Source organism: Streptococcus plurextorum DSM 22810, assembly GCF_000423745.1.
Taxonomy (GTDB): domain Bacteria; phylum Bacillota; class Bacilli; order Lactobacillales; family Streptococcaceae; genus Streptococcus; species Streptococcus plurextorum.
This window is the reverse complement of the sequence record NZ_AUIO01000003.1, coordinates 115344-173014: the sequence shown is the minus strand read 5'-3', so window position 1 is coordinate 173014 and position 57671 is coordinate 115344. Positions and strand designations below refer to the sequence as shown.

The window sequence follows — 57671 nt, the reverse complement described above, 5'->3', positions numbered from 1 at the left end:
CCAAAATTCAGGTACATCCGAACCCCACCTTCAAACTCGTCCTCAACAACAATTTTACGCTTAACATTGCAAGAATGGTAAATAATGGCATCAGCATTGTCCAAAATCGACTGCGGGCTACCATCGAGATTATCAAGCAAATCCCATAGTTCAACATCATCTATAAGACCATACTTAATAACCTCTCCCATCCCCTCAATGAGTTCACGCTGACCAAGTGTCACCAATACGTCCGGATCTATAAGAACGCCTTTAGGTTGCGTAAAGGTACCGACACTATTTTTGGCTTGAGGCGTATTAACCCCTGTCTTGCCTCCTATAGAAGAGTCCACTTGAGCCGTCAAACTGGTGGGAATCTGTACAAAAGGAATGCCTCGCATATAAGTAGAGGCTACAAAACCAGCTAAATCTCCAACAACGCCTCCCCCTAAAGCAACAATCCCGTCACTTCTAGTCATGTTGTGGGCAATCAAATAGTCATAGGCTTTGTTGACCGTCGTCAGGTTTTTAGAGGCCTCGCCTTCTGGAAATTCAAATAGAAGGGTCTGAAAACCCGCTTCTTCTAAGCTTTTTTTCACCGCTTCTGCATAAAGTGGACCGACTTGGTCATCCGTTATAATCGCAATCTTCTGACAATTAAGAATAGAGCGTACCCATTCTCCAGATCTAGCCAGAGATCCACGCTCAATCATAATGTCATAAGGATTGGTCTTCAAATCAACATGTAATTTCATGATGCAACCCCTACCTTAGTATAACTCTTATCTGTACTTTTCTTCTAATGCCTGCCAAATGGCTTCTGTCGGCATCGCCTCTCCTGTCCACTCCTCAAAAGCAGCTGCCGCTTGAAAAAGGAGCATTCCAAGACCATTGATAGCTTTCAAACCATGTTGACGCGCTAACTTCAAAAATGGCGTTTCAAAGGGTTGATAAATGACATCTGCCACTAAAATAGCCTCTGGAAAGGCAAAATCTTCCCCAATAATCATAGACTTGCCGTCCATACCAACACTTGTCGCGTTGACAAAAAGGTCGCTATCGGCCACTTTTTCTTCAATAAGATTAACATCTTCAACAGGATAAACATCAATGGTAACGCCTGTTTGTTGGGACAAGGCTTGTGCTTTTTGACGAGTCTCCTCTAGAAAGGCCGTTTGGTTGAAAATGTTGATGTGACGAGCGCCATTAAGAGCAGCTTGGGCAATTAAAGCAGTCGCAGCACCCCCACCACCAAGTATGGTCATCGCTTTGCCTTTCATTTCAAAATCAGCAAAGGTCGATAAGGAGCGGAAAAAGCCTATCCCATCTGTATTATGCCCGATGAGCTTACCGTCTCTATGAATAACCGTATTAACCGCACCAATCAACTGAGCTGCATCTGTCAAGTCATCCATGTAAGGAATTACAGCCTGTTTATAAGGCATTGAAATATTAACACCCCACATGTCATAGCGCTTGATATTTCTAAGCGTCTCTGCTAGTTCACTTTCAGGAATATCCCATGCGACATAGACGCCGTTGACGCCTGTTTTTTCAAAGGCAAAATTGTGAATGAATGGTGAAATCGAGTGTTTAATCGGTTTAGCCACAACCGCAGCCAAACGTGTATGTCCATCAATCTGCATCAAGCACCTCCAAAATTTTAGCTAATTGCTGAAGGGGAATTTGTCCTGGGGCACTCACCTCATCAAGACTAGCATAAGACCAACAAGAACCCATAAGATCCCCAGCAATACGAGTGATTCGACCAAGTTTTCCCATGGACATGACCGCATAACTTTGCTCAGGATTGAGGGTTTTGAAGCCACGGGTATAATTCATCAAGTCCAAAACATCTTGATGGGTCTTAGGCATCACAGCCAACTTCACCACACGCGGTGACAAGGCTGTTAGCTCAGAAAAAAGTTCCATGATATTACTTGGGGTTTCCTCAAAATTATGATAGGAAAGTACCAAATTTGAAAAATCAAGCATCTGATCAAAGCAATCCCTATGTGAAAAATACTCATAATCAATATAGTCAGGCTGATAAAGGGCATGAACTTCCTTGATGAGACTGACATATTCGTCATCCGTCAGGTCAATATTGCCTCCTTCTCTGCTCGTCCGCAGGGTAAAAAGCACCTCACGACCAACAAATTTTTCAAAAATAGCTGGTGCAACCGTCAAAATATCTGATTTTGGCAAATAATCTGCACGCCATTCGATAATATCTGCCAAATCAAACTTAGCAAGATCAATAGCTTGCACTTCCTCTACATTTCGTGGCATTACTGGAACGATAATTTTCATTGGTTTACCTTTATTGTAAATACTTTCAAGTAATTACTGCTTTCATCATGCTTGTTGACTGTAAAATCACTAGGCAACTGTTTTAAGTCTATAATCTGGTATTTTGCTTGACCCAAGCCTTTTTCGATTTGTCTGCGAAATTGCTGCGCTGTCATGTTTGAAGCGTTGGTTGACGCAATAATAGTCCCTTTGGGATTCAAAATCTCCAAGGCTTGTGCAATTAATTTATGATAATCTTTTAACACCGAAAAAGTTTGCTTTTTATTTCTAGCAAAACTTGGCGGATCTATCACAATAACATCAAAGGTTCGTTGGTGGCGTTTGGCGTATTTAAAATAATCAAAAACATCCATAACCACAAAGTGATGCGTTTCTGTGCTCAGCCCGTTGACTTCAAAATGCGCTTGCGAGAGCTCTCGCGACCGTTTTGCCAAATCGACAGATACAGACGCTACCGCTCCTCCCATAGCTGCCGCAACAGAAAAAGCTGCGGTGTAAGAAAACATATTGAGCAAGGTTTTTCCTCTGGCTAAGCCATCAACCAAACGCCCTCTGACCTCATGTTGGTCTAGAAAGATACCTGTCATGAGACCATCATTGAGAAAAACAGAGTAGCGGACGCCATTTTCCAAAATCGTAAACGGCTCCTCCTGTAACTCTCCGTAGAGATGAGACGACTCAAAATCTAGACCTTTGAAACGGATTTTTTGATAAGCCCCTTTAACATCAGGAAAAACCTTCTGAAAAGCAGCGACAATCAGCTCTTTTTGATGATAAATAAAGCTGTTGTACCAAGAAAAAAGAGCAAACTCTCCGTATAAGTCAATGGTTAGTCCTCCTAAATCGTCCCCGTCTTGATTAAAGAGACGGTAAGCTGTGGTCAACTCAGAAGCCTCAAATGGCTTGCGCTTCGCTTTAGCCTTTTCAAAAAGAGAGATAAAGTAGCCCTCTGTCAAGGACAGCTGATCCCGTGATAATAGCCAACCAATCCCTTTATTCTGAATAGAAAGGTAGGCTGTCCCTAGAAAATCTCCGCGACTATTGATTAGAGAAACCAAGCCATCCGAAAAGGTTTGATTTAAAAAATCACGACTATCAATCAACTGAACCCCAGATTTAAGGCGTTTCTCAGCTGATTCTCCCAATTTTAATGTCATCATAAAGCCATTATAGCAAAAATTCAGATAATTAGCCACCTCACCTACTTATTCCTGTCAATTTTGTTTTATGGTATAATAAAAACAAACTATCTCTATGAGTGAGGAAATTCTTTTGAAACGCTATAAAACTTCTTTTTGGGACGTCGCCTCAACCAGACTAGGTTTTATCCTACTTCTGCTGTTGGGCTACACCCTTAAAACGATTTGGGCTTACTTCATGGCATTTAACTTGGATTTGGCAGCAGTCGAGGTGCCCATTCAGTATTACCTTCGTCTGGTCCTTGTTATTATCAATCCTATTCCAGTTGGATTTTTGCTCATAGGTCTTGCCCTTTATATCAAACGTCAAAGGCCTTTTTATCTGGTTGCTTGGGCCATGTCCATTCTCTTAACCTTCTTACTTTTTGCGAATATTGTTTATTACCGTGAGTTTGCAGACTTTATCACTTTCAGCTCTGCTATGGCAAGTCGCAAAACCTCTGAAGGTCTTGGGAAAACCGTGCTTGATTCCCTCCAAATTTGGGACATTGTTTATATTCTAGACTATCTCCTCATTGGATTTCTCTTTTGGAAAAAGAAAATTCACACAGACCATCGCCCATTTCATAAACGTGCCAGCATTGCCGTAACGGCACTGTCTGCCCTTATGTTTTCCATTAACCTCTTTATTGCTGAGTTGGACCGTTCTGAGTTGTTAACACGTGGCTTTTCAAATACCTACGTCGTACGCGCCCTAGGACTTCCTACCTTTAGCATCTACTCTACCAACCAAGCCATTCAAGCACAAAAAGAACGGGACCGTGCTTCGGCTGAAGACCTCATTCCTGTAAAAGATTATGTGTCCCAGCACTATGCTGCACCCAATCAAGAGTATTTTGGTATTGCTAAAGGCCGCAATGTCATCGTCTTGCACCTTGAAAGTTTCCAACAGTTTCTGATTGATTATAAACTAAATGTGGATGGTCAAGACTATGAGGTAACACCTTTTATAAACTCGCTGTACCACTCCAAAGAAACCTTTTCCTTTTCAAATTTCTTCAATCAGGTTAAAGCTGGAAAAACATCCGATGCTGAAACGATGCTAGAAACAGGACTTTTTGGTCTTCCTAATGGTTCTTTCATGGTGAACTATGGTGGTGATAACACACAATTTGCCGCACCGACTATTTTAGCTCAAAACGGCAATTACTCTAGCGCAGTCTTCCATGGAAATGTCGGTTCGTTCTGGAATCGAAACAATGCCTACAAGCAATGGGGGTATCAAAATTTCTTTGATTCATCCTATTTCTCTGAAAAAACAGACAGCAATTCCTTCCAGTACGGTCTAAACGATAAGACAATGTTTGCTGATTCAATTAAATACCTAGAACGCATGCAGCAACCCTTCTACACCAAGTTTATTACCGTTACAAACCACTATCCCTACAATAGCTTAGCTGGCAATAGCGATGAACAAGGCTTTCCACTCGCACAGACAAACGACGAAACCATCAATGGCTACTTTGCAACAGCAAATTATCTTGACACTTCCATCAAAGCCTTCTTCCAATACCTTAAAGATACAGGGATTTATGAAAACTCCATCATTGTCATGTATGGAGATCACTACGGCATCTCCAACTCCAGAAATCCAAGCCTGGCACCATTGCTAGGTAAAGACTCTGAGACCTGGAGCCAATATGACAATGCCATGTTACAACGTGTGCCTTATATGGTACATATCCCTGGAACAGATAAAGGCTTTATCAGTTCTACCTTCGGTGGTGAGATTGATGGCTTACCAACTTTGCTACATCTGATGGGAATCGACACCAAAAACTACTCATTGGTGGGACAAGATCTCTTATCTCCTAATAACCAACAGATTGTAGCCATGCGTACAGCCGGCTCATACATCACACCAACCTATACTAGCTATGCTGGCCGTCTTTATTATACGGACTCTGGTCTAGAAATTACCAATCCTGATGAGAGCACTACCCTCGCTATAGAAGCTATCAAAAATGCCGCCACCCTTCAGCTTGAGGTCAGTGACAACATTCAAACAGGAGATTTGCTCCGATTTGATACGGCGAATGGCTTGGAAAAAGTTGACGTCTCTCAATTTTCTTACACTGATAGCCTTAAAAAGCTCATCCAAATTGAAGAATCATTAGGCGACCAGTCCACAAGCATTTATAGCCAGCACCAAAAGCAATCAACAGTCAATCTCTTTAAGGTTTCCACTTTTGCTCAATTAGCTGAAGAAAGTCAGCCAACTACTGAAGAGAGCACCAGCGAAAGCACTACCGCAGGCAATTAAACAACAAAACCAAATGCATAGCCCTTTGCCTTAAAACATAGGATACTCTGACCCACTCCTTCAGGAGTGGGGTTTTTTAGCCAAAAATTTGTCGCTTGACTGACTCATTTTAAGTTTCATCTGATTTATTGATTTTAACCTTTTTACTAGAAATATCTTCTACAAATAGATATAATAATATTGTAAAAAACCAAAAGGAGATTCCTCATGAAACCGTGGAAATTATCCGTAATCTCTGGACTAATGCTAGCCGGTGCAACTAGCCTACTAATGATTCCTTTTGGAAGTGCTATCGGTATTGGTCTACTCATTTACCTCTATCTGATGGTTCCCATTATTGGCTTTTGCGCTAGTTTATTTCTCTGTCATCGTAAGGGCTGGCTCTGGTTGTTTCCTGTCATCTTTTCACTCTTTCATGTTCTTACTTTCAGCATTGGAGAAGCCATTTTGTCACAGAGCAATTCCCTTGATTGGTCAACACTCCTGATGATTGGTGGCTTTGCCTTTTTCCCCACAGTTTTAGGCACTGTTATAGGGGGAGTGATGCATCAAAAAGGTTGGCTCAAGCAGCCACTTCTCGTTCCCTTGGTCTGCGCCTCTCTCTTTTTGATTGCTCTTTGGGTCAATAATGCTTTTGTCAATCCCCAAGCACCACTAATCCTTTATGGCTACATGAGTGCACTCTTTGCCACAATGGGACTAAGCCTAGGACTCTTTGATAAAAAAGGCTATCTAACCCCGCTTTTTTTGGCTCTCTATTTTGAATTTCTCTATGGTTTCATGTACGCTGACTGGTTCAATCTCTACTTACCTCTCTACCTTATCATCAGCTACGCCTGCCTTTTCATGACACGTTTTTGGGCCAATAGCAGAGCAGGACATAGAGCTCGCCACAACTAAACTCGCCCACCTCCTTTCAGCCCCTCTAGTCTCTAGAGGGGTTTTAGTGCTGTCTTCTTAAACAATAAAAAGACCTCTAGCACCGATAAGGTTAAAACGAGATGGAATCCACTATTTCTAAAATTCTGTATAATCTCCCTAAGTCACCTTCTCAAAAACATAAAGGTTAGGACTTTGTCCTAACCTTTACTGGTACGATTAAAAATTAAAGACATCATTCAAATTCTCAGCCATAGTCGGATGCGTGAAAATTTGTGTTTTGAAGTAGGTGTAAGGGATGTGGTTGTCAATGGCCATAGCAATCAGGTTAATCAGCTCTTCTGAATTGCGACCAAATAGTGTCGCACCCAGAACTAGCTTACTTTCCCTATCCACGATAACCTTGAAAATACCTTTGAGGTCATTGTTGACATGGGCACGCGGCATATTAGCAACTGGCAGTTCATTAGCAATATAGTCGTAACCTGCTTCCTTAGCCTCCTTCTCGGTCAGACCAACACGAGACAGCACAGGCGTGATAAAGACACTGGTTGGAACAGACTTACGTTGGCTCAAGCTGTAAGTTCCAGTCCCAGTCAACTTGCCAAAGACGATACGGAAGTCGTCTAGGGATGTGTAAGTGAATTGTGGACCGCCATTGACATCGCCCACTGCATAGACACCTGGAACGGTGGTTTCGCAGTAGTCATCCACCTTAATAGCACCATTTTCCAAAAGCTCAATCGCCGTATTTTCCAAGCCCAAGTCAGCAGTGTTTGGCACACGACCTGTCGCATAGAGGACAGCGTCAAAGACTGCCGTTTCGCCATTTACCGTCACAGCAACTTGCTCGCTCGCAGCTGCTACTTGCTCGATTTTCGCACCCAAGACAAAGGTCACACCAGCTTCTTCCATATACTCCTTGGCTAACTTAGCAACCACTTCCTCTTCTCTTGGTAAAATAGCAGAGCTGGCTTCATATACAGTCACCTGGCTACCGAGTTTGCTGTAGAGTCCAGCAAATTCCAGACCGATGTTACCTCCGCCGATAATAGCCAACTTATCAGGACGAGTTTCCAAGTTCTGAATACCTGTACTATCATACACGTGAGCTGTATCCAACAAACCTGGAATTGGTAGCACGCGCGACTTAGCACCTGTATTGATGACAATCGTTTCCGCAGTCAGTTGGATCGACTCTTCACCGGCCGACACTTCAACGACTTTGTCCGCAACAAAACGCGCGTGACCTTGATAAAGATTGGCACCGCTGCCTTTCAAGACCGCTTCATTTTTGTTCCGCAAGCGAGTGGTCACAGTTTCCTTTTGCTCCATCACCTGCTCAAAAGTCCAGTTCTTATCTGCTGCAACCAAGAGGGTCTTGGTTGGAATACAGCCGATATTGATACAGGTACCGCCGAACATAGCAGGATTTTCCTCCACCAAGGCAACCTTTTTACCAGCCGCAGAAAGCTTACCTGCCAAGGTCTTACCTGCCTTACCAAAACCAATTACTAACAAATCATACTGTTCCATAAAATACTCCTTTTGCTATTTTCAACCCTAGTCTATCAAAAAAGAAAATTTTTAGCACAATTCTGCTACGGATAACAAAAATCCCTTGAAAATAAGGGATTTCATGTCTTAAAACCGAATGACAAACCGCATGGTGTGATAATCAAGTGGGAAAAATTCATAGGAAAACTGGTGACTGTCCAAAATCTGCTTGACCAGGTAGAGGCCAATGCCTGTCCCTCCGTCCTCCTTGCTACGACTGTAATCTGGTCGGTAGAAAGGCTGAAAGACTTGGTCAAGTTCTTCCTGGCTGAGCAAATGAGAAACCTGATTATCTATCAAAAGCTGATTGGCCTGGAGTTTGAGTTTGATGCTTGCCTGCGGGCTGGTATAACGAAAGGCATTGTCCAGGATATTTTTTAGAGCCTTGGTTAGATAGATCGGATTCCCATGAATAAAGACTTCTTCCAAGTCAGTTTGAAACGGATAGCCTTCTAACAATGCCCAGTCAACATAGGAAGGCAGGATTTCTTCAAGCAGGCTGTGAAGGGCTATTTCTTCTCCCTTGTTTTTTATAGCCATATCCACTGTGGTAGCTTCTAGGATAGACTGAACGAGGGCTGCTTGCTCAGCTAGGATATCACGACACTTGGCTAGGTAGGTCTGATGGTCCTTGAAATCCCCGACATTATAAAGCATGCCCTCGACCAGACCGGTCATGCTGGCAATGGGCGTTTTGAGTTCATGCGAGGTCATTCGGAGAAAGTCAGATTTCTCCTTCTCACGCACCAGGCTACGCTCGTTTTCTTCCCGCAACTCTTCTATACTGCTCTGCAATTTTCCATAAAGATGGTTAATGTCCTGAGCCAAAGTAGCAATCTCATCACGCCCCGTCACTTGACAGACCAGACCTGCTTGTAAGCTCTGCATTTGCCGTGTCGTCACAGAGAGATGGGTAATCCTACGAGTTGAGAAGCGGCTGTAAATAAAGGCCGAGGTCACAGCTAGGGCAATAATCAAGAGGAGCACAAAGGGATAGAAGGTCAAGAGGGTCTGACTGACTCCTGATAAGGTATAGAAGCCATATTCGGCTGTGAGAACCAACTCCTTGCCTTCTTTTGTAGTGACAAGAGCCGACCAAGAGCCAATCTCATCGTACTGGCCTTGCTCCAGATAACTGCTTCCCCGCTCCTGACTGCTCTCTTCCTGCGAAGGGTAAATAATCTCTTGATCGGCAGAATAGAGGGTCAAAAGTAGGTCGGGAGAATCTTGGTCGTAGGCGGTCAAACTGGCGAGAATCCTTTCCTGGTCCTGACCCTCTAGGGTACTAAGAACTTGGTTATACTCTTGTCTGAGCTGATCCTTCTTAGCCTGATTATAGTAGATAGGCATGGCATAGTAGAGCAGACCAAGCAAGATAAGTGAAGTAAGGCTGACCATTAGGGTTACGATGAGGAATTGTTTTTTGGCTAGTTTCATCTTAGGTCTCCAACTGATAACCACGGCCAATGACCGTTTTTAGGGGAAGGTCTGGTAATTTCTTTCTCAGATTTTTGATGTGGTTGTCAAGAACGCGACTATCCAATTCTGTATAGCCCCAGATATCCAACATCAAGCCGTCTCGGCTGACAATCCGGCCCTTGTGCTTGATCAGATAGTGTAGAATGCCATACTCCTTATGGGTCAAGGAAACCAGCTTGCCCTGGTCATAAACCATACCTGTCTTTTCAGATAGACTAATGGCCCCAATCACCAGCTGGTTTGGCTGATGCTCCTGTCGAAGAATATTCTCAACCCGCTTCATCAGGATAAGGGGAGAAAAGGGCTTGGTGACATAATCACTGATCTGCTGATTAAAAGACAGGAGCTGGGTACACTCATCCCCCAAGGCTGTCAGCATGAGAACGGGAATTGTCGATGTTTTCCGGACTTCCTGCAAGACCTCCAAGCCTGTCATCTCGGGAACCATGATGTCTAGAATAAGGAGGTCAAACTGGCTCTCTTGGCTGGCTTGATAAGCTGCTCTGCCATTGATAAAACTCGAGACCTCATGCCCCTCTTCCTTCAAAAACTCACAGACAACCTGATTGATAACAGGGTCGTCTTCCAGTACCAAAATGCGTGCCATACTTGCTCCCTTTCCTTTCTCTTCTTTCTCCATTATAGGCTTATTTGTCTGAGTGCTCAACTGATTTTTGACAATCGTTGCAAAAAACAGATAAAAAACAGATGACGGGTAGGGTGAGAATAGTTGGATTTGCTAAACTGGGGATAGAAACTAGAAAGGATGCTTATGTTAAAAGAAAAGAAGAAGTATATTTCTCCAGTGGATTTGTTAGTTGTGGCTGTGATTTTATTCGGTGAGGGAATCTTCAACTCGACCTTACAATGTATCGGCCTCTTCACTCAGCAAACCAGCCTAGCGGAAAATTTGACCTTTACACCTCTTGACAATATCAAGGCCTTGCTGATCCAGCTGGTCTGGCTCAGCTTAGCCCTCGCCTATCTTATCTGGCGGAAGGTGGATATTTTTCAGTTGAAAAAACAAATATTCTGGACACCTTGGGTTCCTTTACAGACTCTAGTAATTTTCGGATTGGCGGCCTTCTGTATGGATATTTTTCACTTGTTGACCTATCAGTTGACAAGTCCAGTCATGCCCTCCATGTTCAGCCTTTTTCCAAATATAGACATCACCCTACTAGCCTACTCTCTCCTCAACGGCTTTTACGAGGAAATCTTTTTTCTGGGGCTATGCTTTATGGTTAAACCAGATAATCGGAAGTGGCTTCTTCCCTTCTCGCTCCTGGTTCGGTCTAGTTTTCATACCTATCAAGGTTTGGTAGCTGGAATTGGTCTTGGCTTGATTGTGGGGCTTCTCTTTCATTTTCTCTATCAAAAACTCCAGCCCCGCAATCTGCTCCCCTTCTTTTTAGCTCATAGTCTGGCTGATGTCATCGGTCTGACAGTCTTGTCTTATCTTCTTTACTAAGCATACGAAAGGAATCTTATGAAACACCTATGGAATACCTATAAAAGTCAATTTGCCCTTATTCTTGCCTGCCTTGGTTTTGTCAGTGGTTGCAAGATGATTTTTGATGAACTGGCCAAGCCGAATGGCATGGAAGAAAAATACCCTCTCTTTCTACTGACCATTTCACTGGTAGCCCTCTATCTCCTTCCCTTACTGGTCCTCATCCGTCACTTGGAAAAACGCTATGCTATTTCCAAAAAAGTCAGTCATTTAAGTTGGCTTTTGGGGATGACTGCTGGAGTGGCTTTCTCTGATATTGGTCACACAGCTATTGGCTACTTTTTGCTTGAGATTGTTAAGGTCAGTGATGATTTCCGCTATGACTGGGGAGCTGCTGTGTCTGCACCATTTGCGGAAGAGTTTGGGAAGGGACTGGTTGTCCTCTTGGTTTTGCTGATTGCGAAAAAAATGACTGTAAAATATGCCTTGGTCAGCGGTATCATTGCAGGTCTTAGTTTCCAGCTTGTTGAAGACATCATGTTTACCTTCCGCGATATGTTCATGGGCAAACTAGACGGCTTTGAAACCATTATTGGTCGAGTTGGTCAAGCTGGTTGGACCCACTGGGTCTTTACCCTCCTCTTTGCGGTTGGTATGGTTGCTCTGCTTGGTCAAGAGAAAAGTCTATCCAAAGCCAAGGGAGCATTCTGGATTCTTGCCAGTCTAGGACTGCATTTCTTCTTCAATTCGCCTTTGAATACTGGCTTTATGACAACACTGCTTCCGATGGCTAGTATCTTACTGGGCCTAGCTGCCTACCAACAGGTCGATAAAGCATAGAAAAATCCGCTCAAAAGGCGGATTTTGTCGTTCTTAAAATAGTCCAATAGCTGTCCCATCTGCTGCCACATCCATATTGAGCGCAGCTGGGGCTTTTGGAAGACCTGGCATGGTCATCACATCTCCAGTAAGAGCTACGATGAAGCCTGCTCCCAGTTTTGGCACAAATTCACGGACGGTAATGTCAAAGCCAGTCGGTGCCCCAAGGGCAAACTGATCATCTGAGAAGCTGTATTGGGTTTTAGCCATGCAGACTGGCAACTTGTCCCAACCATTCTTAGCAAATTCAGCCAATTGATTGCGGGCTTTCTTCTCGAAAACCACACCCGAACCACCGTAAATCTGCGTAACAATCTTGGTCACTTTTTCTTCCAAGCTATCATCTGCCTTGTAGAGTCGTTGGTAATTGGCTGTTTGATTTTCAATGGTCGTAACCACTGTTTCTGCCAAGTCAACTCCACCTTCTGCACCATTTGCCCAGACACTTGTCAACTCGACTGGTACACCGATTGCGGCACAGAGTTCTTTGAGAACAGCAATTTCCGCCGCGGTATCGGACACAAATTCATTGATAGCTACGACTGCTGGAATGCCGTACTTACGGATATTTTCCACGTGGCGTTTGAGGTTAGCAAAGCCAGCCTTGACTGCCTCTACATTTTCGCTAGAAAGCTCTGCCTTGTTCACCCCGCCGTGCATTTTAAGAGCTCGCAGAGTCGCGACGATGACCACTGCATCAGGGGCTTTGGGCAAGTTTGGCACCTTGATATCGAGGAACTTCTCTGCTCCTAGATCAGCTCCGAAGCCTGCTTCTGTGACCGTGTAGTCGGCCAATCGCAGAGCTGTTGTGGTAGCGAGAACTGAGTTGCAGCCGTGGGCGATATTAGCAAATGGGCCACCATGGACAAAGGCTGGCGTGCCATAGATGGTTTGGACAAGGTTCGGTTTAATAGCATCCTTCAAAATGAGGGTCAAAGCACCTTCCACCGCCAAATCACGCACATAGACAGGACTGCGATCGAAACGATAACCGATGACGATATTAGCCAAGCGTTCTTTGAGGTCTGCCAAATCTGTGGCCAAACACAAGATAGCCATAATCTCAGAAGCAACAGTAATATCAAATCCGTCTTCACGAGGAATACCATTGAGCGGACCACCCAAGCCAACGGTCACCTTACGGAGAGCACGGTCATTGAGATCCACCACCCGTTTCCAGATAATACGTCGTTGGTCAATGCCGATTGTATTCCCTTGGTGAATATGGTTGTCAATCAAGGCAGATAGGGCATTGTTTGCCGTGGTAATAGCGTGCATATCCCCTGTAAAATGCAGGTTGATGTCTTCCATAGGCAAGACTTGTGCAAAACCACCACCAGCAGCCCCGCCCTTGATTCCCATAACAGGCCCCAAAGAAGGCTCACGGAGGGCAATCATGGTTTTCTTACCAATTTTAGACAGGGCATCCGCCAGACCAATAGTCACCGTTGACTTGCCTTCTCCAGCAGGTGTCGGATTGATAGCCGTCACTAAAATCAGCTTGCCAAGCGGATTATCCTTGACCGCATTGATTTTATCGAAAGATAGTTTGGCCTTGTATTTTCCATAGAGTTCAATATCATCAAAACCAATCCCAACCTTGTCCACAATTTCGGTAATGGGCTTTAGTTCTACACTCTGAGCAATTTCAATATCTGTTTTCATAAGTTACCTCTATATTGTTCTACCTTCATTATAGCAAAAAACGCACCAAAGGCGCATTTTTTGAATTTATTGGAATTAAATATTCGTGTTTTGTAAATCATTTGACAAAATCTGACGGTTCCCCAGTATAATTAGCCCAAGCTTTGCTGAGGAAATGATCATTCATTACATAGGTTGGAGCAGGCTGTGGATTGTCAAGGAATGGCTCTACGACCTTATCCATAGCCAACCAGCCATTCCATCCCATATGGATAGTATCCTGCATAAAGTACGGTTTATCACCATCCTTAGAGAAATCAGCGATATTGGTAAACCCTTGACTTTTAAGCTGATAGGTTATTTTGGCAACAGACTGTTGATACATATCAGTATCTAGCCCTGTGAAGTCCGACCACTTACTGTTTACTGGTGGAATGATAAAGAGAACATTAACTCTACTTTGAGCAAATTGATTTAAGACTAACTGCAAATCATTGTACTCTGGCGATTGAAGATAGTTAAGTTTTTTTTGCGATCCTTTTAAACGTTTGAGGTGCTTGGCAATACGATTTTCATAGAAAGTGTTAATGATTCCAAAATCATTATTAGTTGCACTTTGTCGTCCAACTTTTGTCGCCAATGCCTCTAATGCCTCAGAGGAATATTCTTTTGGCAGCTCTTTTACCTTAGGTAAAATGTTTTCCTGATAAGCATCCTCCGTCGACAATTGGCTAAAGAGGGCATCTTCTTTGTCATAAATAGCACTTCTAAGGTCTAAAATCTTCCTATCCCAGTCACTGAGTGGTTGACCTGAGGCCACTTTAGCAACCATATCTTTCAAACTATCATCTGGAGCGACTTCTAAAAAGCGACAGGCTGCATAACGCTCGTAAGCTGTTCCTGTCTGATATTTTAAAAAGTCAATGGTCTGACCGCTGCTATGGTATTTTTGAACCGCATGCTTATTAATCCCTTCTTTGACAAACCACTGCGGTGAAATCACATAAATAGCTTGTTTCTCTGCCAGAGCAGGTTCAATCTGCTGAATGCCAAAATAATGCATCAAGGAAGCTGACCCTCTCTGTCCTAATAGAAAGGGGGTGTACTTCCGATGGTAGGCTTCTGCTAAGACAGAAGGATGAAAAGCATCTATCCGTGACCACTCGCTTGAGCCAAAAAAAGGCACAAAGTTTTGATCTGGATCAGTCAAAGCCCTCATTTTAGCATACTTACTCTTAAAGACCTGATCTTTCAGCGATACAGCATCAGATTTTTCAGCTTTGACGGAATGACACATCTGACTTGGGTAAAGAGCAAATAGCAACACAACCAAGAGCAAAGCGCATAAAAGGGGGCCAAAAATCTGCCAGAGACGTTTAAGCATGTCTCAATTCCTCAATACCAGCAATGATTTTATTGGCTGTGTTCCAATCATCACGTCCAAGCTCTGAAACAGGTATTGTAATGTCAAAATGCTCTTCTAAGGCTACAACTAACTCCACTGTTCCCATACTATCAAGAACACCGGCATCATAGAGATCTTCATCCATCATCTCAGAGACGTCCTCCATAAAAAGGTCATCAATAATCGCTAATAAATCTACTTTAATATCCATTTGAAAACTCCTTTAACAAGTTATTTTTATGGTTTTGAAAACCAAAGTTTGTCTAGAAATCCAGAGAATAGTAAGAGAGAGGCCATGACCACATGGAAGGTAAAAATGATACTGACTACTCTTGTCCACTTATTATCTGGTAAGGGGGCCAAGTTGCGAGCTTTTCGTTCTTTATTGATCGTTTTTTTCTTTCGAATCCACCAATCGTTAATCACCAGTCCTAAACCATGAAAAAGGCCGTAGGCTATATAATACCAGGTTATCCCATGCCAGAATCCCATGACCAACATATTAATCAGATAAGCGACACTTGATGTGGTATTACGGTTGCTAAAAACCTTATTTTTTACCATAACCTTAACCAATCTCATAAAGACAAAATCACGAAACCAGAAAGATAAACTCATGTGCCAACGATTCCAAAACTCTTTTAAATCACGAGACTTAAAGGGTTGATCAAAGTTGGGCTGGCTGGTGATTCCCATGAGATTTGACATCGACAAGGCAAAAAGACTGTATCCTGCAAAGTCAAAAAAGAGGTACAAGCCATAAAGATACATCACGCCAAGGGTAGGAAGGTTAAAGAAACCGCCCCTACTAATGGCCATCTCTTGAAGTGGTTTTAACAGCACCTCGCCTAAAAAATAGGCTAAGATAAATTTGTACAGAAAGCCTCGCATCAAATAGCTTACGGATTGCTCCAACATATCCATTAAGACAGCGCGGTCAGGAATGGTCTTATAGTTCTCATCAAAGCGTTTGAAACGGTCTATCGGTCCACCTGAGAAAGTCGGCATGAAGAGCACAAATCGCAACATTTGCCACAGACTAAACTCTGTCAGTACCCCATCTCGCATCTCGATGATCATCCCCACCGATCGAAAGGTCAAATAGGAAATCCCTAAGAAAGAAAAAAGGGAAACGTCTTGGCCGTTAGGAATAAGTGGCGAAACCTTAACCAAAATCAAGGGAAAAACTGCTAGAAAGCTCGCCAAATAAAAGACCCATTTGCTGTCCTGATGTTTTCGATAACACTTATAGCTGTATACAAGAATGACTTGCCAAACCACATAAAGGACAAAAGCTGTCACTTGTTTTAAATCAGTTCCCGTCAACATAAGGACAATGAATAAAAGACTAACTAATGATTCGTAAATCGGAAAGCGTTTTTTGAAAAATAGCCCAATAAAGATTGGTGAGACAGCCACAATCAGATAAAGGAAGTAGAGGGGATTGCCATAAACTTCCAAATGGGGCCAAGTTGAGGCAAAAGACATCATCGGCTATTCACCTCATTGATAAGCCCTTTTAAGTCGATTTTGCCATTTGATGTCAATGGCAGACTGTCTCGGTAAATAAACTTGGACGGCATCATGTAGTCCATCATAACCGTTTTCAAATCGTCTTTGATGGCTTTTGTGATGTCTAAGTCGCGATCAAATTGCTCGGCTACCCCTTCTTTTAACACCACATAGGCTAATAAATTTTGCACCTTGTGTTCTTTGTTGTAGCGTGGCACTGCTACTGCTGAATCGACATATCTAGACTTATTAAGGTTTTGCGCCACATCTTCCAGCTCGATGCGATAGCCATTAAACTTAATCTGGAAATCCATACGACCGCCGTAGAGTAATAGCCCCTCATCTGTTATAGAACCAAGGTCACCTGTATGGTAAGCTGGTAGCCCATCATACTCGAAAAAGGCCTCCGCTGTTTTTTCTGGATTGTTAAGATAGCCCTTTGATACGGCAGGACCTGTGACAATGATTTCTCCCTGCTGACCACTTGCTAGTTTATTACCCTCTTCATCGATGATATAGGTCGGCGAATCACTCTTTGGATAGCCAATCGGAAGCCGTGAACACGTCGCTAACATCTCTTGACTAATGGCAACTGCTGATAGAGCAACTGTAGCTTCAGTCGGACCATAGGAATTGACGATACGCGCCTTCGGAAAACGTTCCTGTAACTTCTGAGCAGTTTTGACCGTCAGCTCCTCACCACAGAAATAAAAATGCGTCACATCCGGCAAGGTTTCTGCCTTAAAATCATTCGATAACATAGCCATATCCACAAAAGATGGTGTTGACGTCCAAATGCCAATCGGCAACTGATTGATGGTTGTAAAGAGTTGTTTGAAATCAGCCACCACCTCTTTTGGCAAGGCAAAAAGCGTTCCTCCTTTAGCTAAGGTTGGCGCCCAATACATAACTGACAAGTCAAAAGAATAGGGTGGTTGCGCCAACATCTGTGGCCTGTCTGGTACAGCAAATTCAGCCGAAGTCACCATCCAGTTAGTAAAGCTTAAGAGATTGTCATGTGAAATTTGGACACCTTTTGGTTGCCCCGTTGTCCCTGACGTAAAGATAATGTAGTAGTTATCATCTCCCTTGACGGAATGAGTGATCGTATAAGAATTTTCTTGGGCAAAAACGGCCTGTAGCTCTGCTAGAGTCAAAACAGGAATCTCTTTGACAACCAAAGGGAAGTCACCAATAGCAATAATGAGACTCGGCTCTGCTATTGCCATAATGGCTTCAATACGATCAAGCGCCGAATGCTGATCCACTGGAATATAGGCATGTCCTGACTTTGTAAGCCCAACAAAAGTGGCCAGCATCTCGTACTCCTGACCACCAAAGACCATAACAGGTGACTTTTCGGTCAAACCTAGCCTATCTATGTGAGCTGCCAAACTATCAGAATCCCTTTTTAAGTCGCCGTAGGAATGGCTCTCTCCTAAAACATCATAAACTGGAAAATCTTCCTGCACCTGCGCCCAATGTTCTAGGCGCTCAATCATATCACGTAGCATGACGGACATCCTTTCTTCCTAAAATTCATTGTAGATAAAGCTACCTTGACTCCTTCCAATGTAACTGTAAAGATAAATCAATACAAGAATAATCACGAAATATAACAAGGTTCTAACTAAAAATTGTTTCATGAGACTGGACCTTCCTTTTAGTGACGTCATGATTAGTTTTAGAAACAAATATTAAGAACTTCTTAGAAGTTAACCTATTGTATTATATCATAAACATGAGAAAAATGGTTTTAAAAACTGTCACTTCTCTCCTGTAAATGCTTTCCCTGTCTAAATTTTTAGGGTAACTATCTGTGATAAACACCTATAAAACAAATCTAATTCATAGGGACAGCAAACACCATTTTTCCTAGCCAACCAATTACAAAAGGCTTCAAATCTATTGATTTAAAGCCTTCGTAAAAACTGGAAACAGTTTTCTTACCCTATATGAAGTTGGTCAAATACCCCTTCAAAATCAGCAATTATCTCCTGATGAAAATCCAGATAATAGGCTTTCTGGTCAGAGTCAGGTAGTTTTTCAATATCAGCTAAAATGTCTCGGTAGCGTTGAAGAATGCTCAGGCCAGCTTTCTTATCCCGCTCATCGATATCAAAACGACCAGCTGCAACGTCTTCTAAAAAATCATCTTTTTCATATTTCGCAAGCATGGTTTCTGTCCACGAACGCTTGTCCTTGTTGAGTGTGACGATCTTTTCCGTCAGCCATGCTTCATACTGTTCCTCTTCTGTCACTTCATGCTGAACTAGACTAGTTTGAGGCATTTGACCATTCCTACTTGGACGAAGATAATTTCGATAAAACCAGACTAAAAAGAGAAGGGCCACTATGATGTTTAAAGGGAAGATAAAACTGAGCACAAAAAGCAAGGTGAGCCACAAAAGTAACTTTACATTCCGTGCCTTATTTTCATATCGTCTGTTTTTCTCTTCCCAATCATCCAATATCGTCTGAGCCTGAGATGTGTATGTTTCGACTAATTTTGCCAGTCGCAACTTTTTCTCTGGGTCATCTTCCAACTCCATAGCCAAATAGGCTTGGTTCATTCGAGCTTTAGCTGCTTCGTAAGCTTGGACAGTTCCCAAATATTCCGCATTGCTCTTCATCTGATGAAGGATACGATCCGTCTGCCCTTTCATAAAAGTCCGATCGCTTGATTTTAATTGACGGTAAGCCATCATCCTTCCTCCTCTATGACTTTAAATACACCACTATTTTACGACAAGGTGCTTCATTTGGCAATGGTGACTGACAGCTAAGATGATGATTTGTTGACAATCATTTCTTTGTCTATGATTAATTGATAAAATAAGAGTTTTAGTCTTTTCCTTGAAAATGAAACTACTAAGGGATTATTTGCTAAAAGGAAAATCTTGTCATCAGTCAATTCTACGCGCCAATCATCTGAGTATCTATCCTCTTATCATATGCTTAGCATTCATGCTTTCTGATTCACTAATGCTACAACACCACAAAAAAGGTCGACCACTGGTCAACCTTTTCATTATATAGAAACTTGTCTTTATGGTCGGCGTCCTTGTCCTGGACCTCCTTGAGGGGCTCCGCCCATCATGCTATTGGTGATTTGGCTTTGTTCTTGACCATCGATAATGATCGTTCCGCCTGTGAAGGTCGCTGTGCCATCGTAGTCAAAACCAGCTTGCCCAACAATTTCGATGGTACCCCCTGTCACTGAGACATTACCATTAGCGTCAATGGCATCTGTGTCGCCTTGCCCTACTTCGACTTTGAGATTACCGCCAGTCATGGCAAAGAAGATATCACCTTGTGAAGCGTTAGCGTTTGCTGCATTGACACCGTCGTCTGTCGCATAAACGTCAATGCTTCCACCATTAATGGTAATAGATTTTCCTTCAACCCCCTCAGCAGAGTTTGTCACCGTGTAGGTGCCACTGTCAATGACAAGGTTACCTGAAGCGTGGATGCCGTCATCTCCTGCCGTAAGTGTAATGGTATTATCTGCAAGATACATATTACCGACAGTCAAATCTTCGTCATTGTCAACTTTAACCGCATCACCACCTGCTTCGATAGTCATGGTCGTTCCTGCAATGTTTAGCTCATCATTAACATTAAAGGCATCATCAACTACAGTGATATTATAGGTACCGCCTGTGATGTGAAGGGTGTCATTAGCTTTGATACCATTGCTTTTTTTACCAGTCACATTAAGGGTTCCTTTACCGTTTAGGGTCAAATCAACTTTAGAAAAGAGAGCGGCGTCAGCATCTGAGTCTCTATTGTTGCTCGAATCAGATAGGCTATTTGTCGTGCCATCAGCTAGAGTTATAGTCACATGCTTAGCTGAAGTGGCAGAAATCGCTGCATTGTCTCCGGTCATAGTAACGCCATTCAATACCAGGTGCACTTCGTCGCTATCTGCTGCTGTCACTTGGATTTGTACACCTTTAGACTCTCCTGAGATAACATAGGTACCTGCTTTAGAAACAGTGACAACAGAACCTGAAACCTCTACACCGTCGCCAGAAACTGTCGCTGAGCTACCTGACAGGCTAACTTTTGAAGCTGTGCTTTCATCATAAGAAGTATTATAATCAGCATCTGTAAAATAAGTAGTTGAAGTATTGGTTGTATTACTTGTTGTCGTGACTGTTCCTGTTGTCGTGGTTTGAGCTGTCGACGACTGCGTACTGCTCGCACATCCTGTCAACAAGGCAAGTGCTGCTAAACTTGTAAAGAATAATGTTTTTGTTTTTTTGGATGTCATAGAAAATTCCTCATTTCATTTGTTATGCTCATAGTTTACACAGCTCTCCTAAAATAAACCTAAAAGATTTCCTAAAGAAAACTTAATCCAAAAAAAGAGGCTGATGATTTTAAGAAAACTTTTACTTTCCTACTTTATCTTAGTAACAGACAAAAATAAACCTTAGGAGAACCCTTATGACTCAAACGATTCAAACCAATTTCAAACGTATCGAAACCAAATACATCCTTTCGCAACAACAGCTAAAAGCACTGCTTGTTGATTTAGCTCCTTATCTGCGTGAAGATGAATTTCCAACTTCTACTATTAGTAACCTTTATTTTGACACACCAGACTTTGACGTCATTAAGGATGCTCTTGATAAGAAGCATAGACGCGAAAAAATTCGCATGCGTAGCTACTTACAAGCTCCGGCTAATGATAGCCAAGCCTTTTTAGAAATCAAACAAAAAGATGCCGAGGGCGTTGGTCATAAGTATCGTCTTGTTTCTAATCCTGTTGCTATTACTAGACTTTTGACACAAGGAAAAGGTCATTCTTCTATTGTCGATCACAACTTGGTCAATGAAGTTCATGCTCTACGTGATCGCTACGAAAACTTAGAGCCTCGTATCTATATCTACTATGATCGTTATTCTTTAAAACAAAGAAAAGGATTAGAAGATAAGGTACGAATCACTTTTGATCGTAGCTTGCGTTATCGCGACGAAGATCTTACCCTCACAGCAGGAAATCACGGAAAGCCGCTTTTAGAAGATGATCAAATCATTATGGAAATTAAAGCTGCAGCTGACAAGCCAACTTGGTTACAAGATATTTTAGACAGACATGGTTTGGTTCAGATGAAGTTTTCAAAATACGCTGCTGCCTATCATAAATCCCAAGGTCTCTTTTACCAACCAAGAGCCTCTCACAACCTAGAAAGTCAAGGTGTCTAAGATGAATCTTTTCAACAGTATTTTTAACAGTTCAACAAGCTCCCTAAATCCGATTCTTCTCTTTTTGGCGCTAGCAACCAGTCTATTACTAGGAGTTGCCTTAGCCTTTGTTTACAAATACCGAACCCTTTACACGCGAGATTTTATTGTTACCCTTACCCTCTTGCCTAGTCTCATGACCCTAATCATCTTTTTGGTCAATGGCAGTTTGGGAACCAGTATTGCTGTCGCAGGAACCTTTTCACTCATCCGTTTTCGTTCTGCTACTAGTGGTTCTAGAGAACTTTTGGCCATCTTTTTATCCATGATTATCGGACTGGCTGCTGGGACAGGCTATCTTGTCCTTGCTATTGTTGCAACGGCTATCCTTTTAGGATTATGGTTTTTCCTGGAAAACAGACAAAGCAAAGGACAAACTCAGACCCGACGCCTCTTGACCCTCACAGTAGCTAACAGCACTCACATGGAAGAAGCTATTCATAAAATCCTAGACAGAGAATGTTCCGCTGTAGACCTTATTTCCTTAAAGACAAGCGAGCATGGGCAAAAACTTAGCCTCGTCTATGAGATTGACTTACGCCATGCTGAAGGAGACTTGCCTCTCACGAATAAATTAATCAGCCAGATTAATCAGATCGATATCAGCCTCAGTACCCAGGCTAAAAAACGCAAAAACCTCTAATGTTATCGAAAAATACAAAAACCGACCCTCTTAAGAAGGTCGGTTTATTTGCTGAGTGAAATCGCCTCGATAATCACTCTTTTTCTGAAAGGTTTAAAATATCTCGAATAGTCAGAAATCCTATAACAATCATGCCTACCGCAACATAGATTTCTGCTGAGAGTGATAAGATCTTCTGAAAGGATAAGACTGCTAGGACACCTAGAATAACCACTGCAGCAACTAGAAAAATAGCATTCAAGGTGTTTTTGATGGATTTTGGTGCCCTAAAAAAGTAATAAAGCAGGATCAAAAGAGCAATAATAGCATAGAACATCGCGTTCCTCCAACCTTACTTACTCAGCTGATTTTTTCTTTTTATTAGCTTTTTCGCGCTCGTTTTTGTTAAGGATTTGCTTACGGATACGGATAGACTCTGGTGTGACTTCCAAGTACTCGTCATAATCCAAGAACTCGATTGACTCTTCAAGCGTCAAGATACGTGGTGTCTTGATGACAGAGGTTTGATCCTTAGTTGCAGAACGCACATTGGTCATTTGTTTGGCAGTTGTGATATTGACTGTCAAATCATTTTCACGAGCGTTTTCACCGATAATCATCCCCTCGTAAACTTCTGTACCTGGGTTAACAAAGATAGTTCCACGTTCTTCGATACGCATAATAGAGTAAGTTGTTGCTTTACCCGTATCGATAGAAACAAGGGCACCACGGTGACGGCCACCGATTTCAGCATTAACATATGGCAAGTATTGGTCAAAGGTATGGTTCATGATGCCGTAACCACGCGTCATTGACAAGAACTCGGTAGAAAAACCAATCAAGCCACGTGCTGGAATCAAGAAAATCATACGCGTTTGGCCATTTCCAACCATCTGCATATCAAGCATATCACCCTTACGCTCTGAAAGGGCTTGAATGATAGAGCCTTGATACTCTTCTGGTGTGTCAATTTGAACGCGCTCAAATGGTTCGCACTTAACACCATCAATTTCTTTGATGATAACCTCTGGTTTTGACACTTGAAGCTCATAGCCTTCGCGACGCATGGTTTCAATCAAGATAGACAAGTGAAGCTCACCCCGACCTGAAACGACCCATTTATCAGGTGAATCTGTCGCCTCAACACGAAGAGAAACGTCAGTCTGAAGCTCAGCCAGAAGACGCTCTTCAACCTTACGTGAGGTCACGTGCTTCCCTTCGCGACCTGCAAACGGTGAGTTATTTGCTAAGAAGGTCATTTGAAGAGTCGGCTCATCAATACGTAGAACTGGCAATGGTTCAACCGCATCTGTCGGTGTTACCGTTTCACCAACGAAGATGTCTTCCATACCTGAGACAGCAATCAAATCACCAGCCTTAGCTTCTTGGATTTCTTTACGCTCAAGACCAAAGAAACCAAAGAGTTTAGTGACGCGGAAGTTTTTCGTTGTGCCATCAAGTTTTGAAAGGGTAACTTGGTCACCGACCTTAACTGTACCACGGAAGACACGACCGATACCGATACGACCTACAAATTCGTTGTAATCAAGAAGTGACACTTGGAACTGCAAGGGCTCGTCTGAGTTATCAACAGGTGCTGGAATATGCTCGATAATGGTGTCAAAGATTGGCGCCATTGATTTTTCTTGGTCTGCTGGATTGTCAGAAAGAGACGAAGTTCCATTAATCGCAGAGGCATAAACCACCGGGAACTCAAGTTGGTCATCATCTGCACCAAGCTCGATGAAAAGCTCAAGCACTTCATCCACAACTTCTGCTGGACGCGCTGACGGTTTGTCGATTTTATTGACAACCACGATAGGGGTCAAGTTTTGCTCAAGGGCTTTTTTCAAAACGAAACGGGTCTGCGGCATGGTACCTTCGTAGGCATCCACGACAAGGACAACACCGTCAACCATCTTCATGATACGCTCAACTTCTCCACCGAAGTCCGCGTGTCCAGGCGTGTCCATGATATTGATGCGGGTATCATTGTATGCAACTGCCGTATTCTTCGCAAGAATGGTAATCCCACGCTCTTTTTCAAGGTCATTAGAGTCCATCGCACGCTCTTGGAGCTCTTTACGCTCATCAAGGGTTTGCGATTGCTTTAAAAGTTCATCAACGAGTGTGGTTTTTCCGTGGTCAACGTGGGCGATAATAGCAACGTTGCGGATATCGTTTCGTAAGTTAGTCATAGCATGTTTATCCTTTTATTTTATTTCAACCTTGCTATTATATCATACTTTGAGGAAAATAGCAGAGCAGACACTAGTGTAAATGTTTTCATTAAGCCATAGAAAAATGAGCATGACTTGCATGCTCATTTTGACATTAAACAGTTGCAGGGGGATAAATGTATGAAATGGTCGCCCCATTACTTGTTGCAAGAGGATTAAACCAGCCACGGTAGTTCCCAATCCCCCGTGAATCTGCCATATAGGCTGATCCACCATAATTGGCTTCTTGGACTTGAATATTGCCATTTTCATCCACATCGGTCACATAAGCAACATGTCCATATAGCCCATCATCCCAGACAATGACAGCTCCCACTTGCGGAGTTGTCCCTACAGAAAAACCTAGAGAAAGGGCTTTATCATCCCAATTGGCAGCATTTCCCCAATAATTTCCGACCCAAGTTGCCAGCTCTTTGACTCCCCAAGTACATTGACCAACAGGATAGGTGTTGCTGGTATCAGGCGTTACCACAACATTTGAATAGATAGCTGTATCCTCTGTTGTCGATGTTACCTCACTATCTGTCTCTGTAAAGTGATTACCATAAGCAATGCCATCATAGCTCGTATATGTTGTCGTTAGAGTAGACAAGGTATTTTTCCCTTGAATATCTGACCCGTATAATGGGTCTATGTAACCATAATCTCTAGCGGAAGCCTGATGTGACATCACGAAACTAGCTGCTATTGCCAAGGTTGGAATAAGAATTTTACGTTTTTTCATATTAATACTTCCAATCTATTTTTGATATGTTTACAGTCTAAGGCTTGGAACTTAAATTATGGTTAAAGATTTCTTAAGTCTAACTTAAATCAATTGGCAAAAAAATCGAAGCACCTGATGCTCCGATCTTCTTTATAAAATGTCAGCTAAAAGCCCTGTCATAAAATCTTCTGAGTTAAACTGACCAATATCATCCAATTTTTCCCCAAACCCTATGAGCTTAACTGGGATATCTAGTTCTTCACGAATGGCAAGAACCACACCACCTTTAGCTGTTCCATCAATTTTGGTGAGGACAAGTCCTGTCAGTGGCGTGATTTTTGAAAATTCTTTTGCCTGGCTAAGAGCGTTTTGACCCGTAGAAGCATCCAGAGCAAGCAAGGTCTCATGCGGTGCTTTTGGAAGAACACGTTTGATAATACGACCAATTTTTTCCAGTTCCGCCATCAGGTTATCCTTGTTTTGTAAGCGGCCCGCCGTATCAATCAACAGAACATCAACACCTTCTGCGACAGCTTTCTCCATACCATCAAAGACCACCGATGCTGGATCTGCTTTTTCAGGTCCTGTCACCACAGGAACATCCACTCGACGCCCCCACTCAAGGAGTTGCGCCACAGCTCCTGCACGGAAAGTGTCTGCAGCAACCAGCATGACCTTTTTACCCTCATTTTTGTAGCGGTGAGCTAGCTTGCCGATTGAGGTGGTTTTTCCAACACCATTGACCCCTACAAAAAGCATTACTGTTAAACCATCCTGAAAATTGATTTTTTCATTGAAGGCGCCATCCTTTTCGTAAATGTCAACTAATTTTTCAATAATCACACGGCGCAACTGCTCTGGCTTTTTAGCATTTTCTAGCTTGGCTTCATATCGAAGGGCTTCTGTTAAGCGAGTGGCCACAGAAACGCCCACATCTGACATGATAAGAACTTCTTCTAGCTCCTCAAAAAAGTCCTCATCCACCTGACGAAAAGTTGCTAGAAAGGCATTGAGACGTGCACCAAATCCAGTCCTTGTCTTCTCTAAGCTACGATTATATTTTTCTTCGGTAGTTTCAGGCGTCGCAAGCTCTGTAGACACTTCAATCGCCACTTCCTCAACCTTGCGGGTTTCTACAGCTTCAAAGTGAATGGTTTCCCCTTTTTCAGCAGCTTGACGTGCCTGCTCTTTTTTAGCATAGTAATCAGCCATAACACTTGAAAAAGCATTATCAGTATCTGATGCTGCTACTGCTGTAACGGTTGCCTGATTTTCTTCACTATTAGCTTCCTTAACAACTTCCTCAGCAATAGAAGAGTCGTTTTCTAGAGTCCCTTGTTCCGCAGAACCAAATAACTTATCAAATAATCCCATTCTAATCTCCTTTATAAGATATATGTTTCAATAGCTTCTGCCACACCGGACTGATCATTGGTCCTATCAGTCACAGCGTCAGCTATTTCCTTGACAGCAGAGACCGCATTTGCCATAGCAACGCCTAAGCCAGCCCACTTAATCATGGATAGGTCATTTTCCTCATCCCCCATAGCCATAACCTGCTCCGGCTGTAATCCTAAATGTTGAGTTAGCATTGCCAGTCCTGTTGCCTTATGAACGCCTTTTGGCATGATTTCAAGGATAATATCACGCGATTTGAAAACTTCAAACCAATCATGAAAAACTTCTGGTAAGTTAGGAATCATTTGGTCCAGAAAATCAGCATCGGTCACCACGACAACTTTGTTATAGATAATATCTCTTGGTAAGTCAGACAGTGATTCTAGCTCTACAAAGGCTAACATAGGATTAGCTTTCCGATACTGGGAAAAATTACCACGACTGCTCAAACTATAGACTGTTCCATCACTCAAGATATCCATAGGTAAGCCTAATGGCTCCAAACCAGCATAAATACGCTCTAACTCCTCAAAGGCCATATCTCTTTTCCCTAATACTTGGCCATCATTAGATTGAACCAAGCCACCGTTAAATGTGATACTATACTGGTTAGGATGATTGAGATCGAGTTCCTCCAAAACATGCGCAATGGCTTTTAAAGGACGGCCTGTCGTAATCACAACTTTAACCCCTAAGGCTTGTGCTTTTTTGAGAGCCTCTTTATTGGCGACTGTAATCGTCTTCTCACTTGTAAATAAGGTACCATCCATATCTAAAGCTAATAATTTAATCTGTTTATTCATGTAACCACTCTTCTAAGTATGTTTGTACCGCTTGATCTTTGCAATGACCAATGACTTCATCCGCAACTGCTTTGACCTCATCTTTTGCATTTTCAGTGGCAATAGCTTTGCCTGCAAATGCCAACATTTCAAGATCATTGCCATTATCGCCAAATGCCATTACCTGATCTGCTGTTAATCCCAAATGCTGACAAAGAGCTTCCAAGCCTGTCGCCTTATTCACCGAATCAAAAATAATGTCAATCCCTTCAAAACCTGTGGTCACAGCTCGAATTCCTGGGCGGATACGGCTAATCTCCTCAACACGTTCTGATATGGTTTGAGCTGTTAGATGAGCTGTTAACTTATAGACGTGATCACTGACCTGGGCTAAGTCTTCCACACGGATATGAGCATAATATTGGCGCGCTTTAGCTAAAAAATCTTTGTTGATTGTAGGAGGTGCGTAAGCACCATGACGCCCTGACAACATATAGCCATAGCAATCCGACATCTCATCCAGCTTGGCAGCAATCGGTAGATAATCGTGGCTCTCCATCAATGTCTGATTCAAGATTTGCCCCTTATAAGTTACAATTGCGCCATTTTCTGCCACAAAAGCAATTCTATCTAGATAAGCAGAAAAAAGCTCCTCCAGAGAAATCAAAGAGCGTCCGCTCGCCACCGCAAAAAGAATGCCTCGCTCCTCTAGCTGATCAAGAAGAGCCGCAAAACGCGTTTCATCGTAACGATGCTCATCATCTAAAAAAGTCCCATCCATATCACAAGCAATCAATTTTATCATACAAATATCCCTTACTCCTTGTCAAAATCAACTCACTCAGATTCTACTAGCTAATATTATATCATAGAAAACGAAAAATGAGAGCTTCTATCCTGACTTCATCCACTTGCCTCTTGCTGTCATTCCGAGTATAATAAAGGGACTATATCTATGAGGTTTATCATGCTTATTACCGTCAAACGTCGCACCAAAGTTATTCGCGCCTTTGCTCCTATCTATATCAAATCAACGCATCGGACACTTGCTAAAATCTGGGAAAAAGAGGAGGTAGACTTGGACCTTCTGACTGAAGAAACCGTTATTTATATCCGTGGCAGTAAGAAATCTAGCTCTAAGGTAGCTGATGGCGATACTGTTATCATCAAGGATAATCCTCATAATGCCCTCGCCTTTTGGTCTGGTATTGCTATCATTGTTTTTGGTCAGTTTATCTTTCCTCCTGGCACTTGGACAATGGCTATTCTGACTTGGATAGGCTTACTATCTATTCTATCTAGCCTTTTCATTCCACGTTTTATTCTGGAAAAAGAGTAACTCTTATTGATTTCTTTTCTAACAGCTTTAAAAAAACTGGATAATCACTAGCACATTGTCAAGAAATTCCGTTGACGCACAAATTCCCCTGAAACCTACTATTTCAGGGGAATTATTGTCTGCGAAAGCTTCCTAGATTTACTAACCTTCACATGCTAGCCTTTGGGGTAAACTAGGGCATAATTTGTCTACTATCTTCCACCAATTTACCAAACCGTCTCAATTCGCCAGCTCCGCCATCCTCTAAAACGAACGGCTCCTTGCTGATCGGTACGATAAATAATCATCTTCTGTTTGTTAAAACGCTCCAAGGTTTCTTGGTGGGGATGCTTGTAGCGGTTATTTTTTCCTGCTGATACTAGAGCAATCTTAGCATCGATATGTTCCAAAAATTCTGGATAAGAGGATCCTTTTGAGCCATGATGCCCAGCTTTTAAGATATCAACGGGAAGATGGGGATAGGTCTTGATAAGATCCAGCTCACCATCTTCTAAATCGCCTGTGAATAGAAAGGTTTGATCGAGCAATTTGCCATAGAGTACCAGAGAGTCATTATTACCTCCATCCCCTATTTGGTTAGGATATAGCACATGCAGATGACTCCCCATAATCGCTAAGTTATCTCCTGCCTCGACTTTCCTGACAGGGACACCCAGTTGTTTTAACCTCTTCACAAAATCAGGAACCGTGAGGCTTCCTGGACTAACCAAAATTTCACCAATCGCAAATTCCCCTACAACTTCCTCCAAATCACCAACGTGATCCTGATCGGTGTGTGTTAGGACTAGCTGATCAATCCGGTCAATGCCACGACTTTTTAAGTAAGGAATCACTGTTCGTTCGGCATTACTATCAGTGATTCCTTGACGCCAGGCCTCTTTCTCCTCAAATGTCACCTTCCCTCCCACATCAATCATCACCGTTTTTCCCCACATATCCCGTAACAAAATACTATCTCCTTGACCTACATTCAGTAGGGTAACTTCATTTTCTAGAGGATGTTTGGTCACGAAAAATAGCAGAGCTAGAAGTAAACTAAGTCTAATAATCCTTTTTTTCTGAACTGTAGCATCATATAGAAGGCCAAGGACTAGCAAACTACACAGTAATACTAACAGTGATGGACTGCCAAAAATCAAAGGCCCCTGTGATAACTGACCAATTAGCGTCAGCCCATTTTCTAAACCAATAAAAAGCCAGTTAAAAGCATCAAGGCGAATCAGAGGAGATAGGACAAAGCATAAACTAAGCAGTGGCAAAACAAAGCTATCAAAGACTATGGAAACAAGAGCTGTCAAAGGGATTGCCAAGGGCTGAAAACTTGAAAAATACCAACAAAGTAACGGAAGAATCCCTAGATTGATGGTCAACATCTCTGCTAATCTAGGATAGTTGCTCCTTCGACTGTCCGTACTAGACAAGATAAAGGCATAAGCAAAACTGAGCACGCCACCTACTGTAGCTAAAAAATGGGGCTCGACAAGAAACATCAGCATAAAACTGAAGGCAAAATTATCCAATCCCTTCACCCCAAGATTAGCCAAATTGATTTGCAATAAGCTACGGATGACAGAAAGGCTGAAGCCCGTCAATCCTGCATAAATCAAAGAAAAAGGTAAGAGCAAAAGGTCAGTCAGCCCTTTCTTGAAACCCATTCGTAAAAGCAAATACCTAAAAGTAGCAACAAAGAAAAGCACGTGAGAGCCTGATAAAGCAAATAAATGAATAATTCCTAGACTGGTATAGAGATTCTTCGTTTCTTCAAAGGCCTTTGGCAGATAGGCAAAAAGAAGACCGGTCATGTAATGACTCATCGGGGATGGAAAGGTCTGCTCAATGTAGACAATAGCTTTTCTGCGCCACTCATGCAAGTGATCGACTACAGTCAGTTTGGGACTCTTTTGAACAGCGTGCAAGGCTTTAACTTGTGCCAAACGATAAATACCCTGAGTCTTGAGATAGGTCTTATAGTCAAAACCATTGAAATTTCCTTTTCCTTCTGGCTCTGTCAACTCTGCATCAAGTTCCAGTATCACCGTCTGGTCTAGCTTTTGAAAGTAGCTTTGCTCCTCTTTGGAGCTTAGTGTGTAAAACGCTTGATAGCGTTGCCCATCTGATTTCCCTTGAAAGGATAGGCGGTCCCCATTTATTGAAATGGTGTCTGGAATCACTTGTATACTGGTCAACCGATCTGGTAACTTATCCACCTGATACCTGCTCTGCCATTGCAACAAACCCAGGTAGCCCCCAAACACCATAAGGACCAGCAATGGCCGTAAGAGGTCTTTTAAAGGATACGAACGAAAGAGACAGATTACTAAACATATCAGACCTGATATTGCCAAAAAATGTGCTGACATGACTGCAAAGTAAACCCAAATCATCAAAAAAGCTAAGTAGATTGGTGGTATCTTTAGCCAACTAGTCAAGGGTCAACTCCGATTTTAACTTTTCCAAAGTCTTAGCACCGATTCCCGACACATTGCTTAACTCATCTAGAGACTTGAACTTTCCTTGTTCCTCACGATAAGCAATGATATCTTGCGCTCTTTTTTGACCAATACCAGACACCGTCATTAGCTCCTCTACTGTGGCTTTGTTGAGGCTCACTTTACCTACTGATGCTCCTGTTTCTGCATCAGTCGTATTCCCCATCGGATTAAGGTTTTCGCCTATTTTTGCCACATAAATGACCGCTTCATCCTCCAATTTTTGAGCGAGATTAACCGATTTTTTATCAGCATCTTCAGCAAAACCTCCAGCTTTTTCTATGGCATCCGTCACTCGATTACCAGGTTCAAGCTCATAAACCCCTTCAGCAACTACTGCTCCCTTAACATCGACAAAAAGCCTCTCTTCTCTCCTATCAGGAGCACTGCTCACCTTTTCCTCACTTAATAATTCAGGCGCTTGTGTCGTCTCCACTGCTTGCGGAAAAGAGGGGACTTGCTGATTTGATCTTGAACCCAAAAGGGTTAATAATCCTAGCAAAACCAGCAAAATTGCTCCAATACCAATCTTGACCTTATAAGCTTTAAATAGTTCTTGAATGTTATCCATATAACCTCCTAATGGACCTTGTAGTAACCCTTCAGTTAACTATTCGTAAAAAATAAAAAAAATCGCCCTAAAAGGCGATGTCACATAAAGATATGCTATTTATTTTCCCACGGTTTCCAAACAAAACTGGCTACATAGCTAAATATAAAGGTAAGGATAACGATAATAACAGCCAGAATGCCTGCTGGAATACGAACCAAATAAGAAAGAGGATTGACACGCTTACCATTTGATAAAGCCTTAGTCTCAGCATCCAAGCGGTCAAACTCTGCTTGAATACGACTGGCTACCTCTGCGATACCTTCATCATTCATTTTTTTAATGTCTGAAATATCGATGGCCTTACCAAAATTCATATCAACACGATCACCAGCTATGAGACCACTAAATTTTAATGGACCTTGATAAACGGCTGGCATAATTTTCACCTTAGCCATCTTAGCAATAATCGCCACTCCTCCTTTAACATCTGTCGAATGACGACTGCCGCTTGGAAACATGACTAAACTCTTATTGCCTTTTTTCAAGGTATTGATAGGATAACGTAAAGCCTCTTGACCAGGGTTTTCACGATCAATTGGAAAGGCTCCACACATGCGAATCCACCAGCCAAACATGCGATTCTGAAACAGTTCTTTTTTTGCCATAAAAATGAACTGCTTAGGACGAGCCGCAAAAGCCATATAAACTGGATCCCAAAACGTACGGTGCGGAGCCACTAAGACGTAGTTTTCATCCTTATCCAAAATCTTATCCGTATTGTGGAAGTGAGCATTTCCATTAACAATCCAAAGCAAAAACATGACCAAGCCACGTAAGTAAGCGTAAAACATTCCACTCTCCATTCATTGACATTATCTCCAACCATTCTACCATTTTTTCTGTTATAATGAAAGAATGAAAAAAACAGACTTAAAAAAGGGCGAACGAATTGACCAGCTTTTTTCAACAGATGTCAAAATCATTCAAAACAAAGAGGTATTTAGCTACTCTATTGATAGCGTTCTCCTATCACGCTTTCCAAAGATTCCAAGTAAAGGACTGATTGTGGACCTCTGCTCAGGAAATGGGGCAGTAGGGCTTTTTGCAAGTACCCAAACCAAAGCTCCCATTACCCTAATTGAGCTTCAGGAACGCTTAGCAGACATGGGCAAACGTTCTATTCTGCTCAACGATTTACAAGAGCAAGTCACTATGGTCAACGATGACTTGAAAAATTTGCTAAACCATGTCCCTCGATCCAAAGTAGATCTGATTCTCTGCAACCCACCTTACTTCAAGGCTAGTGAAACTTCTAAAAAAAATCTATCCGAACACTATCTTTTGGCTCGCCATGAAATCACGACCAATTTAGACGAAATCTGCCAAGTCTCTAGACATGCTCTAAAGTCAAACGGTCGACTAGCTATGGTTCATAGACCCGATCGCTTTCTTGACATCATTGATACCCTGCGTCGCTATAAGCTCGCACCAAAACGTGTACAATTTGTCTATCCCAAAGAAGGTAAGGAAGCTAACATGCTACTTATCGAAGCTATCAAAGATGGTTCAACTGACGGGCTGAAAATCTTACCCCCACTCTTTGTTCACAAGGCAAATGGCGATTACACTGACGAGATTTTTGCCATTTATTTTGGCAAAAAAGCAGAGCCTCAAACAAGTAAAAAGGCCTATATGTATGTGCTCGAATGTGCTGATGGCACGCTCTATACAGGCTACACGACTAATATTGAAAAACGCCTCAAGGCTCATAATTCTGGAAAGGGCGCCAAATACACTAAATCCAGATTACCCGTGAAACTCCTCTATCAAGAAACGTTCGATAGCAAGGAAGATGCCATGTCTGCGGAAGCCCTTTTTAAAAAACGGAAGAATCGCCAGCAGAAACTAGCCTATATCGAAAAATCCAAAAAAGAGTAGCCTCAGCTACTCTTTTATAGTGTCAAATCAATGCGATGTGATAACTTTTTAATAACGATGGCACCAAACAACAGTGATGAGAATTCACCTATGAAGAGCCATAACCATGTTGACAGAAAAGGGAGGCCTACAAAAACCTTTAATTCTAGAGCAATGGTAAACATGGTTGCCGCAAAAAAAACAGCGAAAAAGAAATGTGCCTTATCAAAAAGACCACCAAAAAGCTCTTGGTCCTTATAAGGGGTAAATAAGATAACTCCCAAAGTCACAAATATTAGCGTGGACAAGCCACCGATAATAATATCTGGTGTCCCAAGACTCATGGGATTGACTGCGGGGCTATTAGCAATCATACAACCAAGCGTCACTGACCAGATGTATTTCCGATTATAAAATGCTAGAAAATTAAGCATCTCTGACACTCTAAACTGGTACATTCCAGATGAGATTGCATTAAGTGGAGGCATTGCTGTCAGTACGACATAAATAGCTGCCACTATCGCCATTTGAACCAAATCGCGAACGGTATATTGTTTCATAAAAGTCTCCTCTTTAGCGGCTCTACCGCTTGTAATATGCTCGGTCAAAGGGGATTAAGTACCGAGGGTTGCTAAGCAACTTGACTATTCTACCATTAGAAAATCAAAAAAGCAACCCCTAAGAGGTTGCTTGGACCATTTACTCTGAAACTTTTTGGAAACCAACAAGGTTGAGTCCTGCAAGTAATTGTTTTGGTGAGGTATCTTTGATATCTGCTAGAAAACTAAAGCTTGTGGCGCTGAGTTCCTCAAAATTAACCACCTTAGGATCCATTTTAATTGTCAGATGCCAAACGAACTGATCATCTACTGTTGAAACGACATCCACACCATCCATTTCTTTAAACAGATTAGTTCCTGGAATCATAGCGTCCAAGTTGTCATTAAAGTTTTGCTCAACAGCTTCACGCCCTTGCGCTTTTAGCAATTCTGCAATATCAGCCGAAAACTTCGTTTCATATCGTATTTCTAAAGCCTCATATTCTTCTTCTCGATAAGTGACGATAAAGTAAATATCTTGAGAGCCTCCATCTACGGACTGTGTCATTTTGTAGGTTTCTGTAACCGCAGCAACTGCACTTGTCGTTGTTTCAGATGTGCTTGTTTCAGCATTGGTATTTGTTGTCGATTTATTACCGGAACATGCCGTTAATACGACAGCAAGCAAGGTCATTGCGACCAATTTAAGAATCTTTTTCATCATATCCTCCATTATTTGGGTAACTACCCACGAATATTATAACATATATCTATAAAATATACAAATAATTCTCCTTTGTAACTGATCTTGACCCTATTATTTGGCGCATTTCTCCATTTTTGATAAAATAGGATTATGAATATTATTAAAAAATGCTTTCATCATGATCTGATCCGTTATCTGATTGCTGGGGTGATAACGACCCTTTTTTACCTTTTGATACGCACAGTCCTGTTTGATGTGACTGATCAGGCACTCTTTGCGACGGCTCTTGCTAATGGACTGGCTATTTTGCTAGCGTTTGTACTCAACGATAGCTGGGTTTTTGCTCAGTTACCTGCGGGGCGCTTGGTAAGACTTGTGAAATTTTTCCTAGCTCGCCTATCTTCTATGGCGATTGATGTCCTCTTAACTTTGCTACTTGTCACAAGCTTCCCTAATATCATCGGACAATTTGTCAATAACGACCTTAAACAAGTCAATCTTATTGTTGGCATCCTGGGACAAATTCTAATTGTCCTCACAAACTATCTCATCAGTAAGTTTCTGATTTTTAAATCCTAAAAATAAAAGGCTGGGTAACCAATGGTTAGCCAGCCTTAGAGTGTAGACAAACTTTATTTTCTGTTTTAAACAAACTGAAAAGCTCAGCTAGTTTGAGATAGGGTTACCGATTTTGCAAGCGAAACCGAGCCTCATCAGATACTTTTCGACCTAGTGAAAGCGGCGTGATTACTAGTATTTCCGCCACCAGGAATTTTTGAGACCTTAGGCTCAAAAATGAGGTATGGGATTAAGGAGGAAGTCGCTACCGTCCGCACCACTAAAAAAAGTATCAAAAGAACCTTGTCTTCAGTCTGAGCCAGTGGTTCTGACTCTCCTGTACCAGCATGAGCAAAATGGAAAACCTCAACAGCTATCAACGATAGGCCTAACAGGGTCGGTACATTGCCTACTAGGTCACCATTGAAGATGACTCACTTGCCATCTTTTGTCGTCAAGTTTTTCCTCTATCATCTCCCGTTTACACTTTTCATGACGCGCTTAATGTCGCGTTCCTGATCTCGACGCTTGATGGATTCGCGTTTATCATAGTCATGTTTTCCTTTTGCCAGACCAATCAAAATCTTAGCAAAGCCATTTTTCAAATAAACTTTAAGAGGGACTAAGGTCATGCCTGTTCCTTTTAATTCATTTTCCAGCTTTGCGATTTCTTTTTTCTTGAGAAGGAGCTTACGCGTACGTGTAGGGTCTTGATTCCAGATATTTCCCTGCTCAAAAGGAGAAAGATGAACATTGACTAACCAAGCCTCACCATTTTTGATTTGGGCATAGCCGTCCTTAAGCTGAATGCGAGCAGCACGAACAGACTTAATCTCTGTTCCTGTCAAGACCACTCCCGCTTCAAAGGTATCGACGATACTATAATCGTGCCTTGCTTTTTTATTTTGAGCAAGAACATTGTCAGAGAGTCCTTTAGGCATCTAAAACACCAAGTCCGCCAGTCGTCAAACCAAACGGTAATCATCTAGCTGATACCTCAGAAGTTGATTCGTTTTCATGGTTTAATTGGACGGAGTCAATTCCTTTCATTTTCTTTTCTTACCTGATTTCTTGGCAGCTTCTTTGTAAAAAGGCTTTTTATTTTTCGTTGAAGAATGGCTGCGCTTAGCGCTTGATTTTCCCTTACCACCTTTTCGGTCTGAGCCAGATCCTTTAGCAGACTTGGCTCTATTATCGTCACGTGAACTTTCCCGACGATTTCGTTTGTTAGCCTTGGCCACTTTTTCCACCACGTCAAAATCACTTGGCAGGTATTCAAAGTCAATATCGCCAGTCTCTTTGTCTGCCTTAACAAGTTTGATACGGATTGGTTGCCCAACCTTGAAAACTTTGCCCGATTTCTCACCTTGAAGGCTCAAGGTGCGTTCATTATAATTATAAAATTCGGGTAACGTCGTGATGTGAATCAAGCCTTCAATGGTATTTGGTAGCTCAATGAAGAGACCGAATTTAACGACGCTAGAGATAATACCGTCAAACTCTTCCCCAACATACTCTTCCATATACTCAGCTTTTTTCATGGCTTCAACCACACGTTCCGCATCAATGGCGCGACGCTCCAAATTGGATGATGAGCTTGCTAACTCTGGCACGACCTGAGCGAAGTGATCTTTGGTTTCTTGAGAGTTGTTCTTACTGTACTCACGAATCATACGGTGAACCAAGAGGTCTGGGTAACGACGAATTGGACTGGTAAAATGCGTGTAGTACTCAGCTGCAAGTCCGTAATGACCATGATTATGCTCAGAATAACGTGCCTGTTGCATGGATCTCAAAAGCATCATATTGAGTACTTCTGAGCCTGGTTTTCCTTCAAACGAACGCATGAAATCCTGCAAAGCAGACTGGCTCATTTTATTAGCAGTTCCATGTACTTTTGCCCCCATGACACTTGCAAAATCAATAAATTTTTGTAGTTTCTCAGCCTTTGGCTCTTCGTGAATACGGTAGATAAACGGCATCTTTAATTTGGCAAAATGCTCAGCTACACATTCATTGGCTGCCAACATAAAGGACTCAATCATCCGCTCTGCCGTCCCACGTTCACGCATCACGATATCAACAGGCATGCCTTTGTCATTGACGATGATTTTAGCTTCTGCCGTATCAAAATTAAGAGCTCCACGTCGCAAACGCATGGCTTCTAAAATCTTATGAAGGGTCGCCATATCTCTCACGTCAGTCACGATGTCAGCATATTCTTCTAAGGCTTCCGCATCTTCAGCCAAGATATCATTGACGCGGCTATAGGTCATTCGGTGCTTGGTTTTAATCACGGACTGGCAGATTTGATAATCAACCAGACGCCCTTTGGTGTCAATCTCCATAAGCGCTGACTGAGTCAAGCGGTCCACATTTGGATTAAGCGAGCAAATGCCATTTGACAAGCGCTCTGGTAACATCGGCACCACACGGTCAGTGACATAGACAGATGTCCCACGCGCAATCGCCTCTCGATTAAGAGCTGAACCTTCTGTCACATAATAAGACACGTCAGCGATATGGACACCTAGTTCAAAGTTGCCATTATCTAGTCGCTTGATATGAACCGCATCATCCAAGTCTTTGGCATCCGCACCATCGATCGTAAAGGTAGTCTCTTGCCGTAAATCCACACGACCAATCAAATCTTTCTCTCTTGGTGCATCAGGTACTGCATTGGCCTCAGCAAGCACATCCTCTGGAAATTCGGACACAATGTCCATGCTCTCAAGCACTTCTAAGACGTCAATCCCCACATCTCCCTGATGCCCAACAATATCACGGACTTGACCAACAAAATAATCATGCCCTCGTGTTGGGTACTTATCAATATCCACTTTGATGATTTCTGTACCATCTAGAAGCACTGGCTCTTTTTTGATATAGATTTTCTGTTGAATTTTTTGGTTTTTGGATTTTATATAGCCAGCATACTTAGGTTTTTCATCATCTAAGATGAATTTCCCAACAACCGTTTTTAGGCTACGCTCAACAATGCCAACCACTCTAGCTTCTGCCGCTGTGCCCTTGAGACGATCCGCAGGTTTTTTAATAACCGCTTCGACCGTATCACCATCAATAGCGTGACCAACATCATTGCGACCAATAAACAGGTCGTCTTCATTCTCATCAACCGTCAAAAAGCCAAAACCAGCCTTATTGGCACGGAAAATCCCTTGAATAGTGATGTGTTCTTTCTTTTCAGGCTTTTTGCGCAGGCTAATGCTGCCATCATCTGAAAAGCGAAGTTCCTTTTGACTCTCCATCTTAGAGATTTCTTTAATCAAGGCAGGGAATTTCTTAGCACCTGCCATATCAAGAGCACTAGCTAGGTCATTAACACTAGACTTGCCATGCTCTTTTAAATAGTTAATAATGTGTTCTTTCATATATTGCTTTCTTAAAAAGTGTAAAAATGGACTGTTCCCAGCCCATTTTTTCTATGTCAACGTTAACGACTTGACAGAATTGCCAAGACAAGTGCATCTACAAGCCACAAAAAGACTAAAATCGCGGTAAAGCGTTGCATAAAAGCTTCAAATCCACGCGGTTTTGACCGTTCAAAAAGAGCTTCTGAACCTGAAGAATCAAAAACGTTTGAACTTGGGTTTTTCTGTGGTTGCATAAAAATGGCTAAAATTAAAATAACGGATAGAACCAATAAAATGGTCAATAATGTGTTATACATGAGTTTCCCCCTCGAATTGTCCTTACTAGTTTACCACAAATCCCTTTAGCATTCAAGATGTAAGGTTACTTTTCGCTCTTTAGGGCAATATTTAGGGACTTGAATTTTTTCAGGGTGATTTTGTTTATTTTTGCTGGTCAGGTAGTTTTTACTACCACATTCCTGACATTTGAGAGTAATTTTTACACGCACTAGATTTCTCGACTTCTAAGATATTTTTTAAAATTGATTAGACAAAGGAAAAAGTTAACCAAAACAATGACTGAGGTGATATAAAAGACCCAGCGATAGCCCATCATACTGGCTACTGTCGAACCAACAAATGGTCCAATGACTTGTCCAAAATTTGTCATCATCTGATTATAACTGAAAATAGTTGAAATGTGTTGTCTTGGGGTGATTTTTGTCAGCAAAGCATTGACAGATGGCATAAGGGCCCCGGTTCCAAATCCAAAAAGAAACCGTAATACTGCCAACTGTAAGACATGCGTCGAAAAGGCCATAAAGAGATAAATGATACAAGAGTAAATTAAACTTCCTAGTATAAACCTATGATTACCAACTCTATCACTGATTCGTCCAAATAAAGAACTTGATAGCATCCCTGAAAAGCTCATCGCCGAAACAATCAGTCCAGACATCACCATAAGGTTCTTGGTGTATCCCAAATAACGAATATAAAGTGGCAATATAGGGGATACAGACTGAGCAGAAATCTGAATAATCATACTAGTGATAAAAAGGCCTATCAAAATCTGACCATCTTTGACTGATTGAAAAACTTTAAGGGTCGGCAACTGCTCTTCTTTTGTAACAGGCTCCACCTCTTCTTCGACGAAAAAAATGGTCAAGAGTGTCACTAAAAAAAGGAGAGCGCCAACAAATAAGAAGACATTTCGAATTCCCATCCACTCTGCAAGTGCTCCACCAAAAAGGGGACCAATCAGACTGCCACCAATGACTCCCGTCGCCAAACTACCAAGCGCTTGACCTGATTCTGATTTTGGTGCTTGGGAGGCTATTAAAGCATTTGCGTTTGGAACATACCCGGAAAAAATACCATTTAATAACCTGAGTAAGAGCAACCAAAAAACATTGGGGACAAAAGCTAAGCCTCCCATCGTGAAGGTCATCACCAAGGCAGCTCGAATCATCATGAGTTTTCGCCCATAGCGATCCGCTAGTCTCCCCCAAATCGGTGAAAACAGACCTTGACCTATAGCAGCAATAGCCACTGCCCAACCAGCATAAAGAGCTACTTGATTTGATGGGACACCTAGCTCTTCAACATACAAAGCCATAAAAGGCATGACCAAAGAAAAACTAGCACCTGTTAAAAAACTTCCTAACCAAGCGATGAGCAAATTTTTCTTCCAATTAACAGGCATCATCATCTAACGTTTCTTAAGACTACCAAACAAAGTGCGAATCAATTCCCTTCCGACCGTACGCATGGCAGAGCTGATAAAACTATCTGTTGCTTTTTCAACAGCTGTTTTTCTTGGCCGTCTTGACTCTTCTTTCTCTCTGGCTCTTTCTTCTTTTTCAGCTGCTTTCCTAGCTTGAATCTCACGAGCTTGTTCTTCTTCACCTGCCAATTTAGCGATTAAAGATTCATAGGCAGATTCTCTATCTAAGCTGAGACGATATTTTTCTTCCAATGGTGAACGGTTTATCAAAGCTTGTGTTTCTAGAGTTGATAAGACGTCAAAACTACTCTTAGGAGGCATGATAAACGCTCTTTCGACCACTGTTGGTTGTGCATCACTATTTAGCATCGAAATGAGGGCTTCACCAACTTGCAACTCTGTAATAGCTGTCGCAACATCTATGGCATCATTCTGTCTGAAGGTTTCAGCAGCGGTCTTAACGGCTTTTACCTCTTTGGGGGTATAAGCTCTGAGGGCATGTTGAACGCGATTTCCTAGCTGAGCCAAGACTGTTTCTGGCAAATCCATAGGATTTTGGGTGATGAAAAAGACACCGACTCCTTTTGAGCGAACTAAACGAACAATCTGTTCAATTTTCTCAACAAACACTTTAGGAGCATCTTTAAAGAGCAGATGAGCCTCGTCAAAGAAAAAGACAAATTTAGGTTTTTCAAGATCGCCAACTTCTGGTAAGCTACTATAGAGCTCTGTCAATAACCAAAGTAAAAATGTCGCATAAAGAGTAGGGGCTTGAAAGAGCTTGGCTGCACTTAAAATATTGATGACACCTTGCCCATTGTCATCAAGCGCCATAAAATCAGTTAAGTCCAAGGCCGGTTCTCCAAAGAAGAGTTCTCCTCCTTCCTGCTCTAACACAAGGAGGCTTCTTTGAATGGCAGCGACAGATTGCTTAGCAATATGCCCATAAGTTGCTGCATAATGGCTAGCATGCTCCGCTATTTCCCTTAAAAGCGCCTGTAGATCTTTCAAATCAATTAGCAACCACCCGTTGTCGTCTGCAATTTTAAAGGCAATATTTAAGACCCCAGACTGGGTATCATTTAAGCCTAATAATCGCGACAATAACAATGGCCCCATTTCTGAAATCGTCGCACGAACTGGATGACCCGCTTCTCCAAAAACATCCCAAAGACGCACAGGAAATGCCTGCGGTTCGTAGTCAACAATACCAAGCTTGTCAAGCCTTGCTGCTAGTTTTTCACCAACTTGACCTGCTTTAGCAAGATTGGTCAAATCCCCCTTAATATCCGCCAAAAAAACGGGCACTCCGGCTAAGCTCAGCTGCTCTGCAATGACCTTTAGGGTAACTGTTTTCCCAGTTCCCGTTGCACCCGCAATCAAACCGTGTCGGTTAAGCATAGAAAGCTGAAAGACGATATCCTTATCTGCACTTTTGGCAATCGTAACTGTCGACATTTTCTTTACCTCGCTTAATTTTCTGATAATATTATACCATATTTTGCGCCAAGACTAAAAAGACAGCTTCTCTCAAAGTCTGTCCTTCTATGGTTTTAACTTAAAGGTTTTCGGGGCATAGCGGAGCACCGCATAAAAGCCTAAGATGATAAAAAGGCTTAATAAGACCATGATACCAACTAAAACTGGCACTGAGACAACCTCTGTTAAGCGAAAAATATGATAGGCTCCGTAGGTTAAAATCCCTCTCAAAATATTATATATCCTACTCTTTGACTGCATCCCGTCATTAAAAGGTTGCAAGAGAAAGTAGAGATAGAGAAAATAAAGACTAAAGAACACCATCGAAATCATCTGTCCTAGGATAATCAGGAACAGACCAGCCACTTCCCAATCGAAAAAAGAAATATAAATCAGGCAGTAAACCAGACTCAGTAAGACAAATATTGGAAAATTATGGAAAAGAGAACTTTTAAAGCGTGTTGTTAAAGTGGCTAAAATCACATCGGGTCTGCGATAAAAGTGATATTTAAGCAACGGCCTGTCTAAATGATAAAAACAAAATTTCATATAAGACTCCCCCACATAAAGGTAATAGCCTGCTATGACTGTAATAAAAAGGCACTGCCAGGCGACTCTATCCTCTGTCACCACCTGCCCTGATTTTGACAAGTAGCCAATCAAGACCGTCATCAAACCAATAGCTGAAATTACCCCAAGTCGGATGTTAATACCCTTATTCAGATGCTTGCCGAGCCGTGACATGAAAAGTGCGTTGAGATAAGACACCCCCGTTCGTTTGATTAGAGAAGCATCCCTTTTCTCATCCATAACAATGGCCTTGTCCTTGACTTGAACGGAGATGGTTTCAATATTATTAGCTGCTTCTGCAGCCTCTTTGACGGCTTGGTGAGTTATCAGGCGACGCGCTAGAGAATCCAGTCTAGAATCTCGTCTTAAAACAGCATAAGACAAAAGCCATAAAACACAGCCTATCACCCCTGCAGGTATACCCATGAATAGATGAGGGGAAAATCTTTCACCCAAAAAAACAAGCGCTGAGCTTATCCCCCACATGAGCAGGCTTCCCCAAATCTGTACCTGTGTCAGAACCTTATCTGCCAGGTTTTTATTGATATAGAAAAACTGCAAGCACAGCATCTTCAACCCTAGACGACTTCCTGCCAAAAATAGAGCAAAAGTTATTCCTTGCCAAAAAGGGCGACCCATAATCAGAAAGAAAAAGCCAAAAACAAGGGTCCTCGCCAAGATGCCTCGTATAAATTCTGTCAGCTCTAGGACGAGAAAATAACTTCTTGGAGCAATGCCGAAAATACGAACGGCTTGATTAGCCTCCACATCTTTGCCATCCATCAGCCTCACATCTAGAATCAGAGGACGTAGAAAAACTGACAAAATCACCATGACCGTTAGAATCAAGTGGTTGAGTGAGGGTAGATGACCAATCATATCCCTCAGCACTTCTCTAAGGATACTAGCAGCTAGACTACAAAAAAAGACATAGCAAACTGTATTCCCAAAAACTTGAATCGGTAAGAGGCAGAGTTTAATCAACATCACCAGAAATTTATTACCATCTGCTTGATACCATCGATTCGGGACCTTTTTACCTAGCCAAGGAATCTTCTGCAAAAAATAAATCAGGCTATTGTAACCTTTTGCAATCCGTGCTTGAAACAAGACTCGAAAAATGGACTCATGCGTCATATTCATCTCCTTGTAACGCTTGCAGAATCTTGGTCTCGAACTGCTCATGCGTCTTATCCACTTCAAGAGCCGTTAAGCGTCCTTTATCAAGCACCGCCACTTGATTGCACAGATCTTCTGCTAAAGCCATAATATGAGTTGACAAAATCAGTATATGATCATCTTTTAATGCCATAAGTAGCCGCTTAATGGCAATACTTGACACCAAATCCACAGCCGTTAGAGGCTCATCTAAAAGAATAATCTTAGGCTTTGAAATCAAAATACATAGCAGAGAGAGTTTACTCTTCATCCCGTCTGAATAGCCTTTTATGATGCGATGCCGATCTGCTTGGCTAATGTCCATAAAATCGAGGTAGTCATCAACCGTTTTATCAGCATTAGTAGCATGCAAATCCATATAAAACTTGACAAATTCATAACCGGTTAAAAACTCAGGCAAGTAATTCTCAGAAAAGACCATCCCAATATCTTGATGTGTCAACGGACGCTCTACACCATTTTCTACGATCACAAACGTTCCAGCATCCGCAAGGGACTCCCCGTACAGAATATTAAAAAGTGTGGTCTTACCCGCACCATTTCGACCAAGAAGACCTGTAATTTGACCAGAAGTAAAGGTAAAACTGGCTCCTTTTAAGACTTCATTCTCTTGAAATCGCTTTTGAATATCTCGTAAAATCAGCTCCATCATTCACCTCGATGTTCTTTTCTTCATTTTAGCACAGACCAAAATCAAAAACAAGACAGTCTCAGACTGCCTTCATAATGTTTTAATATACTGTGATACCTGCCTAAGCGTTTCAGCAGGCGCTCCACTATTATCAATAATTTTGTCTGCCAAGAGACGTTTATGATCTAAGGGCATTTGACGTGAGATGCGGAGCTCTGCATCTTCTTGACTTAAGTGATTGCGAGCCATGAGGCGCTTGACTTGCGTCTGCTTGTCAACATAAACCAACCAAACTTGATCACACCATGATGCATATTCCTGCTCAAAAAGTAAAGGAATATCCATAAAGACCAAGGGATACTCTGTTAGGGCGTGATTTCTTAAGCGGGCCAATTCTTGACGAATGATGGGATTCTGTAATTCAGCTGATTTCGCCAAATTATCTGGATTTCCAAAAATGAGCGTCGATAGGAAATGGCGATTAAGTTGACCATCCACTTGAAGAATGTTATCCCCTAGCCAATCTACTAGGACCTGATAGAGTTTTCCGTCCTTGGCCTGCAATTCATGAACGACCGCATCCGCATCGATGACTGGATAGCCCTGTTCTCGCAAAAAGCCTGTAACCGTTGATTTTCCTGAAGCGATACCGCCTGTTAAACCGATAATTTTAGCCATGTTTCACCTGACACTGAGGACAGAAATGTGTCCCCCGTCCGCCCAACTGGATTTTGACAATCTCTGTCTGGCAACGGGGACAGGCCTGCCCTGTCTTTCCGTAAACTTGTAAATAATCCTGCATGGTCCCATCCATGCCCAAGGCATTTTTATAGGTCCGAATGGTTGAGCCACCTTTTTCGATTCCCAATTGCAGAACTGCTATGGTGGCTTGACGGAGGTCTGCCACCTGCTCTGCTGATAGCTGATTACTTGCTTGAGCAGGGTGGACTTGAGCTCTGAACAAGACCTCATCTACATAGATATTGCCCAAACCAGCCACTAAAGACTGGTCCAAGAGATGAGCTTTTATGGGCTTTTTTGACTTGGCTAACTTGACTGCAAATTCTTTTAAGTCAAAATCCGCTTCCGTCGGCTCAGGACCAATTTTGCGACTGAGAAAATAGGCTGCTACATCCGCCTTGCCCAGCAGCTCCATAGTCCCAAACTTGCGGACATCTTGATAGACCAAGGTTGAACCGTCTGTGAAGGTGAAAAAGGCATGAAAGTGCTTGTTGGCAGGCACCTGATCTGGAAAGAAGTTGTACTTGCCCTCCATTCGCAAGTGGGAAATGAGGACATGATCCGTCAGGTAAATCAAGAGATACTTGCCTCGACGAGCCACATCTAAAATCACCTGACCGATCAAGTCTTGGCAGAAGGCATCCACACCAGTCTTAATCATAGGAGCATAGGTCACCTCTACCTCGGCAATGACCTTTCCCTTGACCAAACGATTCAAACCACGACGAACCGTCTCAACCTCAGGTAATTCGGGCATACTTATCCTCCTCACAGAAATTGCTGAGCTCAGCTCAGCAATCTACTTTAACCTTCTTAATATTCCTTTTCGTTATAACCAAAATCGGCGAGGTCGAGTTTTTTGTCACGCCAGTTTTTCTTGACCTTGACCCAGGTTTCTAGGAAGACCTTATCTCCTAGCATGAGTTCGATATCACGGCGGGCCATGGAGCCGATTTTCTTGAGCATAGCCCCTTGCTTGCCGATGATAATACCTTTCTGGCTATCACGCTCCACCATAATCGTCGCACGGATGTGGACCTTGTCGGTAAATTCATCGCGTTTCATAGACTCGATAACAACTGCAACAGAGTGCGGGATTTCCTCACGGGTCAGGTGCAAGACCTTCTCCCGAATCATCTCAGACACCAAGAAGCGTTCTGGGTGGTCGGTAATCTGGTCTGCTGGGAAATACTGGAAGCCTTCCTCCAAGTTTTCCTTGAGTAATTCCATGAGGCGATTGACATTATTGCCCTGAGTGGCAGAAATAGGCACAATCTCCTTGAAGTCCATCTGGTGACGGAAGTCCTCAATCTGCTCCAAGAGTTGGTCTGGGTGGACCTTGTCAATCTTATTGACAACGAGGATAACTGGAACTTTGGCCTGCTTGAGCCGTTCCATAATCATATCATCCCCCTTGCCCCGCGTCTCATCCACTGGCACCATAAAGAGCACCGTGTCCACTTCACGCAGAGTGCTGTAAGCAGACTCCACCATGAAATCCCCCAAGGCTGTCTTAGGCTTATGGATTCCCGGCGTGTCGATGAAGACAATCTGCTCTTCTTCTGTCGTATAAATGCCCATAATCTTGTTACGGGTGGTTTGAGCCTTATCGCTCATGATCGCAATTTTTTGCCCCATTACATAGTTGAGAAAGGTTGATTTCCCAACGTTTGGACGACCTAAAATCGCCACAAATCCTGATTTGAATGTCATTTGAGTTCTCACTTTTTGTTGATTTTCTTTATTATACCATAGTTTCAAGAAATAGCTGAGCGACAAAGCAAAGCTGACAAAAACGACCTTTCGGTCGTCCTGTCCTATTAGGCAATACCAATCTCTGAACGCACCACATCTGCAATGGTATCCACATAGTAATCCACCTCTGCATCGGTCGGTGCTTCTGCCATGACGCGTAAAAGTGGCTCAGTCCCACTTGGACGGACCAAGATACGTCCATTTCCAGCCATTTCTGACTCCATTTTGTCAATAACAGCCACAATAGCAGGTACTTCCATAGCCTTGTCCTTCATGCTATTTTCCACACGGATATTGACCAGTTTCTGCGGGTAAATGGTGACTTCAGCTGCCAATTCAGACAGTTTCTTGCCTGTTTCTTTCATGATTTTGGTTAATTGCACAGCGGTCAGCTGACCGTCGCCTGTTGTATTGTAATCCATGATGATGACATGCCCAGACTGCTCTCCACCCAAATTATAGCCAGACTTGCGCATCTCCTCAACCACATAGCGATCTCCAACTGCTGTTACAGCTTTTTTAATCCCCTCACGATCCAAGGCCTTGTGGAAACCAAGATTTGACATCACAGTCGTTACAATGGTATTCTGCGCCAACTGATCTTTTTCAGACAGGTATTTGCCAATGATATACATGATTTTATCACCATCGACAATGTCACCTTTTTCATCAACAGCAATCAAACGATCGCTATCCCCATCAAAGGCTAGGCCAATAGCAGCCCCCCTCTCTTTGACCATCTCTTGTAGCTTTTCAGGATGGGTTGAGCCGACTCCATCATTAATATTGAGACCGTCTGGCTTATCACCAATAACCGCAATATTAGCGCCTAGATCAAGGAAAATATTTCTGGCTGAGCTGGTAGCTGCACCATGAGCTGTGTCAAGTGCTACTTTTAAGCCTTCCAAATCAGTTCCTGTTGACACCAAGAATTTTTCGTATTTACGGACTCCTTCTGGGTAGTCAACCAAGGTTCCAAGGCCATCCGCGGATGGACGTGGTAAAGTATCCTCTGCGGCATCTAGGAGAGCTTCAATTTCAGCTTCCTGATCATCTGCTAGTTTAAAACCATCGCCACCAAAGAACTTAATACCATTGTCAAGTGCAGGATTGTGACTAGCAGAAATCATGACCCCTGCGCTAGCATTTTCTGTACGTACCAGATAAGAGACACCAGGTGTCGCTAGCACTCCTAGTTGATAGACTTCAATGCCAACTGACAAAAGACCAGCAATCAAAGCGGACTCTAGCATTTGACCTGATATACGCGTATCTCGCGCCACAAAAACTTTCGGACGACCTATTTCATGCTGACTGAGAACATAGCCTCCAAATCGTCCTAATTTAAACGCCAATTCAGGCGTCAACTCAACATTTGCTTCACCACGGACACCGTCCGTTCCAAAATATTTACCCACTATAAGATACCAAAAGCCTGACAAATCTGATAAAAAACAGAAAAACGACCATGTGTATTCACATCAAAATCAACTGTCTATCACTGACTGTCTTGCTTGGGTCTAGTTGCTAATAGTCGCAACCAAACATTTCCTTTCTTTAATCTATCCTATTATCACTAAAACGTCGCTAAGGTCTAGAGGTTCCTTGGGACTCTGACAGCTTCTAACATCAGCAGAGCAAATGACCTCCCTAAATAACCTCACCTAAGATTAAGACCAATGATTATTTTTTCTTAACAACGTTCAGCGTGACATCAACAACATCTGGTAAGACTAGAACACGATCTGCCTTAAGCGGTTGCCTTAAAATCACACTTTCTGTGACCGATGTGATATCCATTGTCACAACAATTTCCTTCACTTGATCAAGTGCTTCTTTCTTTCCTTGGATTAAGGCAGAGCTCTGAGACAATGTATTATTGATTTCAGAGACACTACTATCCATGGTTCCTGTGTAGACAACCTTAATTGGCACCGTCTTGGTCAGGCTGTGCACTTTAACTTTTAAAGTTGTCTTAGCAGGCTCAATGACTGCTGGAAGAATACGACCGTCTGCCGCAACAGCTTGCAAAGTGACTTTATCATTATAGTCAGACGACAGGCTCAAACCATCCGGTAGTACAGCCTTTACATGATCAATCTGACCAATCGTGGTTTCATCACTAGTTACTTCAACAAGCTTATCTGTCAGCTCATAACTATCCAATTCATAGCCAGCCGCAAACAATGATTCCTCTAAATCAATCTTAACAGGAAAAGTTTCCGCCGTTTTTTTGCCGATGGTAACCGTCATGATTTCAGGAGTCACAGTTGCTGTGACCTCATCTGGTAATTCTTTTACTTCTAAAGTCACTTTATGAGTGCCTTCACTCAGTTGAGACAAATCAGCAACCACCTTAAAGTGTCTGGTGGAACTATTGATTTCCGTGTCTAGCTTGAGACGATTGGTCGATGTCAAATAAACTTCTGTCTCGTAAGAATAGCCTGAGATGAAATACTTATCGCTGTCGTATTTGATGTCAATCGGAATATTTTCCAAAGTATGGCTATAGGTTTCAGCCGTCTGCATAATTTGTTGCTGTGTGCTGTTATAAGAGCTGACGGTTGCTGTCAAAAAGAGAAGCATAGCAAATAGGAAAGACACTAAAATAAGTCCCGTCCTTTTATTGAACAGGCGATTCCTCATGATTTCTTACCTCCAAACCACTGTTTCCAGAAAGGCTCTGCTTGTTCCTCGGTAATCCATAGCTTACGCAGTAATTTTTCCAACTCCTCCAACGATAAATCATGGATAAAATTGTCCTTATAAGCCACAGATATGGCACCAGTTTCTTCAGAAACAATGAGAGTTACCGCATCGGTATGCTCAGACAAACCAATGGCTGCACGGTGTCTGGTGCCGAATTCTTTGGAAATAGCCTGAGACTCGGATAGCGGCAAGTAAGAGCATGCCGTCATGATTTTTTTGCCTTCTATGATTACCGCACCATCATGCAAAGGAGTGTTTGGGATGAAGATGTTAATCAATAGTTGGCTCGAAATATCTGCCTCTAATGGGATGCCACTCATGCGGTACTCACGCAAGGTTTGTGACCCTTCAATAGCTATCAAGGCACCGATTTTTCTAGGGCCCATGTAGCCAACTGATTTCAATAGCGCATCAATCAATTTCTCTTCATCTTTAGCGGATTGGTTAGCCATAAAAAGATTGCTAGCGCGTCCAAAGCGTTCTAACCCTACTCGAATTTCGGGAGCAAAAATAACGACTCCAGCAATAATCCCATAAGTAATCACCTGATTCATCAAATAAGAGATGGTCGTAAGCCCTAGCCACTCGGCAACAATCTTAGTCAGGACAAAAAAAACAACACCTTGAATCAGGGTCATGACCTTGGTCCCAGCCAATGCCTTAATAAAACGATAAATCAAATAAGTTACAATGAGAACATCAAGCAGATTAATAAAAATTACCCAAGGATTGGCAACTAAAGAAGTCCAGAATCCTGCGTCTATATGTGACAATAGTTTCATAATATCATGCGTTCTTTCGTAAATTCTTTTCCATTATACCACAAATGTAACCATTTTTCCTTAACTCTCTCTGGTATTTGTGGTAAAATAATGCCATGACATTAAAAACAACTTTAGGCATTTTTGCTGGAAAAATGACACATGTTATCTTATCAAAGTTAGGACGTGGTTCAACCCTTCCTGGCAAAGTTGCTCTCAAATGCGACCCTACCCTTTTGACCCAATTAGCCAAAGATTACGAAATTGTTGTGGTCACAGGGACAAACGGTAAAACACTCACTACTGCTCTAACTGTAGGTATCTTAAAAGAAGCCTTTGGAGAGGTACTGACTAACCCAAGCGGTGCCAATATGATTACTGGCATCACCTCAACCTTTTTAACGGCAAAAAAAGGAAAGTCTGGTAAAAAAATTGCGGTGTTAGAAATTGACGAAGCCAGTCTTTCAAAAATCACAGACTACATCACGCCATCTCTTTTTGTCTTCACTAATATCTTCCGCGATCAGATGGATCGCTATGGAGAGATTTATACAACCTATCAGATGATCCTAGACGGAGCAGCTAAAGCACCAGCTGCAACCATTTTAGCGAATGGGGATAGCCCGCTTTTCAACTCGACCAAGGTGAGTAATCCGATCAAATACTACGGATTTGACACTGAAAAAGCGGAACCGGCTCTTGCTCACTACAATACCGAAGGTATCGTCTGTCCCAACTGTGAAAACATCCTTCACTATACCCTTAATACCTATGCTAATCTAGGCGATTATATCTGTCTATCGTGTGGTTTCAAGCGTCCAGAACTGGATTACAAACTGACAGCATTGACCAAAATCACTAATACAAGCTCTGAATTTGTTATTGATGGACAAGACTACAAGATTAAGGTGGGGGGGCTTTATAACATCTATAATGCTCTTGCTGCAGTTTCTGTGGCCGAATATTTCGGCATCGCTCCAGAGCTGATTAAAGCTGGTTTTGATAAAAGCCGTGCTGTCTTTGGTCGTCAAGAGACCTTTCAAATCGGCAATAAATCCTGCACTCTGGTATTGATTAAAAATCCAGTCGGCGCCACTCAAGCTCTTGAGATGATTAAATTAGCGGATTACCCCTTTAGCTTATCGGTTCTTCTCAATGCCAATTATGCTGACGGGATCGACACCTCTTGGATTTGGGATGCGCATTTTGAGTTAATTAGGGATATGACAATCACCCAGATCAATGCCGGGGGCGTCCGCCACTCCGAAATTGCCCGCAGGCTACGTGTGACTGGCTACGACGAAAGCAAAATCACTGAAACTGAAAAGCTAGAGGACATTCTGGCCTTGATTGAGAAGCAAGAAGCCAAACATGCTTACATCCTGGCTACCTACACAGCCATGCTAGCTTTTCGTGACTTGCTTGCAAGCAAACACATCGTTGGAAAGGAGATGAACTAATGACCTATACCTCACTAAAATCTCCTGCTGGCGACTACCGCTACGACCTCAACATCGCTCACCTTTACGGCAACCTGATGAACACCTACGGCGATAATGGCAATATCCTCATGCTCAAATATGTGGGGGAAAAATTAGGCGCCAATGTCACCGTTGATATCGTTTCTCTTGGGGATGATTTTGATAACACCTATTACGACATCGCTTTCTTCGGCGGTGGCCAAGATTATGAACAAGCTATCGTCGCTAGAGACTTACCCACTAAACGCTCAGCCATTGCCAACTTCATCACCGATAACAAAGTCGTCCTTGCGATTTGCGGTGGTTTCCAGTTACTCGGGCAATATTACATCCAAGCCAATGGTGTACGCATTGAAGGCATCGGCGTCATGGGGCACTATACCTTAAATCAAGACAAGAACCGCTATATCGGCGATATAAAAATCTATAACGAGGAATTCGACGAAACATACTACGGTTTTGAAAACCACCAAGGGCGTACCTTTCTCTCTGATGATGAAAAACCGCTAGGACGTGTTGTCTACGGTAATGGCAACAATAAAGAAGACGGCACTGAAGGCGTTCACTACAAAAATGTTTATGGCTCCTACTTCCACGGCCCTATCCTGTCTCGTAACGCCAATCTAGCCTACCGCTTAGTAACAACCGCCCTCAAAAATAAGTACGGGCAAGATATCGACTTACCAAGCTACGATGCTATTCTTTCTAAGGAAATAGCCGAAGAATACGGAGACGTTAAAAGTAAGGCAGAGTTTGACAAATAAGGTTAAGAATATCAAAAACTCTGCCCCTTCATAAGACAGAAATTTCTTGAACCATTCATAACATTTAGGATTCCTGCAACAGGTTTCTGACCTAAACTCTTAGAAGCACTTTTACCGTGTTTTTAAGAGTTTTTTTGCTTTTAAGAGTACGAAAAAAAGATTGCAGAAAATGATGTCAAAGACATATTTTTCTACAATCTGTAAACAAGCGTCATAGAAGTTCAGCTTTGCTTAGTCGTAAGCTACCTCAAATAAAGCATACCTGCCAATCCCATCATCAGTGGAATCGTTACAATGGATAAGGTGGTGGTCAACAAGACCAGACGTGACCCATATTCATAATCAGCTCCGTATATTTGGCTAAGCAGAGCGGTGTTTAAAGCCGCAGGAGCTGTTGAGGCGATACTTAGTGCCAATTTAACATCTGTGTCTGTAATGGGTAAGAGCCAAATCATCACAATACTAATCAAGGAAGTCCCCAATAAGCGCCAAAAAGCTGTTTGATAAGCTGGTCCATTAAGAAAAATTTTCTTAGGACTTACTTTATAAAAATAAGAGCCCAAAACTAAATTAGATAATGGCGTATTAAGACTGGAAAAGGATTTAACAGCTCCTACCACCACCTGAGGCAACTCCAGAGGGAGGATAAAAAGACAGATACCAAGAGCCGTTGCAAGCGTCGCAGGATTGATAAACACCGATTTTAAATGAATCGTTCCTTTGTCTTTTGATAACATGTATACGCCGTGAGTCCACTGGGAAATCTGGTTAGCAACCACAAATCCAGAAATGTAAAACACAGCTTGATCCCCTCCCACTGCAAGGGCTAGTGGTGTTCCCATGAAACCAACATTGGCGTAAAGGGTCGCATACCTATCCATGATCCGATTTTTGTTAAAAATCATAGGCACAACAAGCATACGAACCCCTAAAATGAGAAAAGCAGCTAGGATTGTCACTCCTAAGAGCCATAGCTTCTGCCAAGAAAATGCAGTAGTCATAAACGAAGAGACAAACAAGCTAGGTGCAACAAATCTTGTCAAAAGCTTAGAAAGTTGCAAGGTCACATCTGTTGTCAATATGTTTTTATGAGCTAAAAAAAGCCCCACTCCCATCAATAGAAAAAGCCCTAACAATTTTTCAAAAACTAAGAACGAAATTGTCATGATTACCTCATCCTCTAAACGATATGCTACCGTCACCCACTGCCCAAACATCATCGTTCTTTTTCAGCGTATGATTAAGGCTATTTGGGTGACAAGTAAGAAGGTTATTAAATCCCTTACAGAATTTGTTAGTACATATAGGCTGTGCTACTAACACTATAACTCCAGAAGTCTTTTAGGAGCGATAATGACAACTAATCTATGCCTATCAAACAATAAAGAAAAAGGCGACGGACTTCCGTTGCCTTTTTGTGTGACAACCTTTAGTTGTCATGGGGCACTAAATAGTGAGGTTAGCAGGTTCACACAACTAACCAAAATCCGCTCCTGCGTTTATGATTTCCCCTGCGCAAAAAGCTCCTAGAAGCTCTTCGGCTCATCGCATGATTACATTATAGCAGGTATGACCAAAAATTACAAGAGAGGAGCTACCATTCGTGCTAAGCCTCCTGTTAATTTGACAAGGAGTGGCCGCTGATCAACATCTTCTTGCGTCAATTGATGGCATTTAGCAAAGGTCTCACTAAAGTCTCGGCTAATATCTGCTAAGACAGAGGACTGATAAAGGTAAACACCACATTCAAAATGATGATATAGGCTCCGGTAATCAAGATTGATTGTCCCCACCACAGCTTTGCTTTTATCAGATAGAAAGACTTTAGCATGAATAAATCCTGGGGTGTACTCATAAATCTTCACACCAGAATGCATCAAACGACGGTAATAAGTCTTAGCCAAGGCATAGGGCACCTTCTTATCGGGAACACCTGGCATAATGATTCGAACATCCACCCCTCGTTCAGCCGCAAAACAAAGAGCGTGTTCCATAGCACTATCTAAAATCAGATAAGGTGTCATGATATAGACGTAGTCCCTAGCATGATTGAGAATGTCGATATAGACATTCTCCCCTACCTTATCCCTGTCCATAGGAGAGTCCCCAAAAGGAATAACAAACCCATCGCTCTTTACAGGCTCCACTTGATCCGCTATGTAAGACGTGTAACCAGTATCTCGCTCTAAGGTTGACCACATCTGTATAAAGAGAACAGTGAACGTTTGAACCGCCTCACCGCGAAGCATAAGGCCTGTATCCTTCCAATGACCAAAACGGTCAATATGATTAATGTATTCATCTGCCAGATTGATGCCTCCTGTAAAAGCAACTTTGCCATCAATCACCAGTATTTTACGGTGGTCCCTATAGTTGTAATAAGTAGAAAGAAATGGAGACAAGGGAGCAAAAGCATGCGCTTTAATGCCTAGTTTTTTCAACCGTTCAATATAATCAAAAGAAAGGGTTGTAAATTCATTCATACCATCATAAAGTACGCGAACTTCAAGTCCCTCTTTGACTTTTTGCTCCAGAATTGCTAATATTTCTCCCCACATCTTACCTTCAGCTATAATAAAATACTCGAGAAAAATAAATTTTTCAGCCAACAAAAGCTGTTTTTTCATTTCCTCAAATTTAGCTTCCCCACTGGAAAAATAGGTTAATTGGGTATTTTTGTAAACCGGATAAAAACCATCGCTACGCCTGAAGTATTTCACCAAGTTATAAGTGGTCGTATGCGCGTCTTGTAATTCTTGCACCACTTCTGCTTGTTGAGGTAGGTAAGATAAGCCTTCTTTTTCCAAATCGTTGATGCGTTTTTTCAACCCACGATAGCCAAAATCTAACTGACTATAGACTAGCATAGATGCTCCAAAGACTGGAAAAATCAAGATAAGAAGGAGCCAGGTCATGGTTGCGGTAGCTTCAATTTTACTATTGAAAAGGTAAAAGACCGCACCAGCTACAAGAAGAGAGGACAAGGCTTGCCCGATGATTTCAAACCCTTCTAGCCATCGATAAGTCGCCATGAGAAGAAGAAGTTGAAGAATAATGAAAAAAGCCATAATCCAAACACGACTAAAAATCAAACGCCAAAAACGGGTCTGCCCTTTTTTGAGTAATCGAATACGCCTTTTTTCCTTTTTCATCATCCAAACACCCTCATCAGTCACCGCTTATCCAAATAAAATGTTCCAAATTCTAGGAATAAAAATAATGAGTCCCGTTAAAACAGCATAACCTGAAATCACAAGAACAGCACCTGCCGCCATGTCTTTAGCCTTCTTAGCTAACATGGAAAAATGATAATCACTTGCTAAATCGACTACATTTTCAATGGCAGAATTCACAATTTCAAAAGCAATAACCAAGAAAATCGCAAGCAATAAAAATAACCATTCCAGAGCTGTGATTTGAAAAATGAGACCTGAAATGGTCACTAGGATGCCTGAAACAAGATGCTTTTTAAGATTTCTTTCCTCTCTAAAAGCTGTTAGAACTCCTGTTGAAGCAAATTCGAGACTCGATATCAAGTCCATATTTTTCCATTTTTTTTGAGAATTATTGTCGTGTAAGTCCATAAGCCGCCAAAATCTCCTCTTGTAAGCCAAACATTTCTGCCTCTTCTTCAGGCGTATAATGATCATAGCCATTGATGTGTAAGAAACCGTGCACCGCTAAAAAGCCCATCTCACGTTCAAAAGAATGCCCATAGTCTTCAGCTTGCTCACGCGCCTTATCAATAGAGATAAACAGTTCACCAATAAAAGCGTCAAACTCTTCCATCATCTCTGCCAAGTCAGGATTATCAGCCAAATCCTCAGCCTCAAAAGCAATAGATGTCTCTGGCTTATATTCCAAACTAATCACGTCTGTCGGACGATCCGTGTCACGAAAGGCTAGGTTAAGTTCATGGCTGCGTTCATTGGTCACAAAAGTAACTGCCATTTCTTTATTTTGTTTCCCTAATTTTTCAGCTGAAAATTCTAATAAATCTAGGGTTTGTTGCTTGATATCTTCTGAGACTTGCCCTGTTTCGTCTATCATTTCAATATACATGCTTTTCTCCCCTGAAAAGTCTTTTTTTCATTATATCATAAGACAAAATAAAAAGCAGACCTCGGCCTGCTTTCTGCACCATTCTTATCCTCATCACCTCTATTATCAGGTGAGTAGCCCAAAGAGAGTCATGGTTTTATCGTGAGAGGTAACTATTTCTACCAGAAATACTACCTAAACCATGACACTCTAGCCATCTCTTCGGTTACTGGTTTATAGGGTTGATTCTTTCCAGTGAACGGTACAATCTAGAACCTGTTGCCTTTCCAGTTGATTGTCACCTTCAATTTGGTCAATCAGCACCTTTGTAGCTTCTCCTCCCTCTTCAAAAGCAGGCTGAACAATCGTTGAAATGGTCGGAGATGAAAAGTTTGTCCACTCAGTGTTGTCAAAGCCTAAAAGACCTGTCTGGGGAAATACCATTTGAAGATCTTTCATAGCATTAAATACTAGTGGCAATGCCCAGCAATTTGGGACAAACACCAATGTCTTTTCCTCAGGATTGACTTCTTTGCCAAGAAACTGTTTAATTTCCTCTATATCAGTATGCTCATCCGCAATCGTTAAATCCCGAAAATCTTTTTTACAATCTGACAAGGCATCCATAAATCCTGTAGCTCGTTCAATTCTCGTACTGAGACGGCTCGTGTCAGCTGTAATCAGGATAAACTTTTCATAGCCTTTGTCTACACATAGCTGAGTCGCATCATATACCGCATCATAATTATTCGTCTTAATCCAACTGGTACGATGCTCATAAAGCTGACTATCGAAA

The 57671-nt window shown here is 42.2% G+C and carries 56 protein-coding genes and 1 riboswitch (2 of these 57 cut by a window edge); of the genes, 11 read left to right on the top strand and 45 right to left on the bottom strand.

Annotated elements, in window-relative coordinates; genetic code table 11:
* The 4 genes in view from aroB to G575_RS0103910 are tightly spaced (at most 27 nt apart) and all read right to left on the bottom strand, a layout consistent with a single transcriptional unit that may run on beyond the window.
* On the bottom strand, nt 1–734 hold the 5' portion of the coding sequence (gene aroB / locus G575_RS0103925) for a 3-dehydroquinate synthase (protein WP_027971560.1). Its footprint begins 334 nt before the window's first position; only the first 734 of its 1068 coding nucleotides appear in the window; its start codon is at nt 732–734; its stop codon lies off the left edge, out of view.
* 27 nt (nt 735–761) lie between these two features.
* The gene (locus tag G575_RS0103920) at nt 762–1625 is read right to left on the bottom strand and encodes a shikimate dehydrogenase (RefSeq protein WP_027971559.1); all 864 of its coding nucleotides are present in this window, start codon (nt 1623–1625) and stop codon (nt 762–764) included.
* Nucleotides 1615–2292 carry a type I 3-dehydroquinate dehydratase gene (gene aroD, locus G575_RS0103915; RefSeq protein ID WP_027971558.1) on the bottom strand — a complete coding sequence of 226 codons (678 nt, stop codon included), beginning with the start codon at nt 2290–2292 and terminating at the stop codon, nt 1615–1617. Before aroD ends, G575_RS0103920 begins: the two co-directional genes overlap by 11 nt.
* Nucleotides 2289–3452 carry a class I SAM-dependent rRNA methyltransferase gene (locus tag G575_RS0103910; RefSeq protein ID WP_037622605.1) on the bottom strand — a complete coding sequence of 388 codons (1164 nt, stop codon included), beginning with the start codon at nt 3450–3452 and terminating at the stop codon, nt 2289–2291. The genes aroD and G575_RS0103910 overlap by 4 nt, the downstream gene beginning before the upstream one ends.
* A gap of 112 nt (nt 3453–3564) precedes the next feature.
* Here G575_RS0103910 and G575_RS0103905 point away from each other — a divergent pair, with 112 nt between their 5' ends.
* Together G575_RS0103905 and G575_RS0103900 are read left to right on the top strand one after the other, a co-directional pair.
* The gene (locus tag G575_RS0103905; protein ID WP_027971556.1) at nt 3565–5754 is read left to right on the top strand and encodes an LTA synthase family protein; all 2190 of its coding nucleotides are present in this window, start codon (nt 3565–3567) and stop codon (nt 5752–5754) included.
* Nucleotides 5755–5961: 207 nt separating this feature from the next.
* Nucleotides 5962–6654: a hypothetical protein gene (locus G575_RS0103900; RefSeq protein ID WP_027971555.1), complete on the top strand. Its 693-nt coding sequence runs from the start codon at nt 5962–5964 to the stop codon at nt 6652–6654.
* Between the two features lie 198 nt (nt 6655–6852).
* On the opposite strand, the gene G575_RS0103895 is transcribed toward G575_RS0103900, so the two are convergent.
* The 3 genes from G575_RS0103895 to G575_RS0103885 all read right to left on the bottom strand — a co-directional run bounded on the left by G575_RS0103895 (nt 6853) and on the right by G575_RS0103885 (nt 10276).
* Nucleotides 6853–8169 (bottom strand): FAD-containing oxidoreductase, encoded by a 1317-nt coding sequence (locus tag G575_RS0103895; RefSeq protein WP_027971554.1) that lies wholly within the window; start codon nt 8167–8169, stop codon nt 6853–6855.
* A gap of 108 nt (nt 8170–8277) precedes the next feature.
* Entirely contained in the window at nt 8278–9627 is a 1350-nt protein-coding gene (locus G575_RS0103890; protein ID WP_027971553.1) for a sensor histidine kinase, read from the bottom strand.
* 1 nt (nt 9628) lies between these two features.
* Complete coding sequence (locus tag G575_RS0103885; protein ID WP_027971552.1) at nt 9629–10276, bottom strand: response regulator transcription factor; 648 nt, start codon at nt 10274–10276, stop codon at nt 9629–9631.
* Between the two features lie 165 nt (nt 10277–10441).
* Between G575_RS0103885 and G575_RS0103880 the strand changes: the two genes are divergently transcribed.
* Entirely contained in the window at nt 10442–11140 is a 699-nt protein-coding gene (locus G575_RS0103880) for a CPBP family glutamic-type intramembrane protease (RefSeq protein WP_037622603.1), read from the top strand.
* Between the two features lie 18 nt (nt 11141–11158).
* Entirely contained in the window at nt 11159–11962 is an 804-nt protein-coding gene (locus G575_RS0103875) for a PrsW family glutamic-type intramembrane protease (RefSeq protein WP_027971550.1), read from the top strand.
* A 33-nt stretch (nt 11963–11995) separates the two neighbouring features.
* On the opposite strand, the gene G575_RS0103870 is transcribed toward G575_RS0103875, so the two are convergent.
* From G575_RS0103870 to G575_RS0103840, 8 genes are all read right to left on the bottom strand, one after another.
* On the bottom strand, nt 11996–13666 hold the full coding sequence (locus G575_RS0103870) for a formate--tetrahydrofolate ligase (protein WP_027971549.1): 1671 nt from the start codon (nt 13664–13666) through the stop codon (nt 11996–11998).
* Nucleotides 13667–13763: 97 nt separating this feature from the next.
* A complete protein-coding gene (gene dltD / locus G575_RS0103865; protein WP_027971548.1) occupies nt 13764–15029 on the bottom strand; it encodes a D-alanyl-lipoteichoic acid biosynthesis protein DltD in 1266 nt (421 codons plus the stop codon).
* Nucleotides 15022–15261, bottom strand: a complete 240-nt coding sequence (dltC, locus tag G575_RS0103860; RefSeq protein ID WP_027971547.1) for a D-alanine--poly(phosphoribitol) ligase subunit DltC — start codon at nt 15259–15261, stop codon at nt 15022–15024. The genes dltD and dltC overlap by 8 nt, the downstream gene beginning before the upstream one ends.
* A gap of 26 nt (nt 15262–15287) precedes the next feature.
* The gene (gene dltB / locus G575_RS0103855) at nt 15288–16541 is read right to left on the bottom strand and encodes a D-alanyl-lipoteichoic acid biosynthesis protein DltB (RefSeq protein ID WP_027971546.1); all 1254 of its coding nucleotides are present in this window, start codon (nt 16539–16541) and stop codon (nt 15288–15290) included.
* Nucleotides 16538–18076 (bottom strand): D-alanine--poly(phosphoribitol) ligase subunit DltA, encoded by a 1539-nt coding sequence (dltA, locus tag G575_RS0103850; RefSeq protein ID WP_027971545.1) that lies wholly within the window; start codon nt 18074–18076, stop codon nt 16538–16540. The genes dltB and dltA overlap by 4 nt, the downstream gene beginning before the upstream one ends.
* An 18-nt stretch (nt 18077–18094) precedes the next feature.
* Nucleotides 18095–18208: a teichoic acid D-Ala incorporation-associated protein DltX gene (locus tag G575_RS11870; RefSeq protein ID WP_083958834.1), complete on the bottom strand. Its 114-nt coding sequence runs from the start codon at nt 18206–18208 to the stop codon at nt 18095–18097.
* A gap of 300 nt (nt 18209–18508) precedes the next feature.
* Nucleotides 18509–19270: a hypothetical protein gene (locus G575_RS0103845; RefSeq protein ID WP_245562367.1), complete on the bottom strand. Its 762-nt coding sequence runs from the start codon at nt 19268–19270 to the stop codon at nt 18509–18511.
* A gap of 341 nt (nt 19271–19611) precedes the next feature.
* Nucleotides 19612–20838, bottom strand: a complete 1227-nt coding sequence (locus G575_RS0103840) for a carbohydrate-binding domain-containing protein (RefSeq protein ID WP_027971543.1) — start codon at nt 20836–20838, stop codon at nt 19612–19614.
* 176 nt (nt 20839–21014) lie between these two features.
* Between G575_RS0103840 and G575_RS0103835 the strand changes: the two genes are divergently transcribed.
* Nucleotides 21015–21776: a polyphosphate polymerase domain-containing protein gene (locus G575_RS0103835; RefSeq protein WP_027971542.1), complete on the top strand. Its 762-nt coding sequence runs from the start codon at nt 21015–21017 to the stop codon at nt 21774–21776.
* A gap of 1 nt (nt 21777) precedes the next feature.
* Nucleotides 21778–22458, top strand: a complete 681-nt coding sequence (locus G575_RS0103830; protein WP_027971541.1) for a DUF4956 domain-containing protein — start codon at nt 21778–21780, stop codon at nt 22456–22458.
* Between the two features lie 73 nt (nt 22459–22531).
* On the opposite strand, the gene G575_RS0103825 is transcribed toward G575_RS0103830, so the two are convergent.
* From G575_RS0103825 to G575_RS0103800, 6 genes are all read right to left on the bottom strand, one after another.
* A complete protein-coding gene (locus tag G575_RS0103825) occupies nt 22532–22774 on the bottom strand; it encodes a DUF3165 family protein (RefSeq protein ID WP_027971540.1) in 243 nt (80 codons plus the stop codon).
* A 19-nt stretch (nt 22775–22793) separates the two neighbouring features.
* The gene (gene typA, locus G575_RS0103820) at nt 22794–24635 is read right to left on the bottom strand and encodes a translational GTPase TypA (RefSeq protein ID WP_027971539.1); all 1842 of its coding nucleotides are present in this window, start codon (nt 24633–24635) and stop codon (nt 22794–22796) included.
* A gap of 136 nt (nt 24636–24771) precedes the next feature.
* Complete coding sequence (locus G575_RS11625) at nt 24772–25401, bottom strand: CHAP domain-containing protein (RefSeq protein ID WP_051176904.1); 630 nt, start codon at nt 25399–25401, stop codon at nt 24772–24774.
* A 132-nt stretch (nt 25402–25533) separates the two neighbouring features.
* Nucleotides 25534–26757, bottom strand: a complete 1224-nt coding sequence (gene ftsY / locus G575_RS0103810) for a signal recognition particle-docking protein FtsY (protein WP_027971538.1) — start codon at nt 26755–26757, stop codon at nt 25534–25536.
* A gap of 11 nt (nt 26758–26768) precedes the next feature.
* Nucleotides 26769–27584, bottom strand: a complete 816-nt coding sequence (locus tag G575_RS0103805; protein WP_027971537.1) for a Cof-type HAD-IIB family hydrolase — start codon at nt 27582–27584, stop codon at nt 26769–26771.
* Nucleotides 27577–28368 carry a Cof-type HAD-IIB family hydrolase gene (locus G575_RS0103800; RefSeq protein WP_051176902.1) on the bottom strand — a complete coding sequence of 264 codons (792 nt, stop codon included), beginning with the start codon at nt 28366–28368 and terminating at the stop codon, nt 27577–27579. The genes G575_RS0103805 and G575_RS0103800 overlap by 8 nt, the downstream gene beginning before the upstream one ends.
* Before the next feature lie 162 nt (nt 28369–28530).
* Here G575_RS0103800 and G575_RS0103795 point away from each other — a divergent pair, with 162 nt between their 5' ends.
* On the top strand, nt 28531–28902 hold the full coding sequence (locus G575_RS0103795) for a hypothetical protein (RefSeq protein ID WP_156874716.1): 372 nt from the start codon (nt 28531–28533) through the stop codon (nt 28900–28902).
* A 206-nt stretch (nt 28903–29108) separates the two neighbouring features.
* On the opposite strand, the gene G575_RS0103790 is transcribed toward G575_RS0103795, so the two are convergent.
* The 3 genes from G575_RS0103790 to G575_RS0103780 form a co-directional block, all read right to left on the bottom strand.
* The gene (locus G575_RS0103790; RefSeq protein ID WP_027971534.1) at nt 29109–31331 is read right to left on the bottom strand and encodes a DNA internalization-related competence protein ComEC/Rec2; all 2223 of its coding nucleotides are present in this window, start codon (nt 31329–31331) and stop codon (nt 29109–29111) included.
* Entirely contained in the window at nt 31324–31962 is a 639-nt protein-coding gene (locus G575_RS0103785; RefSeq protein WP_027971533.1) for a helix-hairpin-helix domain-containing protein, read from the bottom strand. The genes G575_RS0103790 and G575_RS0103785 overlap by 8 nt, the downstream gene beginning before the upstream one ends.
* A 95-nt stretch (nt 31963–32057) precedes the next feature.
* Nucleotides 32058–32795 carry a lysophospholipid acyltransferase family protein gene (locus tag G575_RS0103780; RefSeq protein ID WP_027971532.1) on the bottom strand — a complete coding sequence of 246 codons (738 nt, stop codon included), beginning with the start codon at nt 32793–32795 and terminating at the stop codon, nt 32058–32060.
* Nucleotides 32796–32859: 64 nt separating this feature from the next.
* Here G575_RS0103780 and G575_RS0103775 point away from each other — a divergent pair, with 64 nt between their 5' ends.
* The gene (locus G575_RS0103775) at nt 32860–33882 is read left to right on the top strand and encodes a GIY-YIG nuclease family protein (protein ID WP_027971531.1); all 1023 of its coding nucleotides are present in this window, start codon (nt 32860–32862) and stop codon (nt 33880–33882) included.
* A gap of 14 nt (nt 33883–33896) precedes the next feature.
* On the opposite strand, the gene G575_RS0103770 is transcribed toward G575_RS0103775, so the two are convergent.
* Both G575_RS0103770 and G575_RS0103765 read right to left on the bottom strand, forming a co-directional pair.
* Nucleotides 33897–34421 (bottom strand): QueT transporter family protein, encoded by a 525-nt coding sequence (locus G575_RS0103770; protein WP_027971530.1) that lies wholly within the window; start codon nt 34419–34421, stop codon nt 33897–33899.
* A riboswitch (PreQ1 riboswitch) is annotated at nt 34419–34518 on the bottom strand. It overlaps the preceding gene by 3 nt.
* Before the next feature lie 42 nt (nt 34519–34560).
* Nucleotides 34561–35121, bottom strand: coding sequence for a hypothetical protein (locus G575_RS0103765; RefSeq protein ID WP_027971529.1), 561 nt, complete (start codon nt 35119–35121; stop codon nt 34561–34563).
* A gap of 135 nt (nt 35122–35256) precedes the next feature.
* Here G575_RS0103765 and G575_RS0103760 point away from each other — a divergent pair, with 135 nt between their 5' ends.
* A complete protein-coding gene (locus G575_RS0103760; RefSeq protein ID WP_027971528.1) occupies nt 35257–35685 on the top strand; it encodes a GtrA family protein in 429 nt (142 codons plus the stop codon).
* 449 nt (nt 35686–36134) lie between these two features.
* On the opposite strand, the gene smpB is transcribed toward G575_RS0103760, so the two are convergent.
* The 14 genes from smpB to cdaA form a co-directional block, all read right to left on the bottom strand.
* A complete protein-coding gene (gene smpB / locus G575_RS0103755) occupies nt 36135–36605 on the bottom strand; it encodes an SsrA-binding protein SmpB (protein WP_027971527.1) in 471 nt (156 codons plus the stop codon).
* 105 nt (nt 36606–36710) lie between these two features.
* Nucleotides 36711–39056, bottom strand: coding sequence for a ribonuclease R (gene rnr / locus G575_RS0103750; RefSeq protein WP_027971526.1), 2346 nt, complete (start codon nt 39054–39056; stop codon nt 36711–36713).
* Between the two features lie 62 nt (nt 39057–39118).
* On the bottom strand, nt 39119–39355 hold the full coding sequence (gene secG / locus G575_RS0103745) for a preprotein translocase subunit SecG (protein ID WP_027971525.1): 237 nt from the start codon (nt 39353–39355) through the stop codon (nt 39119–39121).
* 45 nt (nt 39356–39400) lie between these two features.
* Entirely contained in the window at nt 39401–39547 is a 147-nt protein-coding gene (gene rpmG, locus G575_RS11865) for a 50S ribosomal protein L33 (protein WP_083958832.1), read from the bottom strand.
* On the bottom strand, nt 39547–40746 hold the full coding sequence (locus G575_RS0103740; RefSeq protein WP_483855116.1) for a multidrug efflux MFS transporter: 1200 nt from the start codon (nt 40744–40746) through the stop codon (nt 39547–39549). Before G575_RS0103740 ends, rpmG begins: the two co-directional genes overlap by 1 nt.
* Before the next feature lie 3 nt (nt 40747–40749).
* The gene (locus tag G575_RS0103735) at nt 40750–42222 is read right to left on the bottom strand and encodes a helicase HerA-like domain-containing protein (protein WP_027971523.1); all 1473 of its coding nucleotides are present in this window, start codon (nt 42220–42222) and stop codon (nt 40750–40752) included.
* An 87-nt stretch (nt 42223–42309) separates the two neighbouring features.
* Nucleotides 42310–43950 (bottom strand): hypothetical protein, encoded by a 1641-nt coding sequence (locus G575_RS0103730; RefSeq protein WP_027971522.1) that lies wholly within the window; start codon nt 43948–43950, stop codon nt 42310–42312.
* Nucleotides 43940–44641, bottom strand: coding sequence for an ABC transporter ATP-binding protein (locus G575_RS0103725; protein ID WP_027971521.1), 702 nt, complete (start codon nt 44639–44641; stop codon nt 43940–43942). The genes G575_RS0103730 and G575_RS0103725 overlap by 11 nt, the downstream gene beginning before the upstream one ends.
* 72 nt (nt 44642–44713) lie before the next feature.
* Complete coding sequence (gene coaE, locus G575_RS0103720) at nt 44714–45301, bottom strand: dephospho-CoA kinase (protein ID WP_027971520.1); 588 nt, start codon at nt 45299–45301, stop codon at nt 44714–44716.
* Complete coding sequence (mutM, locus tag G575_RS0103715) at nt 45294–46121, bottom strand: DNA-formamidopyrimidine glycosylase (protein WP_027971519.1); 828 nt, start codon at nt 46119–46121, stop codon at nt 45294–45296. The genes coaE and mutM overlap by 8 nt, the downstream gene beginning before the upstream one ends.
* A 56-nt stretch (nt 46122–46177) precedes the next feature.
* A complete protein-coding gene (era, locus tag G575_RS0103710; protein WP_027971518.1) occupies nt 46178–47077 on the bottom strand; it encodes a GTPase Era in 900 nt (299 codons plus the stop codon).
* 107 nt (nt 47078–47184) lie between these two features.
* The gene (gene glmM, locus G575_RS0103705) at nt 47185–48537 is read right to left on the bottom strand and encodes a phosphoglucosamine mutase (RefSeq protein ID WP_027971517.1); all 1353 of its coding nucleotides are present in this window, start codon (nt 48535–48537) and stop codon (nt 47185–47187) included.
* A 265-nt stretch (nt 48538–48802) separates the two neighbouring features.
* The gene (locus G575_RS0103700; protein ID WP_027971516.1) at nt 48803–49765 is read right to left on the bottom strand and encodes a CdaR family protein; all 963 of its coding nucleotides are present in this window, start codon (nt 49763–49765) and stop codon (nt 48803–48805) included.
* Nucleotides 49762–50610, bottom strand: a complete 849-nt coding sequence (gene cdaA / locus G575_RS0103695) for a diadenylate cyclase CdaA (RefSeq protein ID WP_027971515.1) — start codon at nt 50608–50610, stop codon at nt 49762–49764. The genes G575_RS0103700 and cdaA overlap by 4 nt, the downstream gene beginning before the upstream one ends.
* 95 nt (nt 50611–50705) lie before the next feature.
* Here cdaA and murT point away from each other — a divergent pair, with 95 nt between their 5' ends.
* The gene (murT, locus tag G575_RS0103690) at nt 50706–52049 is read left to right on the top strand and encodes a lipid II isoglutaminyl synthase subunit MurT (protein ID WP_027971514.1); all 1344 of its coding nucleotides are present in this window, start codon (nt 50706–50708) and stop codon (nt 52047–52049) included.
* Nucleotides 52049–52834 (top strand): lipid II isoglutaminyl synthase subunit GatD, encoded by a 786-nt coding sequence (gene gatD / locus G575_RS0103685; RefSeq protein ID WP_027971513.1) that lies wholly within the window; start codon nt 52049–52051, stop codon nt 52832–52834. The genes murT and gatD overlap by 1 nt, the downstream gene beginning before the upstream one ends.
* Before the next feature lie 242 nt (nt 52835–53076).
* Here the strand turns inward: gatD and G575_RS0103680 are convergent, their stop codons facing one another.
* The 5 genes from G575_RS0103680 to G575_RS0103660 all read right to left on the bottom strand — a co-directional run.
* A complete protein-coding gene (locus G575_RS0103680) occupies nt 53077–54000 on the bottom strand; it encodes an AEC family transporter (protein WP_027971512.1) in 924 nt (307 codons plus the stop codon).
* A 414-nt stretch (nt 54001–54414) separates the two neighbouring features.
* The gene (gene cls, locus G575_RS0103675) at nt 54415–55989 is read right to left on the bottom strand and encodes a cardiolipin synthase (RefSeq protein ID WP_027971511.1); all 1575 of its coding nucleotides are present in this window, start codon (nt 55987–55989) and stop codon (nt 54415–54417) included.
* Between the two features lie 24 nt (nt 55990–56013).
* Nucleotides 56014–56418 (bottom strand): diacylglycerol kinase family protein, encoded by a 405-nt coding sequence (locus G575_RS0103670; protein ID WP_027971510.1) that lies wholly within the window; start codon nt 56416–56418, stop codon nt 56014–56016.
* Nucleotides 56399–56896 (bottom strand): rRNA maturation RNase YbeY, encoded by a 498-nt coding sequence (gene ybeY, locus G575_RS0103665; protein ID WP_027971509.1) that lies wholly within the window; start codon nt 56894–56896, stop codon nt 56399–56401. The genes G575_RS0103670 and ybeY overlap by 20 nt, the downstream gene beginning before the upstream one ends.
* A gap of 213 nt (nt 56897–57109) precedes the next feature.
* Nucleotides 57110–57671, bottom strand: the 3' portion of a protein-coding gene (locus G575_RS0103660; RefSeq protein ID WP_027971508.1) for a LacI family DNA-binding transcriptional regulator. The gene runs 440 nt beyond the window's last position; 562 of the gene's 1002 nt are visible here — the last part of the coding sequence; its start codon lies off the right edge, out of view — the gene reads right to left on this strand; its stop codon occupies nt 57110–57112.

Excerpts from the sequence above, each read along its gene's own strand:
- coaE (WP_027971520.1), bottom strand. The coding sequence starts at position 45,301 with ATGGCTAAAATTATCGGTTTAACAGGCGGTATCGCTTCAGGAAAATCA.
- G575_RS0103680 (WP_027971512.1), bottom strand. The coding sequence starts at position 54,000 with ATGACAATTTCGTTCTTAGTTTTTGAAAAATTGTTAGGGCTTTTTCTA.
- dltC (WP_027971547.1), bottom strand. The coding sequence starts at position 15,261 with ATGGATATTAAAGTAGATTTATTAGCGATTATTGATGACCTTTTTATG.
- G575_RS0103770 (WP_027971530.1), bottom strand. The coding sequence starts at position 34,421 with ATGAAACAATATACCGTTCGCGATTTGGTTCAAATGGCGATAGTGGCA.
- ybeY (WP_027971509.1), bottom strand. The coding sequence starts at position 56,896 with ATGTATATTGAAATGATAGACGAAACAGGGCAAGTCTCAGAAGATATC.
- G575_RS0103845 (WP_245562367.1), bottom strand. The coding sequence starts at position 19,270 with ATGATGGCTTACCGTCAATTAAAATCAAGCGATCGGACTTTTATGAAA.
- secG (WP_027971525.1), bottom strand. The coding sequence starts at position 39,355 with ATGTATAACACATTATTGACCATTTTATTGGTTCTATCCGTTATTTTA.
- cdaA (WP_027971515.1), bottom strand. The coding sequence starts at position 50,610 with ATGAAACTATTGTCACATATAGACGCAGGATTCTGGACTTCTTTAGTT.
- G575_RS0103900 (WP_027971555.1), top strand. The coding sequence starts at position 5,962 with ATGAAACCGTGGAAATTATCCGTAATCTCTGGACTAATGCTAGCCGGT.
- dltB (WP_027971546.1), bottom strand. The coding sequence starts at position 16,541 with ATGATGTCTTTTGCCTCAACTTGGCCCCATTTGGAAGTTTATGGCAAT.
- G575_RS0103920 (WP_027971559.1), bottom strand. The coding sequence starts at position 1,625 with ATGCAGATTGATGGACATACACGTTTGGCTGCGGTTGTGGCTAAACCG.
- typA (WP_027971539.1), bottom strand. The coding sequence starts at position 24,635 with ATGACTAACTTACGAAACGATATCCGCAACGTTGCTATTATCGCCCAC.
- G575_RS0103795 (WP_156874716.1), top strand. The coding sequence starts at position 28,531 with ATGCTTATTACCGTCAAACGTCGCACCAAAGTTATTCGCGCCTTTGCT.
- G575_RS0103910 (WP_037622605.1), bottom strand. The coding sequence starts at position 3,452 with ATGATGACATTAAAATTGGGAGAATCAGCTGAGAAACGCCTTAAATCT.
- G575_RS0103775 (WP_027971531.1), top strand. The coding sequence starts at position 32,860 with ATGAAAAAAACAGACTTAAAAAAGGGCGAACGAATTGACCAGCTTTTT.
- G575_RS0103730 (WP_027971522.1), bottom strand. The coding sequence starts at position 43,950 with ATGACGCATGAGTCCATTTTTCGAGTCTTGTTTCAAGCACGGATTGCA.
- ftsY (WP_027971538.1), bottom strand. The coding sequence starts at position 26,757 with ATGGGATTATTTGATAAGTTATTTGGTTCTGCGGAACAAGGGACTCTA.
- G575_RS0103880 (WP_037622603.1), top strand. The coding sequence starts at position 10,442 with ATGTTAAAAGAAAAGAAGAAGTATATTTCTCCAGTGGATTTGTTAGTT.
- cls (WP_027971511.1), bottom strand. The coding sequence starts at position 55,989 with ATGATGAAAAAGGAAAAAAGGCGTATTCGATTACTCAAAAAAGGGCAG.
- G575_RS0103760 (WP_027971528.1), top strand. The coding sequence starts at position 35,257 with ATGAATATTATTAAAAAATGCTTTCATCATGATCTGATCCGTTATCTG.
- G575_RS0103780 (WP_027971532.1), bottom strand. The coding sequence starts at position 32,795 with ATGTTTTACGCTTACTTACGTGGCTTGGTCATGTTTTTGCTTTGGATT.
- G575_RS0103735 (WP_027971523.1), bottom strand. The coding sequence starts at position 42,222 with ATGTCGACAGTTACGATTGCCAAAAGTGCAGATAAGGATATCGTCTTT.
- G575_RS11870 (WP_083958834.1), bottom strand. The coding sequence starts at position 18,208 with ATGAAACAATTTTTAGTTAGAACCTTGTTATATTTCGTGATTATTCTT.
- aroD (WP_027971558.1), bottom strand. The coding sequence starts at position 2,292 with ATGAAAATTATCGTTCCAGTAATGCCACGAAATGTAGAGGAAGTGCAA.
- G575_RS0103885 (WP_027971552.1), bottom strand. The coding sequence starts at position 10,276 with ATGGCACGCATTTTGGTACTGGAAGACGACCCTGTTATCAATCAGGTT.
- dltD (WP_027971548.1), bottom strand. The coding sequence starts at position 15,029 with ATGCTTAAACGTCTCTGGCAGATTTTTGGCCCCCTTTTATGCGCTTTG.
- gatD (WP_027971513.1), top strand. The coding sequence starts at position 52,049 with ATGACCTATACCTCACTAAAATCTCCTGCTGGCGACTACCGCTACGAC.
- murT (WP_027971514.1), top strand. The coding sequence starts at position 50,706 with ATGACATTAAAAACAACTTTAGGCATTTTTGCTGGAAAAATGACACAT.
- G575_RS0103840 (WP_027971543.1), bottom strand. The coding sequence starts at position 20,838 with ATGACATCCAAAAAAACAAAAACATTATTCTTTACAAGTTTAGCAGCA.
- G575_RS0103890 (WP_027971553.1), bottom strand. The coding sequence starts at position 9,627 with ATGAAACTAGCCAAAAAACAATTCCTCATCGTAACCCTAATGGTCAGC.
- smpB (WP_027971527.1), bottom strand. The coding sequence starts at position 36,605 with ATGCCTAAAGGACTCTCTGACAATGTTCTTGCTCAAAATAAAAAAGCA.
- dltA (WP_027971545.1), bottom strand. The coding sequence starts at position 18,076 with ATGCTACGTGATATGATTGAGCGCCTAGAACATTGGGCGCAGGTGCAG.
- G575_RS0103725 (WP_027971521.1), bottom strand. The coding sequence starts at position 44,641 with ATGGAGCTGATTTTACGAGATATTCAAAAGCGATTTCAAGAGAATGAA.
- G575_RS0103740 (WP_483855116.1), bottom strand. The coding sequence starts at position 40,746 with ATGATGCCTGTTAATTGGAAGAAAAATTTGCTCATCGCTTGGTTAGGA.
- G575_RS0103700 (WP_027971516.1), bottom strand. The coding sequence starts at position 49,765 with ATGAGGAATCGCCTGTTCAATAAAAGGACGGGACTTATTTTAGTGTCT.
- G575_RS0103670 (WP_027971510.1), bottom strand. The coding sequence starts at position 56,418 with ATGGACTTACACGACAATAATTCTCAAAAAAAATGGAAAAATATGGAC.
- rnr (WP_027971526.1), bottom strand. The coding sequence starts at position 39,056 with ATGAAAGAACACATTATTAACTATTTAAAAGAGCATGGCAAGTCTAGT.
- G575_RS0103825 (WP_027971540.1), bottom strand. The coding sequence starts at position 22,774 with ATGTTCTATGCTATTATTGCTCTTTTGATCCTGCTTTATTACTTTTTT.
- G575_RS0103870 (WP_027971549.1), bottom strand. The coding sequence starts at position 13,666 with ATGAAAACAGATATTGAAATTGCTCAGAGTGTAGAACTAAAGCCCATT.
- G575_RS0103765 (WP_027971529.1), bottom strand. The coding sequence starts at position 35,121 with ATGAAAAAGATTCTTAAATTGGTCGCAATGACCTTGCTTGCTGTCGTA.
- era (WP_027971518.1), bottom strand. The coding sequence starts at position 47,077 with ATGACATTCAAATCAGGATTTGTGGCGATTTTAGGTCGTCCAAACGTT.
- G575_RS11625 (WP_051176904.1), bottom strand. The coding sequence starts at position 25,401 with ATGAAAAAACGTAAAATTCTTATTCCAACCTTGGCAATAGCAGCTAGT.
- G575_RS0103875 (WP_027971550.1), top strand. The coding sequence starts at position 11,159 with ATGAAACACCTATGGAATACCTATAAAAGTCAATTTGCCCTTATTCTT.
- G575_RS0103830 (WP_027971541.1), top strand. The coding sequence starts at position 21,778 with ATGAATCTTTTCAACAGTATTTTTAACAGTTCAACAAGCTCCCTAAAT.
- G575_RS0103895 (WP_027971554.1), bottom strand. The coding sequence starts at position 8,169 with ATGGAACAGTATGATTTGTTAGTAATTGGTTTTGGTAAGGCAGGTAAG.
- G575_RS0103805 (WP_027971537.1), bottom strand. The coding sequence starts at position 27,584 with ATGAATAAACAGATTAAATTATTAGCTTTAGATATGGATGGTACCTTA.
- G575_RS0103835 (WP_027971542.1), top strand. The coding sequence starts at position 21,015 with ATGACTCAAACGATTCAAACCAATTTCAAACGTATCGAAACCAAATAC.
- G575_RS0103800 (WP_051176902.1), bottom strand. The coding sequence starts at position 28,368 with ATGATAAAATTGATTGCTTGTGATATGGATGGGACTTTTTTAGATGAT.
- mutM (WP_027971519.1), bottom strand. The coding sequence starts at position 46,121 with ATGCCCGAATTACCTGAGGTTGAGACGGTTCGTCGTGGTTTGAATCGT.
- G575_RS0103785 (WP_027971533.1), bottom strand. The coding sequence starts at position 31,962 with ATGGATAACATTCAAGAACTATTTAAAGCTTATAAGGTCAAGATTGGT.